This window comes from Pseudoalteromonas aurantia, assembly GCF_005886875.1.
Taxonomy (GTDB): domain Bacteria; phylum Pseudomonadota; class Gammaproteobacteria; order Enterobacterales; family Alteromonadaceae; genus Pseudoalteromonas; species Pseudoalteromonas aurantia_A.
Map to the genome: position 1 here is coordinate 57,672 of NZ_PNBY01000046.1, position 53,183 is coordinate 110,854.

The window sequence follows — 53,183 nt, forward strand, 5'->3', positions numbered from 1 at the left end:
GGTAACGAGTACATTGTGATGAGCTAAACATTCTAAGCTTACGGGCGTACCGCAACGTGCTAAATAGTCAGGTGACGCCACAAACAGTAATTTAATTTTCAGTAAGCTCATACTATAAAGTGAGCTATTAGGCAAAGTTTTCCACGTGCGAAATGCAATATCTATATTTTCTTCTATTAAGTCTAAGTTTGATGCGGTAAAAATGAGTTCTAATTCAAAGTCAGGATAGGCTTTGAGGAAGTCATTACAAATTTGACTAAAAAGCATCCGGCCGAGTGTATTTGGAAAGGTTATACGTAGCTTGCCTTTTGGCGTGCTATCGAGCTCTTCAAGTTCTTCTTCTAATGATCTAAACCCCTCAAGTAGAACTTGTGCACGTTTGTAGACAATTGCTCCTTCATCGGTAACTGAAAGGGCACGGGTGGTGCGCAGTAATAATGTTTTACCTAAGTGGCTCTCTAGTTGTGATACTGCTTTACTGACAGAAGAGTTAGGTAAATTAAGATGAACAGCTGCTTTTGAAAAAGATCCTTTTTCGACCACTTGATAGAATACATTCAGTAGATGGTATTTGTCCCATTCTCGTCTCATAACAGCCCTTACTATTTCCTTTAAAGAAAAAGGTGCTTTCTTTATTGCCTCTATATTTTCTTTATAGCATAAATATAATGGTTACTTAACGCAACAAAATATCAAGGAGTCAGTATGATTGAGCAGCAGTGTTTTTGTGGAGAAGTGACATACCAGGTATTTTCAGAGTATGCACCACTGCAAAGCGAGCACGATAATTTGCGTTTTGTTAATGCGGTAGGATTGACGATCGACCCCAATAAAATGATACATCGATATGTGAAAAAGGTTGGAGACGCATTTGAACATGCATTTTGCAGTCAGTGTGGATGCCCCATTTACCAAATAGACCACAATGGGCATACCAAGTACTGTATTTGGCAAACAAGCACAGTACCAGGTAGTTTGTATACTGGCGCGATGCAATTTGGGTTGTAATACGCTTTAACGTAATGCTATTTGCCACTTTCAGTCAGAGGCACGGTATCAAAATGGACTTCCTCTAGGCCATTTCGATTTGCCAAAAATGCGCGGATGTTTTGATGGTCATTTTCACCTGGGTGCGCCAGCACATCTTGTCGGTAGTAGTCGCCAAAGCAATGTAGTGTTTGTTGTTTTGTTAAGTTATGCAATTGGGCAAATGAAAAAATCTTACATGATCCTGAATTTGTACCTGCTTCATTGTGCACACCACTGTTTTTGAAAGAAGTAGCTGTAAATTGGTATAAGCTGTCTATCACTTCCATAGTTTGTGTGAAAGAGACTGACTCAGGATTGTCTGTCAAAGATTGCAATAAGATGTCTAGTTTCATACTCTTACCCTAAAATTATGGTGGGGCAAGCATACAATAGAAGGGAACAAATGTTGAGTGAAATATCTGGATAATGGCCACAGTAGTATTTTACTGTGGCCTGGATATCTAGTCTCGAACAATAGATACATCGCCGGTAGTTGAATCATACACAAGTCGCATAGATTCATCGTCACTTAGACTGTATGTACATAAACCATTTTGCGCACTGACGACTTTAAAGTCACCATCTACAGTTGAATAATACCATTTCGTTGAACCATCTTCTCTTTTGCCTCCCGCACCACTTTGGTTAAGTGTATATTTGTGATCTAAAAAATTATTCCACATTCTCGCACAGCGGTTTGCATTAGGATGTTTAGTGATTGTATTGTGGTTACCACCTTGGTCTTTTGACTCTACAGGGAAACCTGCAGCGTTAAAATTGAACGAGCCATCTCTAAAGCCTTCAGCATTGGCGATTTCGCCCGTAAATTCTTTTTCAAGGTAAAAATTGTGAGCGGCAATTACTCCGTCGAGATATAAATTATCGATACTTAAAAGGTTATTACCGCATTCACTCACATAGGTTAAGTCAGCCATATGCCTGGGTCCATCCATCACATATGTCGCTTGTGCTGTATTAGCATCAAGAGAATATATCTGTGCATTTTCATTGGGGTTGCGTGCTGAAACGTAGAGAGTGTCGTCATTACCAACTGCTAAGCCAGACGTCCAATTAAGTCCATGCTCTCCTATTTTGTCTAATGTCATGTCGTTTTCATTGAGCATATACAGTGATTTTGCATTTAATACATACACAATGTTGCCATCGCTCGAATATGCAATATCGCCATGTTTAAAATCGGCATAGCTGGCATCATCAGCTAGCATTTTTCCCATCACGGCTTTTACACCAGTCGCAACATCAAACTGATACATATAAGTTTGACTGGTCGCGAGCAAATAGCTGCCATCAGGGGACATTGCAGAACGCTTAATCGTATACGAGGTCGTATCTGCTAAAGTGCGCTGTTGGCCTGTTGATAAGTCAAATGCATACAGTTTTGACGCTCTAGTGTTACTGTTTACTTTTTCCATCATGTATATGGTGTTACCAAAGCTGGCAACATTGCTAACCGCTGTGGTTGTGCCTGATATCAGCGCATATGTTTGATTCGTTGTGTCTAAATGATACAAACTTTCTTGTTCGCTATTGCTGGTACGATCAATAGCTATTAACCCTGACAAACAGCCGCTACCGTCTGATGCTAAAGTACCGGTGCTGACTGATATGGCACATATTACAGCACACTGTAGTAAGGTTTTAGTGAATGTTCGTGTCATAAGAGACTCCTAAAAGTTACTAATCAGTAGCATTAACTTTGTATTCCGTATTGAGAGGCAAGTGGTGTGTCATTAAATAAAGGCTGGGCTAGAGCTATTAGAGCTTCGGGGGTGTCGCGTTGTTTAAATAACGTCAATTCAGTTATTTATATCTTTTCATAAGGCGTTTTTTCGTAGAGCCTAGTTTGTAGGCTCTACGAAAGAGTATTGTTTGTAAATGATTTTACGCAATCTGCAAGTGTCGTTGCACACTATATTTGTATTATGCGACGCATAGGTGTTTTTTGTGTTTAAAAGCATCAATGCGTATAACTTAGGATGTCAAATAACTAACGTCTGTTATCGCATCAATGTGGTTTAATGGGTACTCAAGGTCATTGCTTTATTTAGGTATTGCTCATCGCTGGTGCGATAAATTAGCTTGGTGTTGTTACTATTTCCATACGTGTGATCATGAAGCACTGTTTTATCAAATTATTTATGAGTCAATGATTTCAGCATGAGTTGCGCTATGCTTGTTTTTCCTTCATCTTGTAAACTAGCAATAGCTTGTTCACGGATCCGCATTGGTTTGTTTTGACTGAGTTTAAAATTCCCTTTGTACTGCGATGCCGTGATACGTAAAAAACGAATTTGTTTAAACATCGCGTTGATCATTTTGTCATTGAGTTTATTCATTTGCCAAGGTGTATCAAAACCCTGTTCAAAGTGGTTTGTTAACTGGATCATTGTTGCTACTTGCTCAGAATGTTCTGTGATTAATTCTAATTTTCCCGTGACTTCGACGTTCGCATAGAGCCAGCTCGGTAATATGTCATTGTTACAATGATTGGGGGATAAATATGCATTTGGGCCATTAAACAGCAATTTTATTGTGTTATTTTCCTGTCGAACAAGGGGGTTATTTGCTGCGATATGGCCAATAAAAGTGCCGGTATCACGGTCAAATAACATAGGTACTTGGCACACGTGGCCCAGTGTTTCGGTAGATGAGCAGCTTAGGATCGTTGCCAGTGGATATTGCGTAATCAGTTCGAATAGCTGTGACTCTGGGATATGTGTAAAGGGTTTTGGCGGATAACTCATAAAAAGTGCTCCAAACGTTGTTTGACACTTGGCCACAGCGTATCAGTGATGCTGTGTATTGCGCTGTTACGAAATGAGCCATTAGGCGCGCGGCGATTTTTGTAGGCTATGCCTTCAAATTGTGCTCCTATTCTGATAATCGCATTACGTGATTTCTCATTTTTTTCGTTCGTGCAAATAGTAACACGTACAAGTTTTAGCTGTTCAAAGGCGTAATTCAAAATTAAGTGTTTAGCATGACTATTAACATAACTTCTTTGCCATGGTACACCAATAAATGTATGACCAACTTCTGCACTGAGATTGTGTTTATCAAGTAGAAAAAGGCGCGTTGTACCGACAACACGATGACTTTCATTATCAATAATGGCAAATGTAAGTTGTTGCTCTTCATCAAATTTTGCAGTGGTTTCTAACCATGTTTGCAAGGTTGCTTCAGATAAACAGTAATTTGTTGGTACCCAACGCCAAATACTTGGGTCTTGTCCTGCGACAAATAACTCTGCCAGGTGTTTTTGAGCGATGGGCTCTAACGTAACTTTACTGCTAGATAGGGTGATTGGCGTTAACATATTTATTCCTTATCTGGGGGGATAAGCGTAAATTACGTTTTTTTGGTTTAATTAATACAACCAGATTTAATAAACTAGCTAGACCAGATAGGCGGCTGATTGGGAGCATTAAGTGGTTTTCTCGGTTGCTTTTGGTATAGTAAATTAAACTTAATATGGTATAAATAATAGACCAATGAATCCAATTCCAGTGGCGTTTTGTAGCGATGGGCCCGCACGTTATTTACAATTAGCAATGGCGATTAGGCGTGCGATTAAAACCGGTGAGCTAAGCCCAGGTATGAAGTTGAGCTCAGCACGAACTATGGCTCAAGCATATGCGTTAAATCGACATACCGTAATGAATGCATTACAAATATTGGTCGCAGAGGGATGGCTTGAGTCACAAGAAAGGTCCGGTTATAGAGTGACTCATAGCTTACCTATAGACAGCAGCCTGCGTCCGGATTTGACGCTTTCAAAGCATCGAACTGTTGCCGTGACTGAACGCTATCAAACGCGAAATTTTAACTGGCCAATCGTCTATGCAGCGCAGGCTTCTTTATCACTGTCTGACTACCGCTATAATTTTGCAGGCGGCTTACCTGATCTGGCGGAGTTTCCATTTGATGAATTTAAACGTGCGTTGGGGAGCGCATGCCAACGCTTAGACACCCGTTTACTCCATTATGGAGAGGTGTCGGGTGTGCCAGATCTTAAAGCGCAGATCACCGCCTATTTAGCAAAAGCTCGGGGCTTAGTAGCCAATGAACTCTTGATTTGTAATGGTTCTCAAGAGGCCTTATTTCTTATTGCAAAAGCATTTATAGCTCAAGGTGCGTGTATTGCGGTCGAGACACTGGGTTATCCGCCAGCACGTAAAGCATTTATTGCATGCGGGGCGACTCTGGTTGATATTCGTCAAGATGAATACGGTTTGTGTGTTGAAGACTTAGCGAAACAATTAAGGGCCCATCCAATTAAGTTGCTGTATTTAACACCGCTACATCAATATCCAACCACTGTGACGCTCTCTATGACTCGGCGTATGCAAATATATCAATTGTGTTATGAGCATGGGGTGGCCATCATTGAAGATGACTATGACCATGAATTTCATTATCGTTGCCAGCCTATCGCCCCTATGGCCAGTGATGACCCTGCGGGCATTGTGATTTATGTCGCGACATTTTCAAAGCTAATGTTTGCGGGCGCTCGCCTTGGTTACATTGTGTGTAGTGACTCGATTATGTCGCAACTAACCGCACTCAAACAGCTGGTAAATCATAAAAATGACGTACTGACTCAGCTTGGCGTTGCACAGTGGATGAAAGAAGGTGGTTTTGAACGTCATGCCAAACGCATGACAAAATTATATAAGAACAACTATCAACACCTTGATAGGTTACTGCAAGCATATCAGGCGCAAGGTTATCCTGTTCGTTATGACAAACCCGATGGCGGTATGGCGATGTGGGTTGATATGGGGGTAAATGTTAACCAATTAAAAGAGAAAGCAAAGTTAAGCGGGGTTTATGTGCAAACGCAAAGTGAATTCTATTTTGAACACAGTATGCGATCATTGCGCGGTGATGCATCTCAATACACGCATATTCGATTAGGTTTTGCAGGGCAATCACCCGACATGCTTGCTAAAGGGTTGCAGATCATTATTGATATACTCTATGAGTGAGGCCATTTAGCCGGTGCGATCTTAAGTCAATGGTTTTTAGCAAGGTTGTAGTAAATAGCTGCTAATTGGATGACAACCTGTCTAGTTGCCAGTGTAACGTGTTGGGCGTTTTCGTGGGCGTTAATACAAATACTTTATCAAATTCTGTTTCACTGATGTGTGTTACGTGGCCGCTGAGCAGTGCGATGAGTTCTGGCGTTGTATTACTGTGACCTGCAACCACAATGGTGCCAGACAGACTGCGTAATGTCTCGGCGAACGCGGGTAACTCGCGTGGGTTGTAAGGTAAAACGGTTAACTTTGTGTGTTCGGCTAGAGGTGTTATTGTTTGTTGCGTGCGGTAGTAACGGGTACTGAACAAAGAGGTTGGTTTATAAGGTGCGAGCATGACAGCCAGTTTTTTTGCGCGCTTGACCCCTTTATCAGTTAAGTGTGGGTTATTCCCCGTCATTTTTTCCGCATGACGAAACAGCACAATTTTTTCAGGTAACGCCACTGATTGCCAAGCAATCACAGCTAATAATGCAAGCACAATTTTCATTTGAGTCTTTGAGTAATTAAAGGTGTGTCGACTTTAGCAAAGCTGTATGAGAGAAGTAAATAACCTCAGGTTTAGATAAGGGTTTTGGAATAGAAAATATTTTGAAAACAAACTTACATACAATCCAATGATGATATTTTGCTCAATACAAGGCGCTTTTATGCAGTAATAGGGGGCTATTACAAATGAAATCAACGCCGAGAGTGAGAAAAATAGCTTTATTGGGCAAATCCGCTTATTCAGAGCTGAGGTTCAATAGGCAGGTCTCCCTGCCAAAGTGCGTAATGTATTATGGCCACTAAGCCGTCAGTAAAAGTGGGTACTGATATTATTTAGGCAGTGCTAACAATGAGTACATAGATTGATTTTGGTGTTGTGTGTCTAACGTGCTCAGTAATGCACTACTCGGTACCCATAAATCGCTATCATCTAGTATTACTGTTAACAAGTCTTGCGCAATATCAGATTGACCAAGGAGGGGGTGTGATGGGTTAAAAATGACATACAGTGCACAACAGCTGGTAGCAAATAGTTGCGTATATTGCTTAGTGGCTGCGAACCTTACCACGCTTGCCGGTTCATTTTGCTCGTTGTGTTGTAATGTTTGTATTGTGTCGCACCAACTTAAAATATGCTGTTTTAGGGTATGTAACACGGATTGCAGGTTTGCATCTAATGTATCAAATTGACGCTGTTCTGTTATCGCTAAGAATGATGCTAAAACAGGGTCTTGCCCCATATTGCTTACGCTTAACATCGCACTGCTTATTGTACTGAGTGATGTTGCCGTGTTTAAGTCAAACCAAGCTGCTATATCAGGGTGTACACATGGGTTATCTAGTAGCTTGCTCGCAATTGCATTCGTTTGTGATGAAATAAGTCCGAGGTTTAATTGACTACTGCCATCAAATAAAGAAACCACCGCGTTGTCTCTTTGCATTTTTTGGAACATGCCCGCTTGATACTCATCACGTAAATAATATCGAGCGCCTAAAATGACTTTAAGCTCGTCAATAGCAAGCTCTGTGGTTTTGGGTACCCAGTATTTGCAACTTGCAGAGTAGACACTCAAGCTTTTTCCGGCATAATTTAGGGTTTTACTGCTGGCTAAAGAAACCATTTCAGCCACCAGCAACTTAGCGAAGCTGCGGCCAAGCCCTTGTTGAACGGTTGGCATATCTAATACGGTTTTTTGATATAGTGTCCGTGATTTAGCAAAGTCATAGGTTAACCTGAGACAGGTATCGAATGCCCCTAAGGAAAACCCTGCACACAAAATACGCGAAATTTGCAGTGCTTTTAATACGCCATACATACCCGGTTCATTCGTTTGAATTATTGCGGATTTTGGGACCTGTGTATTGCGAAAGCGGATCCCACTTATATCGGCACAGCGGATCCCATGAGTATTGATCTTTTCAATGTTTTCGAAGTCTTTAATACAGGTTTTATCAAGCAATAATACCGCTAATGACTCGCGCTGATTATGATCGTATTTACGCACCAAAATAGTCATAGTGTGACCTTGAGTTGCGTTATTTATCAGCCATTTCTCGCCATTGAGCTGATAGCCATCGGCGTGTTCTGTTGCACTTACCTCGCTCGCCAGTAGGTTACTACCATGACGTTTTTCAGTAAGTGCTAGGCACCCTAAATGACCCTGAAGAATATGTTCTGCTAGCAAGGTTTTTTGTGTTTGATCGCCACATAACCATACAGGCAAAGCACCAAGCATGGTTTGCCCAGTAGCAATGGCTGCCGTTAAATCTCGCCGAGATAGCGTTCTACAGAGCAACAGTAGCTCTGAAAGCTCATGAAGTTTCCCACCCATTTCGGTAGGAACAAAGTATGAGAAGTAACCGATGTCCTTTAAATAATGAATATAGTCATCAGGAAAAGCTTGTGCTTCGTCCAGGGTTACAGAGCGGACGAAATTAATCTCGCTTTGTTCATTTGTGGGGTCGCCAAGCGTTGTTTCAAAGTGCTGAATAGTTTTTAAAAAATCGTGGGTTAGATCAGTCATAAATAGGTTCTGTCAATAAAATATCATGGTTGTGTAGCTGCCATGTGTGGCGACGCCAGTGCGTCAACTCAGTGTATGGGTTTGTCGCAATGATGACTCGGTTGGTGTGCCAAGCGCTAATACGCACTGTTTGGCAGAATGTCACAAATGGACCTGTGCCAACGGCTTTGTATAGCGCTTCTTTGAAGCACCATAGTTGTGTGGCGCTGGGTATTACTTGTACGTCACCCTGTGAAAGTTCATCTTTTGAAAACCACGGTTCTGGGGCTGTATCAAAACGACTTTGATGTTCTGTGTCTACGCCAAAAGGTGACTCGCTCAACGCTGCTATGGCTAAATCTGATGTGTGGCTAATCCCAATGGGCTGACCCGATATGGCGCAAAAGGGGGCTCCTTGGGTATTTTTAACCAAAGACAGCTGTTTGGTTGTGATATTGTGACATTGGTATTTTTTAAGTAACCACTTTGCCGCAAGTCGAGCGCCAAGCCAGCTAAGTGCTGGCTTTTTGTATATAAAGTTATGGTAAGTTGCTAACTCATCAGCGCTCAAATTTGACATAAGTTGTTGTTGTATTGCAGGGACCTTAAGCCGCAACATCAGTTGCGGCAAGTACACAGCATATACGTCACTGTTTGTTGAAGCTGTTAAATGAGAAAGCATGCTAGACTATCACCACTGATAGCCAGGCAAGAGTTCATCGCCGTGAATGGTTTCTACTACTTCAGCCATTTGCGTAAATTGTACAATCAATGATTGGAACAACGGTGTTTGGGTTTCAGCTTCAAAATCAGTCAATGAGCTAACAGAAACGACCTCGACGTAGTCGTAATCTTGACCGTTTACTTTACTGACTACAAAGCGCTGTACGGTGTGTAGATCATGGCACGCGATATAATCAGTTTCTTTTACCCAACGTTCAAAATTAGCTCGGTGTTCTTCTGATTTAAGTTTTATTTTATCAATAATAACAGGCATTTAATCTTCCTTATTTACAATTATTAAACCTTTATGGGCATCGACAGTGACAATGTCGCCAGTATTTATTAAGGCGCTTGCATGGTGGGTGTTCACCACACAAGGTATGCCAAACTCTCTGGCAACAATTGAACTATGAGAGAGCATTGAACCTATGTCTGTGACTACGGCGCTCGCCAATGCAAACAGCGGAGTCCAAGAGGCATCGGTGAAGGGGGCAATCAAAATATCGCCTTTTTTAAATTCACCGGCTTGTGAAGCTAAATCAGTGATCACGCAAGCACGTGCGCGGCAAAAGCCTTCTGATGTCGCAAGACCCTTCAATGAAGTGAGACTGGGATCAAAAATGAGATCAGGTTGGCTACTCGGTTTTCCAATAAATGTCAGAGGGGGTTCAGCTTGCGCTTGCCATTGTTGGTATTGAGCACGATTTTTACTAATAAGCTGAGAATCGGTGAGCTGCTCAGCGGTAATGGTGTTATTTAAGTATTGAATTACATTTTCAAAGTCGAGATACGCCACATTGTCAAAGCTGCTCAAAAGTGATTGTTCAATTAATCGTCTAGCGACTTCATACACCACTCGACGAACGAGCCAAATTGAGGTGGTCATACTCATGCGTGTTTCTTCACGCAGTTTGGCGCAACCAGAATACAAAGAGATGACACGGTTAATCGTAAAGCGCTGGGTCCAACTCAATTCATTGAGTAGCTCATCGCTAATTTTTTGCTGCTTCTGTGTTTGTTCAACTAAGGCATCATCCACTTCATAGCCTTGTTTCAGATACAACTTAATCATTTGCAGTACGTAGGTTCTGTCATCTAACCATCGAGGGTGAGTGAGCTCCATTTCTTCACGCCCACGTACACCATTGTCACGCATAAACTCAGCAAGAGGCCCATTGCTAAAGCGGATCCCAAGTGGTGTTGAGTTAAGGAAGTCTTCAATGTTGGCAAGGTCTTTATTGGTAAACACATCTTTGACTTGCGGCCATGCATTGAGCACTTTACACAATTGCCACAGTTCTTGTGCGCTGGCAACGGTTCTCAGGTTAGACATGTCCCCTTTGATTTTATTTTGTAGATGTTTACTTTTGTCACCTAACCATTTTGCACTGAGCTCCTCAAGTAAGCCATAACATGCAAACGCGTTGATATAATATGGTAAGTAACCCTCGTGCATTGCTTTGAAGTAGTTTAAGCAATGATCAAGCTCGTAGCGTAGTTCGTCATGAGACAGTGTTGTGATGTCTTGGCTTTGCACTCTATCAAACTCTTGATAGCGTGAGGTGATCATAGACTTTGCTCTGCGCTTTGCCTGAAATAGCTCTTTGACGTTTTGCTTTATCCAATAGCGAAGACATTGTTTTGGGGTCATATTTGGGTGACTATGTTTGGCACCATACGGGTTCTCGTAATCGGTTAAATCAATGGCTTCACTGCTAAAGCGCGCTAAAAATGGAGTTTGATCTGCGCCAACCGGTGTTTGAGCTAGTTGCCAAGCGGTATAAGACACATTTAAGTACACATGGCCTTTATGATAGGCGATGGTTTCGTTCGCTTCACCTAAATCAAGTAACCCGAGTTTTTTACCACAATCAATATGAACATGTGTTTGGTAATAGTGCGCGAACGATAGGCCCAATGGCGTCATTCGACCCGTAAATATTTCGCCAATATCCATGCGAGACCAGAGAATGTCTTTTTGCACATGTTCTGATTTATTACCTAAGTAGAAAGGATCAGTTTTGGTGTTTTTTGTTGTAATGGGGCGGCTTTGTAAAAGCCAAACTTTTCCATCACTGAGAGTCCACTCTACATCTTGAGGACAGCCATAATAAGACTCTACTTGACGCAATACACTGTATAGAGATTGCTGGGCAATATGATTAAGCACTTGCTCATTTTGTAAAGCAGGGGGGACAGCGAGTTTTTTTATGGCGCCGTCGATATGTACAATTTGATGCTGCTTTAACTGAACTGTATGGGCAAGTAGCTCGCCCTTGAGCTTATCAATTTCATAGCTATCGCTACTTACTTGTCCTGACACTAAGCCTTCGCATAGACCATAACAAGCTTCGATAACAAAGGCGTTTTTTGCAAAGGTTGTGGGGTGTTGACCAAACGCAACCCCAGATGCATCGCCAAATTGCATTTGTTGTACAACGACAGCAATTTTAGGAATATCGGTTGTGTGCCCAGTTGTTTGACGGTATTGAAAAGCCGCTTCACTAAAGGCCGAAGCCCAACATGCTTTAACGGCTTCTAGTACATTGTCAGTGCCTTCAACCGCCAGCTTAGTTACATGCTGACCCGCAAAAGAATGACTATCACTGTCTTCATCTGTTGCAGAGGAGCGCACGGCGACAGGGCCTATTAATAGCGCACTGGCATTGCTTATCTGTGCTGCGATTTGCTTAGGCATTGCCACGGTGGTAATGGCGGTTGCTAATGCGCGCCACTCCGTAACCCCTTTGCTTGGGTCAAATCGACTCAGAAGTTGAGTTTGCTGTAAAAACTCTTCAAATAAATTGACTGTGATACAGTAACCAATCGGGACAGGGAGTCCTGCACTATGCATCGCGCATAAAGATGCGCCTTTTCCGCCAACCTGTTCAACAGAAGCGGCTTGTTGGCTATCAAAATGAATAATCCCATTATTGAGTGGTTGTCCAATAGCCAGAGAATTGACTGTCATGTGTATATCCTTACGCGAAGTATGACTTATTTTTGTGCCAAAAATGCAAAATAGCTTTCACCCGGCATTAATCGTTTACTGTTTACATGAACAAACCCTGATTGCCCAAGTGACTGTTTTAGTTGCTCTACCTCTGGCAGGGCTCCGCCCACATCACTTAAACTAAACCACAGGTTTAACGCCGTGATGGCACTGCTACCACCTTGGCAGCTGGTGGTCATTAATAGCTGGCCACCGGGTTTAAGTAATTTATGAGCTTGGGTGAGTACCGTTTGACGCTGTTCTGCTGTGAAGTAATAAATATTATTGTGCAAAGTGATTAAGTCATAGAGTGACTCTCCCTGCATGTCGAAGAACGATTGATGACGTAAATCAATGTCTTTAATATTATTCTGTAGTAGGGTTTGATTTGCTTGTGCAACGACATCGGCTTGGTAATCAATCGCGGTGATTTCACTACTTGATAACCGATCACGCAAATACACGAGGTATTTTCCAGCGCCGCAGCCGACTTCTAAAATCGCTTTGGGTTGCGTGTGTTTTAGGCTCCACTCAATGGCTTCTTCGACGAATGGCTCTAATATTTGCGATGATTGCGCGATCACCTTACCGTCTTGATCTGATAGCTGATATGCCTTGTCTTGTTTCATTCGCACTGGCGCGCTAAGCAGCGCATCGTAATGATAGCGAATGGCCTCTTCAAACATAGCGGCAGCGATTTGATTTTCTTGTTTGGCTAAATGGCGGCTGAGTTTACCTTTAAGCCGATAACGTCCAGATCGGAACCCTAATTCACCCAAGCGAACACCGCATTCTAGCCAAGCTTCTAGTGCATCACGTTTGGTATCATCGATAGTGAGCTGTTGTTGTAGCTGGATCAGGCTCTGTTCCCCTTGATTTAAGCTATTTAACAGGCCACTAGAATTAGCCGCGGTGACAAAACTGGTGCGGTATACGGTGTCTACTTGCTTTCCTAAGCGTAAAAACGCAAAGATGTTCTTGTCAAAAATAAGTTTCTTTAAAGTGGATAATTGCATTATTTAGCCCTAAAAATAATAACGAATACCGAGTTGAACAAGGTCAGAAAACTGCTCAAACTCACTGTTAATTGGCCCCGAAGAGGGGGTATAAGCCAGCGCAAACCGCAGTTGCAGATTGTCGCTTGCAGAGTGGGTGATCACGGCAGAAACATTAATGTGGTCATCGACGAGGTTTTGCATTGCGAGTAACTCGTAGCGCGTTAGGTCGTTCCACTCATCGGCATAAGACACGGCTAAATAGCGCTTTGCAATGCCCAGATTTGTTATATTGCTGCGCTTGTAACGTTGTTGCCATAGGGTGTAATCGGACTGAGTATTGGCCGCGAGTGTTTGTTGTAACCACTCAATCGCAAGTGTCCCATTTGCACCCATTTTAGTGCTGATCCCCAGCAACATACGTTGATGCGAGTCTTGTTTGAATACCGTTTCACTGGTGTTGGACAGGCTGCCATATAGATATTCGGTATAGCCATCAACATCAAGCCCTGCAATGTAATGTTGCGCACTGACGGAAATATAGTTTTGCTCTTCTCTGTGGGCGAGCGTAACTAACCAAACACCTTGCGCTAAACTGCCTTTAATTGTTTGTAGTAGCTGCAGATGATCATGGTTATTTACCGTAGCAATACTTTGTGTTTGCACCGAGCCTGTGAGGAAATAGTCATATTTAATGGCATCTACCCCACTTTTATAGAGCCTGTCTAAGTCAAAGACATTAAACGCACCGAGCGGATCCGTTGGAGAAAACACGCGGCCGAGCCCCAAAGTAACAGGCTGTCTGCCCACTGTGAGACTACTATTAGCAAAACTGCGTTGCCAATAGCTCCAGTCTAGCTGTGTATGCCATTGGTGGTGGCTTTGAATATCTTGCCATTCTAAATCGACCGCGCGGTCGGCAACGTCTGGGCGCACAAACATCGGCAATGCCCAGCCATGATTAATATAGTCAAAGTCAATTTGAGCATGGTTCACCCATTGGCCTTGCCATAACTGTGTGTAGGACTCTAATCGAGCGAACTGGTTAGTGCCTATTGCGGATTGTGTTTGACCATCCAGTACGAGTAAATTAGCCTCAAATACTCCAGACCACGTCTGCTGCTTAGCAGGCGCTTCACCGAGTAACATGTCGAGGTCATCTTCAAATGCCAAGCAGGATGCCTGTATTACAATACAGGCGCTAATAAGTACATTTTTAATCACGATGACATTGCAGCCTGAGGGTGCCCTGCGCTCATATCAGCCAGCTGTTCATCTCGTATAACCTTTCCATCTTGCAGGTGTATAACACGATGTGCGCGTTCGATAACGCGAGGATCATGTGAGCTAAAGATAAAGGTGATCCCCAGTTTTTCGTTAAGAGAGACCATAAGGTCGAGTAAGCTCTCGGTAGATTGAGAATCTAAGTTAGCGGTTGGTTCATCAGCAATCACCAACAAGGGCTGTGCGGCAATAGCACGGGCGACGGCAACCCGTTGTTGTTGACCGCCACTCAGTTGTGCTGGGAAGCGATTTTTAAATTCACCTAACCCGACAGCTTCTAGCGTTTCAATGGCACGTTGTTTACGCTCTTTTTTGCTTACCCCTGAGAACTCCATGATCATTTCGGTGTTTTCTAATGCGGTCAGAACGGGCATTAAGTTATAGGCTTGAAATACAAAGCCAATTTTATCTCGACGAATATCGGCTAGTTTATTGCTGCTAAATTGCGCGACGTCTTTTTCATCAAAAAGGTAATTACCAGAAGTGGGTTTATCTAACATACCCATAATATTCAGTAAGGTTGATTTACCTGATCCTGATGGTCCTGCAATCACGGTAAACTCACCTTGGCCAATGGATAAATCAATGTCCTTTAAACAGTGAAAAGACTGGTGTTTGTCAGCGAAGATTTTATTTATTTTGGTTAATTTAATCATAGTTATTCCTTTAGGCATCTTGGGTTGCGGCAAGTGGTGAACGATGACCTGCACGAATAGCAGGGATCAGAGTAACAATAATGGTCAGTAGGAAGACAAACAGCACACTTAAAGTCAGCTTGCTGGTATCAACAATGGAGTAGAATTTTTCAGGTAACAATACGCCTCCCGCTTCCATCGCTGTGCCAAAGACCTCTTTAAAGTTGAGCCCTTCTGTTGCGAAGTGATAATGACCCCATAGGCCAAGCGCAAGCCCTATAGAGAGTGAAAAAGCGCTGAGATAAACCGCTTCTAATAACACGACCTTAGAGACCGTGCTGGCACGAGAACCCAAAGCTATCATCATGGCAAATTCTTTTTGGCGTCTAAAAGTAGACATCAATACGGTATTGAGGATCCCAACAGCAACCACTATGTAGACGATTAACATCAGCAAGTACATGCCAGCGGCATCAAGAGTGACCGCAGAATAGAGCTCTGGAGCGGCTGTTTGCCAAGGTTGCACATCATAGCTGTTAAAAGCAGTTTTTAGCTGTTGTGTTATGACGGCCAACGTTTCTGGGTTTGCTTGACTGTACAATGCAATTTGACTGGCATAATTTGGCACTTCTAACAGGGTTTGTAACGATATTAAGGGCACTTCAGCCCAAAAGGTGTCTAGCTCATGTAGACCCGTCTTAAAGATGCCAGCAACCATAAATGCAGAGCGCGCAAGATCGGCACCACTGGCAGGTTTTGCTGTGATGGTTACGGTGTCACCAATACGCACTTCCAGGTTTTTTGCTAATGTTTCACCAATGACGATACCGCTGAGTCGCTGCATATGTTGATCATTGGTGAACTGAGCCAGTGTTTTCCCTGCAATAATGGCTTTTTGATCTGCGATTGCAGACACTTGGCTTTCTTTGTTTGGTTGTACGCCTGAAATTGTAAGCGCTACACCATGTCGTCCTGCTTGAATTAATGCATCTACCCGTAATCGTGTCACGGCAGTGAGTGTGGGATGCTGCTGTTTTATTTGTGCAACTAATTGCTCTGGTTCTGCGATTAAATGCTGTAAAGCAGGGTCGTCACTGTAAGAGTCATGTTGCACAATAATATGACCTAGACCCATTCTTACACCGATATCAATCATGGCTTTATGTCCACCATCGGACAGACCCATAAATAAAATCATCATGCTAAATGCGAATACAATGATCACCGAAGTGAGAGATGAACGTCGTTTATTTCTTAATAAATTTCGTAATGCGAGCTTGTGGATCATGCGCTTCTCATTCCTTGTGCTGGGATTAGTCGAGCTGCTGATAGAGCAGGGTATAAGGCGGCTAATAATGCAATGACGAACATCACGACAACAGGTGTGAGCAAATTATCTAGTGTGAGTTTAGCCTTTAGTGCGCTGGTCATGCCTACACCTGCAAGACTAAACTCACCAAATTGGCTGATATCCCAGCCGTACTGTTGTAAATAACTCCCCAGTGCGATGCCCATGATTAGTCCGGCAATGGATGCGACAAAAGTCAACATGAGGGTTTCTACCGTGACCAGCCAGACCACATTGTTGCCTTTTAATCCCAGAGCTTTGAGAAGGCAAAGCTCTTTGCGACGCTCCATCACACTGACTAGCATTGCGTTCATCACACCAACACCCGCAATAAGGAAAATGATAAATACTAAGGTGCCCATCAATGCTTGGTTTGATTGAATCAATGCCAGAATGTCCGGTCGCAATTGAGACCAAGTTTGTACACTTAGTTCTTGCCTTTGCACTGATATAGTGTCAGATACTGCATCGCTGAGCAGCGAGATATTCGCTAAGTCTTGTGTTTTAATCGCAATCTCATGACTTTGATCAGGTAGTTGTAATAGCTTTTGCAAATCTTGTAGGTGAAATACAATTCGAGTTCGGTCTATTAAGTCAGTACCTTGACGGCTGGTGCCAGCCACTTCAAGTTGTAATGATTGCTGTGCCCCTAACGAGGTTTCATACAGAAGTGTCACAATATCACCGACATCCGCCTGGAGGTTTTTTGCAAGCTTCACACCTAAAATAACTTTAGGGGGAACATCTGGTAATGGCGCTAGGGTATCAATGAGTTGATTGGTTTGCTGCTGTGTTGAGGTATTGTCTAAAAATAGCCCGTCCAGTTCAGCAAACGCCTCGGCTACCGCTTGCGCGGTAAGTTGCTCATCTAGTTGTTTTTGTTCCTCGTTCAATGCTTGGCCGAGCGGCCATGGCGTTGGAGCGCTCAAAAATGTGCCACTGGTCATTTGCTCTGCCAATGTTGTGACGTGCTTTTCGTGTTCTGGTTGTACGCCAAACAGGCTAACGCCAACTGATTTATTCTCTTTGCTTAAATAACCAAAGCTGTATATTCGAGCCGCAGCGGCACTAATTTGCGTGTTTTGACGTACGTTTTGTAATAATTCAGCATTATTGGTAATGGTTTGTTGTAACTGACGTTTGGCTAAGTAGTCTTTTTGGTGGATTTGCATATGACCCACTTGCCCAGCCGTGGTGCCGGTGATCAAGTCGTGGCTTAACCCATCCATGATGGCCAACGTTGTAATACAAAAGCCAATTCCAAGGGTAATACCAAGCGCTGTTACGGTGCTTCTTTTTCTATTTCGGAGCAAATTACGCCACGCGAGTCTGATAAATAGTCCCATTTTATTTCCTTACAAAAATGCTTGTTCAGAGAACTTGCTGGCTGCAAGGTCGGTGTTAAATTTTATTTTCTGATAATGCATACGTGTGTATTCATCTGGTTTATCAGTGACGCGCATTTCCATCATGGTCGGCACTTTCATCCCATCCATATTTTTAATATCGGAATAAGTGAGAGTACGTTCTGGTTGCGGGTCGTCTTTGCGGCGAAAGTAGGTGACTTGCTCTGGGTAGACTCGGCCCTCTTCGATGTAAAGCGTATATAGTACTTTGCCCCACACGACCGGTGCAGAAGGCAGTGGTGTAAGCTCAACAAGGTGATAATTACGGGTGTCTTTGTCCCATGCTTTTTGGGCACTATAGGCATAGTGTTGCGCGAGATCTGTTTCGCGCATTAAATCATCATTACTGAAGTGGCTGCCCATCCAACTTGAAGCAAGCATTGAACTACTCATGACCGTGGTGCGTTTATTTCGCGGCTCAAAGAATGAAATTCGCTCATCGACTTTTAAAGTCATATTGCCACGCCATAAAGCAGGTCCCAGCATGCGTACCATTACCTTTTGCGCTTCATCACGGTCATCGGTGAGTACCAGGAGGGTAAAATCTCTTTGGTATTCAGCTTTATTAATGTTCATTTTTAGGACCGATGCGGAGGTTTTCGCCCGTAAAATACGTTCCGCACTGTCTATCCATTTACCGAGTGGTAAATCTGTCTTTGCTGCACTAACACATGAGGCAAAGCAAAGGAAAAGAAAAGCAAGTTGTTTCATAATGGTCCTTTTAGTGTTGTTTTAATATGCGCGGTAATGCAGCGCGATATCTAAATTGGGCGATGAATTTTGGGTCTGCATCACTTTTGCCAACGCGAGCGATAAACAGAGGGTGATGCTCTTTACCTAACTGCTCGTGTAATGCAGCTTTGGCTTCTGGGTGTTGCAATAGAACACTCAGAGGGTGAATCGCAAGGCCTTGTGCCGTGGCTTGAAGCCACATTTCAATCATTTTTTGACCTGCACATAACCAATCAAAGGTGCTTTGCGTGCTTTTTTGGCACAGACAAATTATCTGGCTGCTTTGGGCAGTAAGCTGGCTCAATGCCTGTGCCATGCTATCTGCAACACCGAGTTTAGCGAGCACTCTCATCGATAGTGGATTGAGTAACAGTTGGTGCGCTCTGCGCTTAATCAATGACATAGGCCCCATCAGTTGTTGGATGTTAAAGCCTCGCTCAGCCTCTTTATTGGGCGTTTCAGAAAAATCAATAAATGCATAAGTTTCTTGCCATGCTTTGGCATGTTTAAAGTCTTGGCTGGCAAAGCGCGCCACTAACTCAGCCGTTTTTAGGTGTTTATCACCTTCTATACTTTGCCATTCAATGTGCGGACTATGCCAAAGCACCGTAGACAAAATACGGTCATGAGCCGCCAGTTTTTTGTTTCCAGTGAGTGCTCCTCGATAGGTATAACGTTGCGCCAACAGCGACTTAATTTGATTAAACCGAGCGAGGTTTATACGCTCAGGCTGATATGTTAACTGTGCTTCTAATATGTAAGGGTGCTCACAGGTCGCATTGTTTGTGCCTGACGTAATGGGGCTCGATACCACGCATGTGATCCCCGTGGCCTCAAACAGGTTTATCAATACGGCACTGAACCCGGCAAGACTCATCCACATTTCATTCTGTAATGCTGGCAGTGCGTTAATAATATTGTCTGGGTCAAACCCAATTTGTAAACGCCCATCAAATGGCACGCTTTGCGCGTACCATTGCACCTGCCATGGCTGACAGTTGTGAGATGACGGTACGAGTTTTGCTAACTCAATACACTCAGAAACCAGATCAGCTAGCGGCTTGCAAGACGTCATTTTGCGGTTTCTCCTGATCCAGTTCAAAGCCATGAATTAATGCTAATGCTTGTACTTGCTCAACTTGAGAGCAGGTTAATGCGCCCATACTAAAATGACTAAAGGTGCCGGCTAAACCCAGTAACATGGTTTCGCCACAACAGGCATAAACCTGTCCACTGGGCAGTAACATGCCTGGTAAGGTAAAGTTTGGATTATGAGATAAGTTCACTACGCCACCGCGGATCAATTTGACATTCGGACGAGTTAAAACAATGTCTTCTGGGACATCCTTTGGTACTGCTACATCACTTATCAGCACTGGTTTGTGTTGTGCGATGTAGTTGGGCGTAAAGACTGTTGTTGGACTGCTGGTATTACTGACAATGACATCGGCTGTTTTACAGGTATCAAATTGATCACTGACGACGAGTAACTGTCGGGCAAGTAAAATACTTTTGAGTTCCCTGATCAGGACATGCGGTTCTTCTGAGCCTAGGCGAGGTGCAAGCCAATCACGGCATACCTTAAGAAGCTGACCGCCAGTTTGCTGCTGATCAACTGCTTGATATAAATTCTCACAAATAATGTCCAACGTCTTATTCATGTTACTGGTGCTGCCTGCACGGGTAATGAGTAACAATGACTGGCAGTACTTGGCAAGTACTGCACTGTGAACTTGACCTATGTTGCCAGCGGCCCCACAGACAGCAATTGTCGCTTTTGACAATTCAATACCATGGCGCTCAGCGCTACTTAAAATAGTGTTAATACTGGCTGCTACGGTTAACGCATTCCCTGATGTTGCGGCAGGTGTATTAAACGTAAAATCACAGCAGTTATTAGTAACAATAGAGGTGTAGCCTCCGAATCCAACTAATTTACAGCCTTCTTCTCGGGCCAGTCGATACGCTTCATGCACGTGTGAGCGAATGATTTTAGCCTGATTAAAGCGTCTGTCTGCTTCAATGCTTTCGGCATCCATTTGAATACCAAATAAGACCAATTCAATTTGTTTACCGGTACTTGATGTAACGAGTCTGCGTGCCAAAATACTGGGCAGTGTAACGGGCAATATATGTTGATTGAGCTCTTCTTGTTCATACTCATCAAACACGTCCCAACCAGGGTCAATCTCGTTAAGGCTATCTTGGTCGATAAGATGACTAATAAAGGCGACTTTATCTACCCCTGTTGCTATTGGATCGTCACGTTGAGGATGATTCATTATTTTGCTAAATGGCGTCAATGCCAGTTCACTGTGAATCAAATGTGAAAGCAAAGGGGCTACTTGGTGGCTTCTAATTAAATCAAAGGCCTGTCGAAAAGCATCTACTACTTTGATTATTTGTGCACTATCAAAATATCCTGAGGGCTGCATTCTTAATACTTTTCGCTTACCCAAGGAAGGCAACACACGAATATGGTGTTTGTGCAGTAAATACCCTGCAATGGCCATTGAAAGTACATTTTCACAGTCTAAATTAGAGATGGTGGCACTGGGGTGATCGGCAAATGACGCAAGCTCGATCCCAAGCATACAACCTTTGCCGCGTACTTGGGTGATCATATCAGGGTAGTCTTGAGCTAACTGATTAAACGCGCAGAGAAAATGTTCGCCAAGTTGCTTTGTTTTGAGTTTTATATCGTCACGTTCAAGTAGTGCTAAGGTTTTTAATGCCACGGCACTGCTTAAGTCATCATCAGAGAATGTTGTGCTATGTAGCATACTGAATTCGTTGTGATAGCGACTATTCTCGACAGCAAGGGCAGATATTTTACACAGACCACCGCCAAGTGATTTAGCGAGCGTAATATAGTCGTTGGGGGTCTCATTGGCGATACTTTCCAAAAATACACCGGTACGGCCTAAGCCGCACTGGATCTCATCGGCAATGATCGCAGTACTTGGGTATTGTGCTTTAATATGGCGCAATAATGCATTATGTGAAGCTGAAAGCGGTACGACGCCGCCTTCCCCTTGAATTGGTTCGTAGATCACGGCGGCTAATTGATTAATGGGCTTTTTAACCAGTCGCAGCGGCGAAAATTCGATATACCAATAATGGCTTTGCCAAGTATCTATTTTGGTTGCAAATTCATCAGCATCATCAATGAAAGTGGCGTCAGGGTTATTCGCTATGAAAGGTAAGCGAGCATCACGGTTATAAGTTGTGGCTAAACTGCCCCGTGTTTTTCCGTGAAATGCACCTTTGAAAGCTGCGACTTTACTCGGTAGATTAAAAGCATGTTGATTACGAAACTCAATGGCAGACTTTAGTTCATCTAGGGTTTCAATAGGCTCTTGTTCGAGTAAACGTTCACACTCATAAAAGAAGTCATCGCTCAACTCTATGTGATTGGTCGCCAAGCGTATCTCTAATTCTCGCCAGTTCTGCGCGCAGCTTTTTTGTGCATCATTGATACGTTGAAAGTATTCGTATTGCGCATGTTTTAAAGCCGCTTCTACGGCTTCCGTTCCAGTATTTAACAACACGATTTGATACTGCTTTTGTGTCTCTGAATAAAGCTTATCAGCCAATACAGTACGCAATTGCTGCGCCATGGGACGTTGTGCGCCTTGTACCCACATTGGACGGTCTGCACTGAGCAGTTGTTGCATAGTTTGCACAAGTTCAGGATGGTTGTGGCCGAGCAATGTACTGCCAAAGCCACCAACTAAGTCGATAACATCGTGTTGCTGTTCATCTTTTTGCCACGTCAGCATATCACCTTTGGCTTTTGAAAACTCTACCAGTAACCCAGCGCTGTCTAGTAACGCTTCACGGCTTAATATTTCTTGTCCGATTCGAATTTGCATAACTTATATCCTTAAATCCACTGAGCTTTTAAGCGTTTAATAAGCGCTGTACTGATATTGTTTTTAAGCACATTAGAGGTGCCGGAGAAAATAGCGCTAGGCATAGCGTCTCGCAGCATGCGTTCTATATCACCGCTGATCACGCCTTGCGCGCCATGCAATTGCACGGCGGTTTGGCCGTTGCTAATTGCTGCGTTTGAAATAGAAATTTTGGCTAAGCTACTGGCAACCCCAGACATGTCGCCTTTATCAAGTGACCACGCGGCTTTATATAAAAGTAGGCGGCCAGTCTCATAGTTGAAATACATGTCGCACAATTGATGTTGCACGGCTTGATAACTGGATAATGGCGCATCAAATTGCTGGCGTTCGCTTACGTAATGTGCGGTTTTTTGTAATTGTCGTTTCATTTGTCCAAGGTACAGCGCAAACAAGCAAACACGTTCCCATTCCATTGAAACTTGAAAGATAGGCGCACCAGCACCTAGGCGACCAATTAGCGCGTCTTCAGGAACTTGGCAGTCATTAAAATGAATGTCACCCATAGCTGTAGTGCGAAGCCCAGATTTGCTGTGTGGCGCTTTTGCGAGTGAGACACCATATTCATGTGAATGCAGAATAAAAGTGGAGTAATCGAAGTAATTACCACGGTCTTCTGTTCTGAGGTGTACGACGATGAAATCTGCAACCGGTGCATTAGTGATATAGTCTTTATGGCCATTAAGTACGAATCCGTCTTCGCTCTTTTGTGCGTTAGTGGTCATGGCATAGATGTCAGACCCTGCTTGAGGCTCTGTAATGGCATGTGTGCCAATCCAGGCTTCATTGGTAATTTTGGGTAACCACTGCGCTTGTTGTTCTGAGGAGGCAAAAGCGCGAATAGGATGAATGCAAGCACATAAATGGGCTGATAATGCAAAAATTAGCCCTGAATCTTCGCAGTGCTCTGCCAATGATTCAATACCCGCCGTTAGCTCAAGAGCATTAAGATCATAGCCTTTCATGCTTTTAGGTAGCAACCATTTACCCACGCCTTGGTTAATAAGTTGTCTAAATAGAGGCTTTGAAAATGTGCCGGCTAAGTCGCGCTGCACAACATCTTCTAAGTCGAGTTTTTGTGCTATCTGTTTTGCTTGATCGGCTATACGTTGTTGTTTTTCGGTAAAATCAAAATTCATAATTATTTCCTTGCGCTTTACTTTTATTGAGCAAAGTCGCTCATGATCACGTGGTAATTGACGCCGCCTGTGCCAAAGCCATTAATGGCGGCATGACGCATTCCCTTAGGGGCTATGTAGGTTTTTTCATCATGCATTGGGTCGTAGCCTAATTGTGATAACTGTAAATCACTGCGTAATTCACCTCTGATTAAGTTACTTGGGACTTGGCCATGTTCAAAGCTCAGCATCACTTTAATAACACTGGCTAATCCCGCGACCGCAAAGGTGTGTCCAAACTGCGTTTTTAGTGCACCTAACTTCAAAGTATGTTGCTGCCGCGGGCCATAGACTGACGAAATGGCAGCCACTTCGACAGCATCACCAACTGCGGTGCCCGTTCCGTGAGTTTCAACAAATTCAACGTGCGCGGGTTTCACTGGTGTTTGTGAAAAAGCATGATCCATTGCGTGGATTTGCCCTTCACTATTAGGTGCAATCATTGATTTACTCAGTGTGCTTGAACCAATCGCGTTGAGCTCTGCGAGCACAGACCAGTGGTATTTTCTAGCAAATGGGTGTTTTGTGAGGATCACCAATGCACATCCATCACCCGGTGTAAAACCGTCTGCCGACTCACAAAATGTGGCAATAACATCGTGGGATAACATTTGTTGGCTAGAGCATAAACTTAGATCATGTAAATTAGCAGGGAGTTCGATCGCCGCGACGATTGCCACATCGATTCGGCCACTTGAAATGGCATTTTTTGCACAATCAAGTGCCGCAATAGAGCCGGCGCAAGCAGCTTCTATTGCAAGATGCTGACAATCATTGAGTTCAAAATGTGCAGCAATCTGATTGCTTAAATTGCTGGCCTGAAAGTCTTCACTGAGCGCATCTTTATTAAATTGCGCTTGCCATTGTTGTAGGCATATGTGAGCAGGGCTACTACCTGTTCCTAATATCTCACTACACTGTGAGTAGAGAGCATGTAATTTGGTCGCCAGTAATTTACGACGCTCTATAAATGGCCCTAGATTTGTTGCCGTGATCACCATTGATTTGCAGTACTTTGGTAAATTAAGGGTTTGCCACTGTTTAAGTGTATGTGCCAATACTTCTTTGGGCTGTGGTTGTGCAAGTAAATCTAGTTCATCAGCATTGAGTTTAGCAGTAGCATGGCAATAATAATTGTCATGCTGTGCACCATGGGGATGAAAGAGTGTACCAGCAGCATAGCGGTCATGTTGCAGGGGAGATATTCCTCCTTTTTGGTCTGTCAAGCCTTGCCAGAAAGCGGACGCACCCAAACGATTTGCTAACCATATCTGTTTGTCACACAGCACCACGGTGCTTTTTTCTTGATATTCAGTGGTTTTAAACTCACGACTAATCGCAAAGGACATAGCGGTTTGAGTATCAGGGATGTTAGAAAACAATGCTTGGATTTGGTGGTTGGGTTTTTTTAGCCAGTTATTAAGTACCAGAGCGCCACAGACAATGCCCGTTTCAGGCAATATATTAGCGCGCGGATCCAATTCAATATTATGTGTATTTAGGGTGGTTTTAAGTTGCTCAGTTAACGATGCTGAGCAAGGATTACATAGCACAAGAGAGTTCGCTCCCTCAGAGCTTGCATGCGCTGGAAGTGCATCCCGTTTACATGTTGATACATTAGCAAGATAGCCTTTTGCCTGTGCAATGGGTTGATCACAGCGCTTTAATAGTATGACACTGGCGGCCAAACGCTGTGTCGACGAATGCTCCGGTGTGTCATTGGCGATGGCAATTAATACTGACTGGGCTTGGTTAGTTGTCAAACTGTCATACGCTAAAGCGATAGCTTGACAGAAGCTATGATTTCCAGCTTCAATTGCAAACGCTCGACCAGTTAATTTACAGTTTTGCGCTATTCGGGTGGCCATTGTGGTTGCCATTTCACCGACCTTATCGTGACTACTCGTAAACTGTGTTGGTAGCAATTTGTTAAGCTGCTCAGCTGTTTGTCCACTACTTAGGGTCATTAACTGTCTGAGCATAGCGTTAGCGGTAACACGATAATGATTTGCCAATTGGCGATCTGTACCAGCATGAGTGCATAAGATCACATCGGTACGGTCTTGATCTATGGTGCAGCGGTGAGATTCGACTAAATTGTGACTAAGCTCTAGTAGCGGTAGTTGCATGCGGTTAATCGCATTTCGATAAAGTGGTGGTATCGCAAATTTGGCGTACTGCTTTTGGTCTTCAAGCACAGCCAATGACCCATCTTTTGGTGATCCAACAAGTTGCGCGCAATCTAATAGTGCAATGGCGGTGGGGGGATACGATGTCATCTAATTGTCTACCTTTGCAATTTCTGGGTAATCTATTTTGCCGTTAGCATTTTTAGGTAATTGTGCCAACGCTTTAAATTTATGTGGGATCATGTACACCGGAAGATGCTCAGCACAGTATGCTTTGAGTGCCAAAGAGCTTGGCTTATTTTCACTGTCTTGAGGTGAGTAGGTCACTATAATCTTGGTTGACTGAGCACAAAAGTGAACGGCGACTTCCTTAATATCTGGGTGTTGAATGAGTTTTGCTTCAATCTCTGCGAGCTCGATACGATAGCCTGCGGCTTTTATCATACGGTCTCTACGGCCCAGAAAATAATAAACGCCGTTCGAAAATTGCACTATGTCGCCCGTGTGGTGTATGTGTTGCTGGTGGCTAGTTTGTTGCTGCGCATCATGGCAATACCCTTTAGTGACGCAGCTCCCTTTCACAATCAACTCTCCACTGGCCCCTTCAAGTAGAGTGACTTGCTGGTGATTTTCATCCACCATCCAAACCTGAGCATCGCCAATCGCAGAACCAATCGGGAGTGGCGCATCACTTATAATATCCTTATCTGTTACTTGATAAGCCAAGCAGACATTTGTTTCAGTCGGGCCGTAAAAATTATAAAAAGTACAATTTTTGATACTACTTGCCAGTGCTTGAAGGCAAGGTTTTGGCATTATTTCCCCAGCAAAAATAACGTGCGTTAGGCTCAATGGGGCAGCTTGCTCCCATAAACCAATCCGGTTCATCAGGCTCAGTAGTGACGGTACCGTGTACATAATGCTGATTTTTTGCTCTTTTAGGATTGTGGCTAAATTAAGTGGTTGTTTAGCCGCATCATCCTTTGCAACATATAAACTGCCGCCCACACTCAGACTTGAAAATAAATCGAAGGTACTAATGTCAAAGTTAAAGCTGGCAATATTTAAAAAACGGTCTTGTTTGCTCAGCGATAGCGACTGCGTGCTCCAATCTATAAAGTGCTGCAGGTTATTGAGTGACAATTGCACACCTTTAGGTCTCCCAGTTGAACCAGAGGTAAATAAAATGGCGGCGAGATCATTTTTTTTACTGTGTGAGATAGGTGCACAATGGAGGGTATTAATATGTTCTGGCCATACAAACTGCGTGAGTTCTAAAGTCGTCTCATAGGTATCGACCAAAGTTATCAGTTTGATGTGGGGAAATACCTGCAATACAGCCTGTGCTTGTTGTAGATGCGCGATATCAACCAATAAGGTATCTACCTTCCCATCAGCCAGTATTAATTCCACTCTGTTCGTGGGTTGTTTTGCATCAATAGGTATATATGCTGAGTCCGCGCTTAATACGGCGAGTATACTCAGCACATAATGATTATTTTTGTCTAACCAAATGGCGGTTCGGCTAGCAGGCGCTAGCACAGTTGCCAAGGCGCTCACATAGTTTACGGCTTGTTGGTAACTACACACTGGTTCAGCCAATAAAAATGGCTGCTCTGGTTGGGATTGAGCCCAATGAAATAGCGCCTTATGTAGCGCTGTTGGCAACGTGTTATTCATGGCTGTTCCTTAGCGACTAAAACCGGGTAAACCCACTTCTTTTGCGGCTTTAAGTAGTATTTCTATTGCTTGGTCTAAATCCTCTTTGGTATGTTGCGATAGCACACTGATCCGCAGCCTTGCATCACCAACTGCGACACCTGGAAAGACCACTGTTTGACAAAACATACCGAGCTGTCGAACGTGATGGCCAAGCTCCATCGTGCGCGTTTCATCACCAATCACAATAGGAATGATGGCACTTTCACTGTCACCGGTATCAAAACCACATTCACGCAGCGCACTGTGAAGGTAATTCACGTTGCTCCAGAGTTTTTCTAATCGCTGTGGCTCTTTTTCCATTATATCGATGCACTGGATCAAGCCCGCTGCTACGTGTGCAGGGATTGTTGCCGCAAATACATATGAATTGGCGTAAAAACGTAAGTAGTCGATGACTTCTTTATCGCCACAGACAAAGCCGCCCATGCCTGCTAGCGTCTTACTCATGGTGCCAAGTTCTAAGTCAACTTCATGCTTTAAGTTAAAGTGTTCCGCGGTGCCAGATCCTGTCGCGCCTAAAATACCCGTTGAATGCGCATCATCAATGAGTATACGCGCTTGGTATTTACGCGCTAAACGCACCATTTCAGGGAGTTTGACAATGTTGCCATGCATACTGAATACACCGTCCGCGACGATGAGTTTACCGCCATCAGTATCACTACAATTTTTGAGTACTTCTTCTAATGAGGCCATGTCATTGTGTTTGTAAATACGCTTTTTGGCACCGGAGAGTTTACATCCATCTTGAATACTCATATGGTTGTAAACATCGGTGATAATGGTGTCTTTAGGGCCCATTAGCGCAGAGATGGTACCTAAATTTGCAGAGTAACCAGACGGAAAAACAATACAGGCTTCACGGCCCTTAAAGCGTGCTAGGCGTTCCTCAAGTTCAAGGTGTAAGTGGTTGGTGCCGCCAATCAACCGACATCCTGTGTTTGTTGCGCCATATTGTTTAACCGCATCACTAATTGCATTAATCACACGTGGCTCGTTGGCCAAGCCTAAGTAGTTATTAGAGGCAAACATTAAGAATTCGCGTTCTTTATTTTGGTATGCATCAAAAATAGTGGCGCGATTTTCACACTTTGAACTCAATGGCATGCCATACCAGAAGTTACCAGTTCGCTCTTGTGACTCATAAAAATCGTTAAACTTTCTCACTTTACTGAATAAGTCTGGGCTGCCATCAGCGACAAAGTCACGCATTGTTTGGTGTGTTGACTGAAACGTTGCGTCATCCATAGAAGGGGCTTGAGGTGTTGCTTGAACAGTATGCTCAACACCCAGATTAGCGAGTTTTTGTTGACCTTTTTCAGTAACAACCACATTTGCACAACGTGTAATTAAGTCTTGTATTGTATTGAAGCTCGCTGTATTAAGCTTGGTGTCAAAAGCAAAGAGCTGTTGAAGTTCATCTACAATACTGGCTAATATGATTGAATCAATACCTAAGCCTTCTTCCATCGCTTGGTCCAGACGTAAATCGGATTCTGAATAGCATGTTTGTTCTTTTACGATGTCTAAAACAAGCGGCTGAACATCAGCCGCTGATAATGTGTTGTGTGTCATAGTTAAATCCATTTACTCTAGTTAATTTCTTCAATACCAATGATTTGTTCGAGTGACGGCGCCTCGATATCAGCTTGCGGCTTGGTTTGTAGCCGTGCTTTTAGTGCTTTTTCTTCATTTGCTTCGCGAATAAGTTTCTCTCTAAAGCGAATATAATGTGCATTTACTTTATCAAGCGGGATCAAACGATTGGCTTTTGGACTAGATACTTTAGGGTTTTGATATGAAATAACCGCCATATCTTTATCTTGTTGTACAAATCGTTCGATACGGCACATATACCAAGGGCGAACAGGGCGCCAGAATGGAATAGGTAATGGTTTAATCAACGGCAATAATAAATCACGTTTTGGTTCTTGATAACATACACAGACCCAGCATGTATTGTCGTCGATAGGCGTTGGTATAAACATCACATCGAATACATCGCTTCGGATCAAAACAAGGTTCGGCATTTGTACATCAATGCCAAATTTCCAGCCGCGTGTCCAAGGTTTACGAGCAACTAAGGTTTCTTCTGCTGTGCGCTCATCATCTGGGCGCAATACAAAATCACTGGTAATTAAAGTGCCGTCGACTTTACATTCGAAGTTGTCGACCTTGCCGCCTTTGGGATCCCAAATATTAATGGCAGAGCCTTTATGTACAAATGGAATATGATAAATTTCACATACACTTTCTACATAGCGAGTATAGTTAATTGGCGCATCCCAGCCGTAAAATGAGTAGTAACCTTTGTACTCTTTAAACTGTTTGAACATCGGCACTTCAGGGTAGTCACTTTCAGGCATTAAATCGCCATACCAAAACCAAATGAGGCCAAACTCTTCTTTTACTTTATAAGTTTTGACACACATGCCTTTAGGCACATCACCATTTTTCCCTAGTACAGGCATGTGAACGCAGTCACCTTTTTGGTCAAACTGAAAACCGTGGTAAGGGCAAGCTATAATATCACCGTGTTGTTTTCCACGGCTTAGCATTACGCCTTTATGCGGACATTTATCATCCATACAGACAAGTTCGCCTTTGGTATCGCGGTACAGTACCAGTAACTTGTTGAGACGTTTAATGCCGATAGGTTTCTTTTTTACGTCTTGGATCCTTGAAATTGCATACCATTGATTAGGGATCATAGTGTGGCCTCCTTATTGCTGTGATGTTCAATAACCTTGCTTAGCACTTCGACGGAAGCAAAGTTGTCTGGGTGAATATCGATAACAGGTAATCGCAATGAAAACTCTCGATGGATAAAATCAACAACATCAAAAATAGATGCAGAGTCCAGAATATTGAGTTTTATTATTGGCGTATCTGGTGCCACTTGTTCATCATCCTCAAGGTAACTAGATGCGATAAACTGGCATAATTTGGCCGACACAGTGTCAACTGAAAGATTTAGCATGTTGAATCTAACTCCGTTTGTGGGTTTTTATTTGCTACTTGGGTAATTTGTTCTGCCAGTAAGGTCGGAGTATTAGAGCTATAAAGCACATCTGGTGCGAGATAAACGCCAGTTTGCTGTTCTAATCTAAAGAGGATCTCCATGGCTAACACTGAATCAAGCCCCACGTTTGCCAATGAATCTTGTGCAGAGATTTGTGCGCTGGGTACCCCTGTTAATTCGGTGACTTGGTATACCAACCATTGTTGAACACTGGTTGTGTCTTGTAGGTTCAGCACATGGGTTGAGGCATTATCATTGGTGTCGTTTTTCTGTTGATATTGTGCCTTAAAGTGAAAATAAGTTTGCAGTTGCGCTTGCTCAAATGCCTGTTTAATAGCAACACGTTGCAGCTTACCTGATGAGGTTATTTTGATGGTTTTTCGAGGTAAAAAGAGTACCTGATCTGCTTTGATGCCAAATCGCTCAATGAGGCGAGCATTTAACGTAACCGTTAATTCTTCAAAATTGCTGACATTACGTGGTACTTCAATTGCCATCACAAGTTGCTCACGCTGCTCCTTTACAACTGAAAAAGCGGCACTGCGGCAGTTTTTTAACTCAGGGAAGGCCAAAGATGCTTCATATTCTAAATCTTGAGGGTAGAAATTAGCACCTCGTAATATGATCACCTCTTTCAAGCGGCCAGTGATATACAGCTCATCATTATCGTAAAAACCAAGGTCGCCAGTACGGTGATATGTTTCTGCATAATTACCTAGCTGCAAACCAAAATTTGCAACGGTGCGTGGCTCATCTTGCCAATACCCCGGGCTAATACTGCTGCCTTGTAGCCAAACTTCACCGACTTGACCCATAGCGACTTCAGTGTGTGTTACAGGGTCAACTATTTTTGCGTTCAGTGAGTGATGTACAACACCGCTACTAACTAGCCATTGACTGTGTTTTGCTTCTGGCGAGACTTGTTTTACAACGCCGCGTTTTAATAGCGGTTCGTCAATACATAATTGTTGATACGGTTCGCCGTGCGGTTTACCACTGACCATAAGTGTGGCTTCGGCCATGCCATAACAGGGCAGAAAGGCATTCGTCTTTAGCCCACACTGTGAGAATTTCTCAAAAAAATGCGTGATTGTTTGGGCGTTAATTGGTTCGGCACCACAAAATAGGTTTTCAAGAGAAGATAAATCGAGTTCATCTAATCGTGTTGGACGAATATTTTTAACCGCTAAGTCAAAGGCAAAGTTAGGCGCGCCTGTGGTGGTTGCTTTAAAATCGGTAACGGCTTTTAGCCAAGTGTATTGGCTACGTAAGAATATGTCTGTTGGCATTAATAAGGTTGGGTAACCAGTGTAAACGCCTTGCATTACACCACCAACAAGGCCCATATCGTGATGGGGTGGCAGCCATAACATCATGCGTGTGGTGTTTTCTTTATGGCCAAAGCTTTGTCTGATCAGCTCTGAGTTTTCTAGGGTATTTTGGTTGGTAATGATCACACCTTTAGGCTTACCGGTTGTCCCTGAACTGTATTGAAGTAACGCAATGTCTGAGTTTTTTGTCTTAAATTCATGTAATTGTGGTGCATCTATAGTGGCGCAATCATCAATAAGTAGCCAGCGAACCTCTTTGTCAACCAGCTGCTCTTGCAGTAGTGGTTGAATCGCTTTAGTGGTGATCACAATCGGGTTACCTAAATCTGTCATTGCATATTCAAGACGTTCGACTTGTAATTGATTTTTTGGCGGGAATGATGGCACGGCAATAACTCGCGCCGCCATACAACCATAAAATGCCGTCACAAAATCGACACCTTGCGGCAATACAATGAGTGCCTGATCCTGTGGATCTTGAGGGCCCAGCGATATATTTATTAACTGTTTAGCAACTTGGCTAACCGCTGTTGCTAAAGCTTTATAGCTGTAACTGGTTGGCGACTCGTCTTTGTCGACTATGAACTGAAAAGCTTCTTGTTCTGGTTTGTTAATCGCATCTGATGCGAGTAAGTCTATTAAGCTATCTGCTTCACACTGTAAGAGATCTCTTTTTGGGAAAAGAGGGTTGGAGGTTCCCATTCTACATAATCCTTTTGGTTTTTCTTATTTACATAATCCCTCACGATTGTGAAGAAAACGCGTAGTTAGATTAACTTTTAATTAAATCCTACATTAAAAAATTAACAAATAATACACACTAATGCACCTTAATCTGTGTGGTTTGTTGTTTTTTTGGCAACGTAAATATTAATAAATATCAATTGCAAACCTATTTCGGGTACTTTTTGTTCGTTTCACTTATTTAATTCAACAACAAATCTATTAATTTCAATGGCTTGTTTTTTTATCTTGTTTTTATAAATTACGAAGAGGGAGGAGGGCTTAAAAATGAAGTTTTTTCTGTGATTACTCTAGTTTATAGATAGTAATACTAATTGGTTATAATTTGTTCATTTTGTGTATTGGTGATGAGAGTTGCTTTGATAAGTACAATATGAATCTAGCGTGAGTTTTGAATGACACTACATAAATTGCGGATCTATGTCTGTTTAATCTGTGCTTGATAAGTTTGGTGATTTAAGCGTGTAGAGCATGTGTCCATTGCGGACATATTTAAGTGTCCGCGGACAGTTTTAATCGTTAATGATTTCATTTTAATTTCTATTAATCAATGCTTTAACTTTTGGCATGATAATCGAATAGTACAAGGAAAATAAGATAATATAAAAGAGTACACTATGTTTTTAACTGGCGCGTTTCTGATTTCTCCGACAATTATGATGATTGCGGTTGTATTGGTTGTTCTATGTGAAGCAAAAAGTACTCTGCTAAGGAGCGCAAAATGATTAGAGATACAAGCGGACAAGATCAGCAAGTGACAGTAAATAAGCGAACTAATATCAAAGGCCTGCTGGGCGCGGCGTTGTTTTTAGGCGTTGCAGTGTCAGCCAATGCCTTAATAAATACAGGTAGTCCACAATTTTCTTTATCTAAAAGCAGTCTTAATATTGCAACGGTGACGTCAGGGAACTTTGTAAGAGACGTTGCTGCGACCGGATTTATTGTGGCGGCAAATGCACCGCAAGCGTATAGCCCAGAGCAAGGCTTTGTAACTCTAAAGGTACAAGCGGGCGACAGCGTTACCTTAGGTCAAACTATTGCTTTGGTAGATAGCCCAGAATTAGAAAATGTATTAAAACAACAGCAATCAGAGTTAGCTCGTTTACACGGTGAGCTATCTCGTAGAGAGCTTGAAGCGAGAAGGGATACTCTAACGTTAAACAACACGTTAGATTTAGCAAAAGTTGAACTTACTGCTGCACAGCGTGAAAATCGACGTGCGCAATTATCAATTAAGCAAAGTCTTATTAGTCAAATTGATTTAGAACAGGCACAAGATGATTTAGCAAGGGCCGAATTGACCTATAAGCATGCTGTTCAAGAAGCGGAAATAGCAAAAGATACACTGGCGTTTGAATTAAAATCGGCAAAAAGTACTGTTACTCAGCAGCAACTGGCAGTGGATGAGCTATTGCGTAAAGTCAATAACCTAGTAGTAAAAGCCAGTGTTGCGGGCATCGTGGGTAATTTATTGGTGCAACCCAAATCGGCGGTGACAAAGAATCAAGCATTAATGACCTTAGTTGATTTAAGTGCCTTTGAAGCGCAATTGCAGGTGCCTGAAAGTTATGCCAATGAGTTGGGGTTAGGGATGGATGTGGCATTAAAAATTGGTGACCAGAATGTGATGGGCAAGTTGTCTGCTATTTCTCCAGAGGTAAATAACCGTGAAGTAACAACCCGGGTTCGTTTTTCTCAAGAGGATGTTAAGAGCATTCGTCAAAATCAGCGTTTGTCCGCGCGGGTCCTATTAGAAAATAAAGAGGATGTGTTAATGCTTCGCCGAGGGGCGTTTTTAGACTCAGGTGGCCATGTCGCTTATAAAGTGGAAGGTGATATTGCGACGCGTATTAACGTTAACACCGGGGCAACCAGTATTCGTAGTGTCGAAATATTGGATGGCTTACGGATCGGGGATGAAGTAATTGTGTCGAATTATGAGCAGTTTGAAAAAGCCAATACGGTGCTATTACGTCAATAAATGAATTGGGTGTCACTTTGGACACGATTAGAAAATAGCATACATTGAATTGCGATAAAAATAAGAATTATGAGGAATGTTAAATGTTAAATATGAATGGAATAAGCAAAGTATATCAAACTGAAATGGTACAAACCCATGCGTTACGTGATTTTAATTTACAGGTGAATGAAGGGGAGTTCATTGCGGTAACAGGCCCGTCGGGTTCAGGTAAAACCACCTTTTTGAATATAGCGGGTGTATTGGAGCCGTTTACGCAGGGTGAATATTTACTCGATGGTGTGGATATTGGCAAACTGAATGATAATCAACGTGCTGATATCAGAAATCAAAAAATAGGGTATATTTTTCAAGGTTTTAATTTAATTCCAGACCTAAATTTGTATGAAAATGTTGAAGTACCTCTGCGCTACAGAGGGATCAAAGCGCCAGAACGTAAACGACGTATTGAAGAAAGTTTAGAGCAAGTCGGGTTGGCAAGCCGAGCGAAGCATTTGCCACAGCAACTGTCTGGGGGCCAACAACAGCGAGTGGCCATTGCGCGCGCGTTAGCAGGTAAACCTCGCTTTTTACTGGCAGATGAACCAACTGGTAATTTAGATAGCTTAATGGCACGACAAGTTATGGAATTACTTGAGCAAATTAATCGAGATGGGGCCACGATTGTGATGGTAACTCATGACTCTGAGCTTGCACGTCGAGCACCCAGAAACATTCAAGTGGTTGATGGACAAATTGCAGACTTTTCGCTGTATCAAGGCAATCCTGCTGCTGTTGTAGGAGTGTAATTATGTTGTTTCATTATATAGATTTAAGTTGGCGTAGTTTAAAGCGTACGCCAATGGTAAGTACCTTAATGATCATCGCCATTGCCATTGGCATTGGTGTGACCATGACGAGTTTATCGGTGTATCACATGATGTCGGCAGATCCTATTCCAAGTAAAAGTAGTCAATTACATCATGTTCAACTATTAGCACTTGATGAAGAGCGGACTTGGTGGACAAAAGATGATATGCCTTATCAAGTGACCTATCAAGATGCGATGAATCTATTAAGCGCGGATTTACCGTATCGACGTACAGCCATGCTCAAAGCCGGTTTTGCTGTGCATCTTGATAATAGTGATATAAAGCCATTTATAGAGCAAGCACGAGTAGCAAGTGGTGATATATTCTCTATGTTTAATTTAGAGTTTATCTATGGCGGGGCATGGAGTTCGGACGATGAAGAAAGTGCGGCATCGGTGGTAGTTATTGCACAAAGCTTAAACGATAAACTATTTCAAGGTGAAAACTCGGTTGGTAAAACAATCAATTTAGATGATATGACAGTGCGCATAGTCGGGGTTATTAAAGATTGGCCAACTTATGTGAAGTATTATGATCTTAATAACGGCGCATTTCGTGAACCTGAACAGGTATTTCTCCCTTTTAGTTTGGTTGCACCGAATGAAATTGAATCTTGGGGCAATAGTAATAACTGGAAAGCGCAAAGTAATCGGAACTATCAAGATTTACTTAATTCCGAGGTTTTTTGGGTACAGTACTGGGTAGAGCTTCCAACTCACCAAGATAAAGAGGCATATGCGAGTTTCTTAATGTCGTATATGGCAGAGCAGCAAAAAATAGGGCGGTTTGCACGTAAAGAGCTGAAGTATGCATTACGAGATGTGAATGAAATGATGGTGTATCGCGAAGTCGTAAATGAAGATAATAAAATATTAGTGGTGCTGAGTTTCATGTTTTTAGCCGTATGTTTAGCAAATATTTTAGGGCTATTACTGGCAAAGTTTTTACGACGTGCTCCCGAAGTGGGTGTGAGGCGAGCGCTCGGCGCAAGTAAAACTCAAGTATTTATTCAGCACTTGGTTGAAGTTGGGTTATTGGGGGTGATTGGTGGGTTACTCGGTATTTTAATTGCACAAGTAGGCTTATGGGGTATGCGTACCAGTAATAGCGCATATATGGCGATTGCTGATATGGATTTAACCATGCTGCTTGCCGCACCGGTTATTGCGGTAAGCGTGTGTATTTTAGCGGGGCTATATCCTGCTTGGTTAGTGTGTAGAACTACACCAGCCACCCACCTGAAAAGCCAATAAGGAGTTCTTATGTTTGAATTTAAACCTATTTTAAATGCTTTATTACGCGCGAAGTCGGGTGCCATTTTACTCTTACTGCAAATTGCGATTACGACTGCCATCGTGAGCAATGCGGCGTTTATTATTAAAGACCGTATTGCATATTTAGAACAAGAAACCGGCCTACCAGAACAAGACCTTTTTCAAGCTGAAATGATGATGTATGGGGGGGATATTGACCTAGATAAACAGATTGAAAGAGATGAAGCATTATTGAGGAATATACCTGGTGTTATTGATGCGGTGCATATAAATGCGGTGCCACTGTCAGGCGGTGGCTCTGGAGGCTCTTACACTTTATTGCCGCAAGACCAAGTATCACAGTCTGTTAGTGCCGCTTACTTTTTAGCTGACAACCATGTGTTGAATACCTTAGGCGTAGAGCTTGTCGCTGGGCGAAATTTTGAAGAATCAGAGGTCATTGTATCTAATGATGGTGCTGCAATTGCGAAAGTGGCTTTGATCACACAAGCCATGCATGATGAATTTTTCCCTGAGGGGAACGGGCTTGGGCAAACAATCTACCGTGAGAATGACCCTGTGAAAATTATAGGGATTATAAAGCTGATGAAAGGACCTTGGTTAAATGACAAGCGTAAAGATCGCTCTTTAATATTTCCGCATGTTCGACCACGTACCTTTCAAAAGTTTATAATAAGGACTAAGCCCAATGAAAGAGCCACAATCATGCGTAAAATCGAAGATGTATTGTTAGCAGAATACCCGCATAGGGTAGTTAACTCGGTAAGAGGGTTAGACGAACTAAAAGCAAAGTATGTTGCGGAAGACACCCTGATGGTGCGTATGTTAATGGTACTTATCGTTATTTTGGTTATGATCACGGCGCTCGGTATTTTTGGTTTGACCTTGTTCAATATCAACAAACGTCTAAAACAAATTGGAACACGAAGAGCGCTTGGAGCCAGAAAATCTGCGATTATACGCTATTTTTTAGTGGAAAATGCACTGATATGCTCGGTTGGAGTGGTTGTTGGGAGCTTGGGGGCGATATGGATGGGCAATAAACTGATGGCATTATATTCAGTGCCTGCGTTGTCTGCTTCATACATAGTGATAACGAGCTTATTGGTTATTGTAATGAGTTTACTTGCAGTAGTTGGCCCAGCCAAACGGGCAGCTGATATATCTCCAAGTATCGCGACTAGAAGTATATAATTATCCCTTAATTTTATATGTTTAGCCATTAATTACAAAATGTTACACTGCGTAAGTGGTGTAACATATAAGAAGAATAAGATGGATAAAATACTGATTGTGGACGATAACCAAGCGGTGCTTGATGCGCTATCGTTATTACTTGAAATTCACGGGTATGAGGTGGTCACAGCACTTTCTCCGTTTGATGCAGAGCAAATTGTACGTTATCAAAAAGTTGCACTCGTTATGCAAGACATGAATTTTACCGCCGACACCACATCTGGCGAAGAAGGGGTGGCACTTTTTACCGCGTTAAGGGCGTTAACCCCAACCCTGCCGATCATTTTAATGACCGCATGGACAGAATTAGAAACCGCGATAGAACTCGTTAAATTGGGTGCCGCAGATTATATTGCGAAACCTTGGGATGACACCAAACTACTGACCAGTATTACCAACCTTGTGGCACTGGGTAAAGCCAATGCACAAAATCAAACTCATCAAAGGCAGCAACAAGAACGTATGCAGCCCAAGCAACATGCAAACTTGGTGGGGCTGGTGTATGCGAGCACAGCGATGGAGCGAGTTGTCGACATGTCGTTGCAGTTGGCAAAATCGGATGTGTCGGTGTTGATCACGGGCCCCAACGGGAGCGGAAAAGAGCGTATAGCTGAGATTATTCAAGCTAATTCAGCAGTCTGCGATGCGCCGTTTATTAAAGTGAATGCCGGTGCCTTACCCCAAGAGCTGATCGAGGCTGAATTATTTGGCGCTGAAGCGGGGGCTTATACTGGTGCCAATAAAAAACGCATAGGTCGATTTGAAGCGGCTGATGGCGGTACTTTATTTTTAGATGAAATTGGTAATTTGCCGTTATCGGGGCAAATGAAATTGCTCAGAGTTTTGCAAACGGGGGAGTTTGAACGCTTAGGCTCAACACACACTCAGAAAGTCTCGGTACGGGTGATATCGGCAACTAACGCAAACCTACAACACGATATTCAAGCTGGACGTTTTAGAGAGGATTTGTATTACCGTTTAAATGTTATTGAGCTTAACTTGCCGCCTTTGCAAGCAAGACAAGATGATATTATTCCGCTTATTCGTCATTTTTTACCTGATCGTGAGCTTAGTTATGTTGCAGAGCAAGCACTCACGGCACATAGTTGGCCTGGTAACGTCAGGGAGCTTGAAAATGCTTGTAAACGTGTGAGTGTGCTTAAGCCTTCTGGCGTGTTAGAAATACAAGATTTTGGGCTCGTTGAGCAGGCGACTAACATAGCCAGCCAAACAACGGCAAACAAAATTGAGCCGAGCAAACAAGATATTGAAGCTGCGATGCATTTACATCAAGGGGTTATTGCCAAAGTGGCACGGCAATTTGGTTTAACCCGGCAAGCGCTATATCGGCGTTTACAAAAGTTTGAGATTGATTACTGATGCACTGGCTTTCACGATGTAAGGGAATGACATTAAAAGGGCGCTTTATTGGTGCGGCAAGTTGTGCCGTATTGTGTGTAATTGTGCCTTTTTTAGTGTGGCAATTAGCCTCTTGGCAAATAATAGTCACAGTGAGTATTGTTGCATTGCTATTTACTAACATGCTTTGTCGCTGTTTTTTTTCGGCGTTAATGAAGCCTGTTTTTGCGCTGGAAGTGGGGCTGCTTAATTTTAAAGATGGTGAATTTTCTCATACCTTAGCGTATTCAGGTGAGGATGAACTGGGCCGCTTATGTACTTTATATAATGAAACCGCACAGCAATTACGCCAAGAAAAACAGTGGATATACCAACGTGAGTTGATGTTAGATAAAGTCTTGCAAAGCTCGCCTCAAGCGCTTCTTTTGGTTGATAGCAATGATATTGTGGTATTCAGTAATTACAGTGCCAGAGCGCTGTGTAATAGTAATACGCCACTTGAAGGTATGCGGGTTGATGCACTTATGCAAGATTCAGCACCGGACTTTTTTAAAGCACTGCGTACTGGGCGAGATGGCTTGTTTAGTCTCAACATAGACAAGGATGAAACCCAAACATGGCATTTAGCCACTGGGCAGTTTTTATTGAACAACCAAAGCCATAAGTTGTATTTGTTCAAACAATTAACACGAGAGTTGAGTCGCCAAGAAGTGGCCGTATGGAAAAAAGTGATCCGGATCATCAGCCACGAATTGAATAATTCCTTAGGCCCTATGTCATCAATGTTACACAGTGCAAAACTGTTAACTAATCACATTGATGATAACCGCCTTGAACGGGTTTACTCCACTATTGAAGAGCGAATCCACCACTTAAGCGAGTTTGTGCAAGGGTACGGTAAGTTTGCCAAATTGCCACAGCCCAAATATAGCCAAATTGATTGGGGATCCTTACTTGATGGCTTACAGCAGCAATGGCAGTTTAATTTGCCAGCTGTACTACCTGAGCAGCCATTTTTTGCTGATCAAGTGCAATTAGAACAGCTGTTTATCAACTTATTAAAAAATGCCCATGAATCTGGGAGTGAATCAGAAGCCGTTAACGTAAATATTATGCAAAGTGAGCAAGGCGCAACGTTTACGGTACAAGATAATGGCAAAGGCATGAGTGAAACCGTGATGGCCAATGCCTTGATCCCATTTTATTCTACCAAATCGACAGGAAGTGGGTTAGGGCTCGCGCTTTGTCGTGAAATTGTTGAAGCGCACAACGGGCAGCTCAGTTTGCATAATCACGATGAAGGCGGGGTGATCGTAAAAATATTCATACCGGTATTTATACCGAACGAGACAGCTTAGTGGTGATGATATCACTAAGCTATATGGCTGTGTTTATCTAGGTGGGTCAACTTGCCCATTGACAGAGCTGTTCACCCTAAACCAACCCGCAATGGAATAACGAGGCTGTGTTGCAGGGAGGACCTCATGTGGAAATTCATCACTTAAAAAGGTAACTAATGTACCAAAGTGGGGCGTTACCTTTTGTGTAAGTAGCTCATGATCATGTGTGTCATACAGCGCAAGTTCGCCGCCATATTCGCTTTGCCAATCTTGATTTAAATATAACACGGTTGAGAGGACACGATTGGTATTGCCTTTAAAGGCATCTACGTGTTTTTTGTAAAATGCACCAGGTTCGTAATGCGCAAAATGGCATTCATAGCTAAACAAGCCCATAAACAGCTGACTATTTAAATGGTTTTTTAGCCCATCCATATAGCTTAAAAAGGTCTCTTCAAGCGGGTCACTGCTATCAAGCCAGTGAATTTTGTCTCGTCGGATCTCACTATTTTGAGTGTGTTCGGTTTGCCTACCAATGCCCGCGGTTGCAAAATCACCGTCTGAAAACAACGCTAAACGTTGGGTTAACGCCTGTAATGCAGGTGCGTTTTTATCAATGGCTTGAATACTCAAACCAGACACGCGCAAGTCGTGGGCGATACGATCAAATAACTCATCAGTTGATTGCAAGAGGATCTCGAACTGTGCAATAAATTATGTAGGCTTTTTACCACATACCAGCGTTTTAGGCGACTTGAAAATGCATAGATCAGCTAAATCACACCTTTATAGTGAGTTCAATCCATGAACTGGTCTCATATCATTGATATACGGCCTCGGGCTATTTGCTTGAGTATGACTATGACTATTCTGATTTAGCAGTTGAAACCTGTTTAACCTTAATAGCTGTATTTCATTTGCGACTCAGAACCTTAGAAGGGTTTGTAAATTTCTTGCTCACAATGATGGACACTTCGTTACAATCTCCGGTTATAGCTGTTTATGCAAACGCAAACGCAGCAAAACACTTGATGTGCGCTATTTAAAGAGGGAAAGCAAAGGCTCATAGATATCGTGGTCGATAGCACTGGCCTTAAAATGCACGGTTATGGTGAGGGCATGCGATAAAGTACCGTGCAAATAAGTTGCGAACTTGGCGCAAATTGCGCTTGGCAGTTGATGTGACCATCCATGACGTTGTAAGTGCAGAGTTGTCGATTTAATCAGACCATTGTGCAGAAATAGTGACAGAGCCACAAGTGTGACGGTGCGTATGATTGGCGCAGTGACGACAAACTGGACGCAGAAAAAAGAGAAATGAATAAGTTACGCGGTGCCAAAAATATCGTCATGTTTAAGCGATAAGATAGCAGTGTATGTGTTGTTTGGGTGTGCCGCATGATTATGTTTCTTGTATAATGAATTGATTTATATTAATTTATTGGACTGGCTAAGGTGTGTTGTTTGTTTTATCATCACCTAATAAGAAAACAGGCTTTCTAACACTAATTTTCTAATTATACGTAGGAGTGTCATTTTAGTTATGCAGACGGTTAAAAAAGAAAAGGGACCTAGAGTCGATTCAGTTTCTGAAAACAAAGTTAAGAATGAGTCTCTCACAACTGAGTTGCACTTTGAGCTATTAAAGCAATACACTTGGCTTGCTTCTGCCGTTATTGGTGCCATTGTTATCCTAATTCAATTAAATGCGGTTGAATTAGGGAAGGATATTTATATTTCCCTCGGTTTTTTAGGTCTTTCAATTTTTTTCTCTCTTGTAGGCCAAGATTATATAGTAGATTCATTGCTCAAAGGAAAAGATATATATGCTGTATCTAAAATATTAAAATTGATTAGAATTACTTCCATGCTTTTCTTGGCACTGGGCGCGGGCTATATTTTACCTGGGATGCTTTAAGTGATTAATAGACTAGAGTCGTATTTAAATAAAAGGTTGAGCACAGCAGTTCAGGTACAGTACATTCGTTGGTAACGATACTCAGTATGGGTAAATTTGATGTATGTGAAGCAGCGATAGTAGTGTAATAAATTCAGCCTTATTACATTGTCGCTCGGGCTAAAAAGTCAGTTATTAAAATATTGATGTTTGAGTTGGCTGAACAATTGCGTACTTATCCAATTAATATTCGATGTACTATTAGGTTCATTGCAGCGCGCAAAAAATTAGAATTTACCATTGGGCGTAATTCTTGATACTGTATTCTGAATACTGCGTTTTTACTGTAAAGCCCTGATTGATAGGTTTTGACCATGAGTCAGGCTCTCTTTCAGGTACAAGAATGTGTCGTGACCTTTTCCTTCAATATATATCTTTTTAGGGCGACGGCTTTTTTCTTCAAACTCTCTCATTAGAGTCATTAAATAGGGAGTCATATCTCCAAATTGAGCACGCCATTGATAAAAAATAGCGCTACTCATTCCACGCTTCCGACACAGCTCTGGAGCAGCCCCCGTTTTCGGCTTATTTTATAATAGCCATATTTGTTTCTCTGAATATTTTGACTTTTTCATGGGGGATCTCCTCCTGCGTTTAGTGTACGAGAAAATTCTATTTCTAACCTCAGTTATTTTTCGGGGGGATCACCTTGTAATGGGCTGTAATAGCGTTTTTTTCTCCTGTAATTCATATTTACGAACGTATTTTTAAGCGGTTACGCACGTAAATTTTTATTAAAACAGGGAGCAAGTCCATGTCTCAATACAATAGTAGAGCCGATTTTTTAAAAGACAATCCACAAGCGAGCGCTTTTGCTGCGTTGGCAAATGCAACTCAGCAGCAAAATGCAGTGACTGATGATTCATTAAAACATCTAAAGAAAGGGCAGCTAGATGGTAAAAAAGTCATCGTAATAGGGTCAGGTGTTGGGGGATTAACCACTGCCTATGAAATTTTAAATCAACAGCAAAGTTCTCCCGAAGAAAAGCGCGTAAAAGTCACTGTGCTAGAGGCTCAAAACCGCACAGGCGGGCGCTGCTTGAGTTTGCGTACGGGAGACACTCTTATAGAAGATTGTGATAGTGAGTTATTCAATTCAAGCCCTAGTCAACCGCAAATAGTCAGGTTTAAACACCCGCAAGGCGACAGTGAACCTTATCTAAATGCTGGGCCCGGCCGTATACCTAGTAGTCACAAAAGACTACTTTCTTACTTAAAGCAATTTTCTGTTGATATAGAAGTGTATGTAATGAACAGCGGTTCAAACTTGGTTCAAAAGCAAGATGCATTTAACGGGTTACCCGTTGTTTATCGACGTTTAGATCATAATACGAGAGGTTGGTTAGCACAGATGGTGTATGACCAAGCAGAATTACTATTGAAAAATATGAATGTTGAGGGTGCAAAGCTCACTGAGCGCGTTGAAGAATTACAGAGTTTAATGACCAGCTTTGGGGAGTTAGACGTAAATGGGAAATATCATGTTAGTTCTGGAGATGAAGGGTTTGAAAACGGAGTTACTCGGGCGGGTTATACTGAACTGCCAGGCGTCGCGCCGGGTGTTATTGCTGAGGCGTTAAGCTTTGAGAGTCTATTGGAGTCTAAGTTTTGGAAAAACACCAAATTTTTTCAGCCAAACGATTTTTTGTGGCAACCGACATTATTTCAACCCGTGGGCGGTATGGATAAAGTACAACATGCTTTCGCGCAACAGGTCGCGTCACTAGGTGGAGATATCTTACTGAATAGTCCAGTGAAACATATCAATTGGGATGAGCAAGCAAAGCAGTTTGTTGTTCTGGTGCAGACAATGGGCTCAGCGAAACTCACGGAGTACCGAGCCGATTATTGTATTAGCAATTTAGCAATGCCATTCTTAAGTGACATTCTGTCAGACAATCTACAAAATACCGATAAAGAAACGGGATTTGAACCTGAGTTTAAAAATGCGCTGCATGCTGTTTACACTGCACAATTTTCTCCTGAAAAAGCGCCAGGATATATAGCAAGAAACGATGGGTACATCCCTCGCTTTTTAGCGTGCACAGCCAAAGTTGGTTGGCAAGCTGAACGTGCATTATGGCAGGGCAGTGTTATTGATAGCGGCCATAGCTCACATCCAACAGGGGCAAAAAATGGCGTGCCCACCTCTGAAATTGGCGTAGTGCCCATATTTGGCGGTATTTCGTGGACAGATAGTGACATTCAACAAATCTGGTACCCGTCAACGGCTTATCAAGATCAAAAAGGTGTATTAACGGGAGCTTATAATTTCGACAAAGTTGCTCATGATTGGGGGAAGTTGTCGGTTGATGAGCGATTAGAAAAGGCGAGAGATGATGCCCGTAAATTTAGCCAACCTTTTGCCGCAGGCCTGCAAGATGGGGTGGCAATTGCTTGGCAAAATATGCCTTATATAAAAGGTGGCTGGGCTTATTGGCAAGCGGTTGGTGATGCAAAATATGCGACCAAGCAGTTTAATGCTATCGCCCAAGGTTCAGTTGTGCACAATTCAGATGGCTCAAAAACTGATCCTTGCTTTTTTGTCGTTGGCGACCAATTGTCATCATTACCGGGTTGGCAAGAAGGGGCGATTGCTGCTGCGTTACATGCAGTAAGTAGAATAGCAGATCCAAATCAACCAATTGTACATTTAGCTAATTTACCTGATACACGATTGATGGTCGAAGGCATATAACGGAAATTGGACCTTATCAACACTCCGAGTAGTTTACTTATTGAGCTGAGTGTTGGTTATTGAGAAACCATTTTGTGGCAGATTGAACTCTGCCTTTCCTCAATTTTTCTTCTATTGATATAAAGCTATTTATGTAACGCAACGACCTTTCAAGCTTGTTCAGTTTAAGCTGGCGCAATTTAGGTGGGAGTTAAATGAAGTTAACAATGTAATGCATTGTAATGTTATTTAAAAATTCACAGTGTTAGATTTATTGCTAAATAGAAGTTAATTTTGTTCACCTTGGTTGTTATGTACATGACAAAAATATGAATCTGACTGCAACCACAAATAAGGCGTTAATTTTATGGAACTTACAATACATCCCTCAGTTGGGGTATCTCGCTTAGGCAATAGCCCTGAGTCTTTTTGTCTTTCACCTGAGAGGATTGGCCAACTTCCTTATGAAGCAGATGCTAACGGTAATAAGCTTGGGCCTATCGTCGAATTTAAAGATGAAAAAGGTCAAATTAAACGTCAGGGTCAAGTCTTTAAGCTGTACCAGAAAGATGGCACTGAATTAACACTTAACACGCCTAATGTGAAAGCTATCAATTGGACTGTACATCTGGCCAATAAAAAAGCAGCTTGGTATCAGTATAGTGAGCTTGAAGGTAACTTATTATATGGCGAAAACAATAGCTACGTTAATCGTGAAACACCATTACGAAATGCAGATAAAACATCCAATGAAGCGCGGCAAAAACTCATTGTTGATCCGGGTCCGCGCGAGATCAGCGGCGCAAGTTGCTCAGTAGGTTTCGATCAAGGTACAGAGCCAGTGCCTGCTGATTACCCCGTATCTTACCCTAATTCTGATGTCGAATATGGTACTGCTGTATTAACACTAGGAGATCTAAAAACGGACAATGAGGGTCGCTTGATTGTGCTTGGTGGCTATGGCCATGCTGGTGGTGATAAACCTTTGGTGAGTTATGGTGGTTCCGATACTTGGCATGATGACATTGCCGATGGGCCGGTTTATTGTACGGTTGAATTTGAAGATGGTAGCGAACCAATTTCATTACAAGCTTGGGTTGTGGTTGGCTCGCCGGACTTTGCTCCGGAAATTGTCAATATTTCAAACCTGAGTGATAGTATGTTTGATGTGGCAGTAAGAGATTTTAATCTAATACCTGATATGTGTCTTGATGGGGTTTATAACGATACTTATATTGCTAACTACCAGCGAGATATTTTACCTATCGTAAAGCGCTTTAGCCGTTATCAATGGGTTGCTAACGTTCAGTCTATGGCCGCATTTAGTGCTGATTCATTTGATTATACAGATAGTAGTGAAGAAAATCGGGCTAATCGTGAAAACTATTTTTCTTATTTCAGAGAGCCTGACGATAAGTCTAACCTGTCGCCTAATCAACCTCAGCAGGTATTATTTAAAAATGACTTCCCAATGATGCCGTTGAACTCTGGCAGTAACTCGGTGAGTAATCAAACTATTGAAAAGTTTGATGCGCTGAGTCAAACCCAAAAATTTTTGCTAGGCCAATGGGCTAGGGGCTGTTTTGAAGCAACGGAAAACTTTAAACCTCACCCAGTTGATCCGCTTGATCAGGGAAGTGTTGGTAACTGTGTTGGGTTGCCAATGTGTCCAGGTATTGAGGTTACTTGGAGTCTTCAAAACCCGAAGGTTTATACATCACCTTATATAATCAGTGACTACAAAGGTAAAAATGGTTACAACAAAACGGGTTTATCACCTTCTCGTGATGAATGTGAAGGGGGTGGATGTGAGCCGGGTGATTTAACCAAACGTATGGCGTGTCCGTGGCAGGCTGATTTTTTTCAGTGTACGATTCAAAATATAAACTTCACTAATCCAGCAAAAAATAAAATCAGTGATCAACCTTTACCACCGACTTATTATTCGTACTGGTGGCCACCTCAAAGTCCTTGGGATGTGCTGACAGGCGAAACAACGGAGATTGGGCAGGCTGAATCCCATTTACCCGCAGGTGAGCAGGTTAATTATCAAAGGGGGATCAACAGCTTTGTCCAAATGGTGGAGCATTGGTCAGCTTTAGCGTTTATTCGAGATAAAAATGCGCAAGATCCCGATTACCCTTATTTTACCGAAACGGAACGCAATCACGCTTTGTTTTCGTATAAGGAAATATCTACTGGCCAAATTACTGGTAACCCGGAAGATGATGGTACTAGTATTCCTGTCTTCTATATTGAGTCAAAGCGTTGCCCAACGGTTAAAGCTCGGGGAAAACGCGCTAAATTAATGGTCGAGGCCCTTGAGGCTAGAGCCTTTAAACCTATCCAAGTAGCGTATAACCATTCGCAAACACCGCGATCTGGTCGCCGAGTTAGGAGATAGTAAACGATGGTTTCATCAATAATTGATACTGATGTGGCCATATTTGGCGCAGGCCCAGCCGGGGCCTGCGCCGCTTTGAGCCTGCTGAATCATACTAATTTGGATATTACCCTGATTGAACAATCTGATCTCAATCGAGAGCGTATTGGTGAGCATGTCACTGAAAGTATTTTTGACTTTATCGATTATTTAAAAATCAAACCAGAAAACTTTGGTTCTGACTGTTTCATTCCTACCTTTGATAGTACTTCTTATTGGGGATCGGATTTACCTGGGATGCGCAATTCAGTGTTTACTGCACAACAATCTACCTTTCAATTAAACAGGGAGCAGTTTGATTTACAGTTGCTGGAAAACATCGCCGAGCGCGGTGGCAGGGTAATGCCTCGAACTCATTGTCAGCAAATCAATCAATGGGAAGATGGCCGTTGGCAGTTGAAACTATCTCATCCAGTACATGGAGCGTTTATCCTATGCGCTCGTTTTATTGTTGATGCAAGTGGACGTAACGCTAATATCAGTCGTCAGCTCGGGCTTACGGGCAAGAAAGTGGATGATTTAATGGCTGTTGGACGGTTCTTTGAATGTACCAGTGACGAACAAAAAAAGCAGGAGTATTTGATTGAAAGTACCGAGCATGGCTGGTGGTATGGCGCTCTATTGCCAAACAATCAATATAGTATTTGCTTTTTCTCCGATGCAGATATCGTTTCCAATCTCAGATTGAATCAGCAAAGTCATTTTAATGCGCTCTTGGCTCAAACCAAGCATATAAAAAAGTTAGTAAAGGAGACAAAAGTAACCACGCCACACCCATGGGTACGTCAGGCTTATAGCCAGAGCAATGTATTTGAAAGCTTACCTAATTTTTTAGCCATTGGTGACGCTGCATGTGCTTTTGATCCAATTTCATCTTTGGGTATTGGCTTTGCTTTATCTTCGGGCTGTCATGCTGCCAATTTGATTGCTGCTAATTTAACAGATACTGACAGTAATCAAGAACAACTTATTAATCAATTTCAAATGGATTTGAATAACCAATTTGACCACTACCTAACACTCAGACAGCAGTTTTATCAGCAAGAAGGTCGTTGGCAACAAGCCCCATTTTGGCAAAGAAGACATGTAAAAATAACGACTCTGCAATCTGAGGGGGTTAGCGCATAGTTACTTTTTATGTTTAGCAGGGCCTTGTTGATCAACAAGGCCCTGCGTTTGCATAAACAGCTATAACCCGATGATTGCAGCGAGGTATCCATCATAGTGAGCAAGGAATTTACAAACCCTTCTAAGGCCCTAAGTGGCAAATGGAATACGGCCCTTAAGGTTAAACACGTTTCAATTGCTAAATTAAAATAGTAATTTGAACGACCACGGCCACCGTGTTTTTCGGTATTTTGCCACTTTGAGATGGCACGCTCACTTAGCCAAATATTGATGTTACTGCGTTGAACTAAAGCACGGTTGTACTGTGACCAATTCCTAATTTTATTCTTCATTTCGCATCATGGGTTAAGGCATTTAATGATCTGATCGCACCGAATCATAGAAGTTCAATTATCTAGGAAACAACGCCACTTGCCTGATAAAGTGACTGGGTTAGTGAGTTTTATGAAAGTGTTCTGCGCAACTAAATCAGGACACTTTTCTTAAGGAACTTTGCTCATATTCAATTGGCGACAGAGCACCATTTGCCGTATGAAGTCGTTCTAAGTTGTAATAGCGCATATACGCTGCCACATCATCTCTCATATACTCATGTGTTGGTTGAGGAACTTTCAACAACCAATCGTGTTTTAAGCTACCGAAGAAGCGTTCAACAACCGCATTGACGCTCCTATGTCAAGGTCAACTTAGTTTTGATAAATCAAAAACAATAATAGGATACAACTCTCTTACTATGTAGCGTTTTAAACAACGCTGGATTTCTTTATTTGATTTGCCTTCTGATGAACGTTTTTCTACATACTTCCTTGTTCTAGAATCATTACGCATTCGAATTAAAGCTACAGTCCAAAGTGCATTATTAGCATCTCTTGCACCACCTCTGTTTAACCTGTGCCGTTGCTTTTTACCTGATGATGCATCCAAGGGGCTAACACCACATAAAGCTGCAAAGGATGATTCTTTTTTTAGTCGCTCAGGGTTGTCACCAGCAGCAACAAGCAATGTCGCTGCAACATAACTTCCTACACCATATTGCTCTAGTAATGTAGAAGCTGCTGAGCTGGTTAATGCTTTAAGTCGTTTATCAATTATTTTTAGCTCGTGTGACAGCATTTCCCATCGCTTTGCTAGCAGGTTCAGCATTGATATAAGTGTTTCTTCAAGTATGCTGTCTGAATTCATTTCTAGTGCTTTACAGGCAAGAATGCATTGGTAACTCGAAGGGACATAGCACTTTTGACGAATATGTTCTGGCGCAGTAACAAGTAAAGCTCGAATCTGGTTGATTGCTTGTGTTTTAGACTTTACTGAGCTTTTCCTTGCTACAACCAAAAACCTCATAGCTTCAACTTTTCCATCATGATATTTGGGGATAGCAGTAGATTCATTAGCCAAGACAGAGCGAGCAGCATTTTCAGCATCAGTAGGATCGGATTTTCCTCTTAGCCTTCTAACTGCTCGATTAGGACGGTTAACTTCAAAAACTGTAATGTGTTTACCTTGCAAGAACTTACATAAGCCGGCACCATAGGTGGCTGTCCTTTCTAATCCTGTTCAGAATTCCCAAAAACTCTTGGCACTAGTCGCTCTTTGATACATATAGTATTTCTGCGGACTGTGGAGTGGGCTCGGGAATCACTCAAAGTGAAAATGGTTATTAATGTTCACACTTCAGTATAGTTTCAGTTGCTTTAATAGTTAGCACGCTTCGAAAAAATGAAGTGAGATCCTGAGCTAATTGACTTAGCTGATTAAGGTTGTCGCTTAGGCAATTAACACAGGATCTAGGATCGACTCAAATAATATTAAGCAGATAAAGTTAAGGCTGTGAAGTTTAAACTATTCACCATGTGATTCATGGAAATGCTGGCCATGTTGGTGATGCCAATGCCCATCATGGTTATATTCAACACGTCCATTTTCGACACGTTGTTTGTGATCACACTTTAAGCTATGAGCATGTTTGTGTTTCTTATGCACACTGACCAATGCTTCGTGAGTATGACCTGCATGCATATGATGATCATGGTTATCGTGGTTATAGTCAAAGTGGTCTTTGTGCCATTCAGCTGCATGACCACACTTTGCGTTATGGTCATGCTTATGGTCATTATGTTCCTTATGCTCCCCGGCTATAACTGTGCCAGCTAAAAATAACGTTGAAAATAATAAAGCCTTTTTCATAGTGTTTTCCTTCTTTGTTAATTAAGTATCACTATATCTTTATTTAAATATAGAAAAAGTCAATAAAAGCATTATGTTATAACGTTTTAATCCTTGTGCGGTTATTATAAATATTGTTCAATAGCACCTGTATCATGGATGCTAACCATCTCTCTCAACGGTTAATTACCGTTAAGTTATTTCTTGTGTTTGTCATATGTTTTTCTAGCGCGTTCGAACGTGGATTGATGCTTATCAGCCCAAAGAACCAGCTCATATGAAGGCTTTACAATACCTTTTCCCAGTTTTTTAAAACATATTCAACCCGAACAGGTACTTCAGGGTAAACGGTTCTGCTAATGTAACCCTCTCGTTCTAAGTCTATTAGGGTTTGGGTGAACATACGTTGAGAGATCCCTTTTACTCTAAATTTCAGCGTATTAAATCGTTCTGAGTCATCAACAAGTGTAAATAGAATTAACAGCGTCCACATATCACCGATTTGTGCAACCACGTTGCGCACAGGGCAATCCTCATTATTGTGAAAAACACGCTTACCTGAATTCCTATTTTGACTCTCATTTTGCACCTTGATTACCAAAAGGCAGCCATTGTAGTTACCTATGTTAAAAATACTTATCTTTTTATTTTTCTCCTTACAAGCCGTTTGGCATATGACCAGAGCATAAACAGAGTGGAGGTTGAACTATCCACATTCAATAAGCCAAATTGGAAGGAGCAAGAAGCTGTGAATGCCAAGCGCATTGCTGACGTTGTTCAAAATCTTATGAATAACCACAATTTCGATTACATTATTAAGCAGTATAATAATAGCGATTACGTACAGCATAATCGAAATTTGCCTGATAAAGTGACTGGGTTAGTGAGTTTTATGAAAGGGTTTGTAGAGGACTTCGTTGCCTATGGGTATGACGTTAAACATGGTATGTTGATGGAAATCATGTGGTCTTTCATTCTCACGTTACTTTGAATAAAGAAAATAGAGGAAACGACTGAAAAATTATGAATATCATTGACATATGGAGAGTGGAAGGTGGCAAAATTGTTGAGTATTGGGACGCGATCTAAGTAGTAGATTTATCAATGAGGGGTTATGCATTTTTTAATGGGGAAATATTGTTAATTCAAATAGTATTTTTTTTGATAAGAGGTACCTCGTTTTGCTAGAGATGATGGGCTAGCAAAAGATCTTGGTTAAAAGCGATGACAGATAGTTGTGCTAAATTTCAAGCGTGCTTTATTTTAGGTACTGATGATATATTTTTACTGTGAGTTATAGCCTTACACTTTAGTCATCGCAGATGTTAAAAGAGGTTCAGTATTTGAGAGTAAAGTCACGTATTAAACCCTTTTATGATATTTTTTGCTGCACTTTCAATGAGGTCGAGTACGACCTCAAAGCCATCACCTTCACCGTAATATGGATCTGGTATTTCGTCGACTGATTGCTTGCCATAACTTAGAAATAATTTTACTTTGTGTTGATGTTGCGCTGGGCATAGTGCAAGGAGGTCACTAAGGTTTACTTTGTCAGCCGCTAATATTAAATCAAAATCAGTAAAATCTTGCTGCCGAACTTGGCGAGCGCGCATATGACTAAAATCATAGCCCCGCATCTCTCCCGCGGCTCGGCTTCTTTTATCTGGTGGATTGCCTTGATGATAAGCAATCGTGCCAGCTGAGTCGATATCTAGGCTAAGCCCTGCATCTCGGGCCATGCCTTTTAATACGGCTTCACCCGTTGGAGAGCGACAAATATTGCCCATACAGACAATAAGTATGCTTGAGGGGTTGCTCTTATGACTCATACGGTTATTTCGTCAGTTCTTGATAGCATGAAAGTACACCAATTTGTGAAGTAAGAATAGTCTATTTTATGAATGCTTTAGTGGGGGGTTTAGCGTGAACTAACAATTAATCTTTCCAGCACTCTATTTTTTTGTGGTATCTTGTTGTTTTTATTAATGGGGTTTATTGGTGAAGGGATGAAGCTTTCGTTAATTAACCTCAGATCTGT

The 53,183-nt window shown here is 42.3% G+C and carries 46 protein-coding genes and 2 pseudogenes (1 of these 48 only partly in view); 14 read left to right on the top strand and 34 right to left on the bottom strand.

Going from position 1 to position 53,183, the window contains the following annotated elements; genetic code table 11:
- Positions 1 to 591: the 5' portion of a LysR family transcriptional regulator gene (locus tag CWC18_RS10250; RefSeq protein ID WP_138675212.1), read on the bottom strand. It extends 309 nt beyond the left edge of the window; only the first 591 of its 900 coding nucleotides appear in the window; it begins with the start codon at positions 589 to 591; its stop codon lies beyond the left edge, outside the window.
- Positions 592 to 705: 114 nt separating this feature from the next.
- Between CWC18_RS10250 and CWC18_RS10255 the strand changes: the two genes are divergently transcribed.
- Positions 706 to 1,008, top strand: a complete 303-nt coding sequence (locus tag CWC18_RS10255) for a hypothetical protein (RefSeq protein WP_138592344.1) — start codon at positions 706 to 708, stop codon at positions 1,006 to 1,008.
- Between the two features lie 17 nt (positions 1,009 to 1,025).
- Here the strand turns inward: CWC18_RS10255 and CWC18_RS10260 are convergent, their stop codons facing one another.
- The 4 genes from CWC18_RS10260 to CWC18_RS10275 all read right to left on the bottom strand — a co-directional run bounded on the left by CWC18_RS10260 (position 1,026) and on the right by CWC18_RS10275 (position 4,366).
- Positions 1,026 to 1,382 (bottom strand): HopJ type III effector protein, encoded by a 357-nt coding sequence (locus CWC18_RS10260; RefSeq protein WP_138592345.1) that lies wholly within the window; start codon positions 1,380 to 1,382, stop codon positions 1,026 to 1,028.
- A gap of 108 nt (positions 1,383 to 1,490) precedes the next feature.
- A complete protein-coding gene (locus tag CWC18_RS10265; RefSeq protein WP_138675213.1) occupies positions 1,491 to 2,708 on the bottom strand; it encodes a lactonase family protein in 1,218 nt (405 codons plus the stop codon).
- Between the two features lie 474 nt (positions 2,709 to 3,182).
- Positions 3,183 to 3,794, bottom strand: coding sequence for an FMN-binding negative transcriptional regulator (locus CWC18_RS10270; protein ID WP_138592347.1), 612 nt, complete (start codon positions 3,792 to 3,794; stop codon positions 3,183 to 3,185).
- Positions 3,791 to 4,366: a GNAT family N-acetyltransferase gene (locus CWC18_RS10275; RefSeq protein WP_138592348.1), complete on the bottom strand. Its 576-nt coding sequence runs from the start codon at positions 4,364 to 4,366 to the stop codon at positions 3,791 to 3,793. Before CWC18_RS10275 ends, CWC18_RS10270 begins: the two co-directional genes overlap by 4 nt.
- Positions 4,367 to 4,541: 175 nt before the next feature.
- Between CWC18_RS10275 and CWC18_RS10280 the strand changes: the two genes are divergently transcribed.
- Positions 4,542 to 6,038 carry a PLP-dependent aminotransferase family protein gene (locus tag CWC18_RS10280; protein WP_138592349.1) on the top strand — a complete coding sequence of 499 codons (1,497 nt, stop codon included), beginning with the start codon at positions 4,542 to 4,544 and terminating at the stop codon, positions 6,036 to 6,038.
- A 61-nt stretch (positions 6,039 to 6,099) separates the two neighbouring features.
- Here CWC18_RS10280 and CWC18_RS10285 read toward each other — a convergent pair whose 3' ends face one another.
- From CWC18_RS10285 to CWC18_RS10380, 20 genes are all read right to left on the bottom strand, one after another.
- Entirely contained in the window at positions 6,100 to 6,579 is a 480-nt protein-coding gene (locus CWC18_RS10285) for a histidine phosphatase family protein (protein ID WP_249348244.1), read from the bottom strand.
- Between the two features lie 328 nt (positions 6,580 to 6,907).
- The gene (locus tag CWC18_RS10290) at positions 6,908 to 8,602 is read right to left on the bottom strand and encodes an acyl-CoA dehydrogenase family protein (RefSeq protein ID WP_138592350.1); all 1,695 of its coding nucleotides are present in this window, start codon (positions 8,600 to 8,602) and stop codon (positions 6,908 to 6,910) included.
- Positions 8,595 to 9,263: a 4'-phosphopantetheinyl transferase family protein gene (locus CWC18_RS10295; RefSeq protein WP_138592351.1), complete on the bottom strand. Its 669-nt coding sequence runs from the start codon at positions 9,261 to 9,263 to the stop codon at positions 8,595 to 8,597. The genes CWC18_RS10290 and CWC18_RS10295 overlap by 8 nt, the downstream gene beginning before the upstream one ends.
- A gap of 9 nt (positions 9,264 to 9,272) precedes the next feature.
- Positions 9,273 to 9,578 (bottom strand): RedY protein, encoded by a 306-nt coding sequence (locus tag CWC18_RS10300; RefSeq protein WP_138592352.1) that lies wholly within the window; start codon positions 9,576 to 9,578, stop codon positions 9,273 to 9,275.
- Complete coding sequence (locus CWC18_RS10305) at positions 9,579 to 12,275, bottom strand: PEP/pyruvate-binding domain-containing protein (RefSeq protein WP_138592353.1); 2,697 nt, start codon at positions 12,273 to 12,275, stop codon at positions 9,579 to 9,581. It lies immediately after the preceding gene.
- Between the two features lie 26 nt (positions 12,276 to 12,301).
- Entirely contained in the window at positions 12,302 to 13,312 is a 1,011-nt protein-coding gene (locus CWC18_RS10310) for a class I SAM-dependent methyltransferase (RefSeq protein ID WP_138592354.1), read from the bottom strand.
- A 9-nt stretch (positions 13,313 to 13,321) separates the two neighbouring features.
- Positions 13,322 to 14,464, bottom strand: coding sequence for a hypothetical protein (locus CWC18_RS10315; protein WP_249348245.1), 1,143 nt, complete (start codon positions 14,462 to 14,464; stop codon positions 13,322 to 13,324).
- Between the two features lie 47 nt (positions 14,465 to 14,511).
- Positions 14,512 to 15,231, bottom strand: a complete 720-nt coding sequence (locus CWC18_RS10320; RefSeq protein ID WP_138592356.1) for an ABC transporter ATP-binding protein — start codon at positions 15,229 to 15,231, stop codon at positions 14,512 to 14,514.
- A gap of 10 nt (positions 15,232 to 15,241) precedes the next feature.
- A complete protein-coding gene (locus tag CWC18_RS10325) occupies positions 15,242 to 16,498 on the bottom strand; it encodes an ABC transporter permease (RefSeq protein WP_138592357.1) in 1,257 nt (418 codons plus the stop codon).
- Positions 16,495 to 17,904, bottom strand: coding sequence for an ABC transporter permease (locus CWC18_RS10330; protein WP_138592358.1), 1,410 nt, complete (start codon positions 17,902 to 17,904; stop codon positions 16,495 to 16,497). Before CWC18_RS10330 ends, CWC18_RS10325 begins: the two co-directional genes overlap by 4 nt.
- A 9-nt stretch (positions 17,905 to 17,913) precedes the next feature.
- Positions 17,914 to 18,675, bottom strand: a complete 762-nt coding sequence (locus tag CWC18_RS10335; RefSeq protein ID WP_138592359.1) for an outer membrane lipoprotein-sorting protein — start codon at positions 18,673 to 18,675, stop codon at positions 17,914 to 17,916.
- A 10-nt stretch (positions 18,676 to 18,685) separates the two neighbouring features.
- Positions 18,686 to 19,771, bottom strand: a complete 1,086-nt coding sequence (locus tag CWC18_RS10340; protein ID WP_138675214.1) for a nitroreductase — start codon at positions 19,769 to 19,771, stop codon at positions 18,686 to 18,688.
- Entirely contained in the window at positions 19,746 to 22,571 is a 2,826-nt protein-coding gene (locus CWC18_RS10345) for an aminotransferase class III-fold pyridoxal phosphate-dependent enzyme (RefSeq protein WP_138675215.1), read from the bottom strand. The genes CWC18_RS10340 and CWC18_RS10345 overlap by 26 nt, the downstream gene beginning before the upstream one ends.
- Before the next feature lie 11 nt (positions 22,572 to 22,582).
- On the bottom strand, positions 22,583 to 23,749 hold the full coding sequence (locus tag CWC18_RS10350) for an acyl-CoA dehydrogenase family protein (protein WP_138675216.1): 1,167 nt from the start codon (positions 23,747 to 23,749) through the stop codon (positions 22,583 to 22,585).
- Positions 23,750 to 23,772: 23 nt separating this feature from the next.
- Entirely contained in the window at positions 23,773 to 26,067 is a 2,295-nt protein-coding gene (locus tag CWC18_RS10355; RefSeq protein ID WP_138592363.1) for a polyketide synthase, read from the bottom strand.
- Positions 26,068 to 27,597 (bottom strand): AMP-binding protein, encoded by a 1,530-nt coding sequence (locus CWC18_RS10360; protein WP_138675217.1) that lies wholly within the window; start codon positions 27,595 to 27,597, stop codon positions 26,068 to 26,070.
- A gap of 9 nt (positions 27,598 to 27,606) precedes the next feature.
- Positions 27,607 to 29,214, bottom strand: coding sequence for an aminotransferase class I/II-fold pyridoxal phosphate-dependent enzyme (locus CWC18_RS10365; RefSeq protein ID WP_138592365.1), 1,608 nt, complete (start codon positions 29,212 to 29,214; stop codon positions 27,607 to 27,609).
- Between the two features lie 17 nt (positions 29,215 to 29,231).
- The gene (locus tag CWC18_RS10370; protein ID WP_138592366.1) at positions 29,232 to 30,350 is read right to left on the bottom strand and encodes a Rieske 2Fe-2S domain-containing protein; all 1,119 of its coding nucleotides are present in this window, start codon (positions 30,348 to 30,350) and stop codon (positions 29,232 to 29,234) included.
- Positions 30,347 to 30,619 carry an acyl carrier protein gene (locus CWC18_RS10375; RefSeq protein WP_138592367.1) on the bottom strand — a complete coding sequence of 91 codons (273 nt, stop codon included), beginning with the start codon at positions 30,617 to 30,619 and terminating at the stop codon, positions 30,347 to 30,349. The genes CWC18_RS10370 and CWC18_RS10375 overlap by 4 nt, the downstream gene beginning before the upstream one ends.
- Entirely contained in the window at positions 30,613 to 32,694 is a 2,082-nt protein-coding gene (locus tag CWC18_RS10380) for an AMP-binding protein (protein ID WP_138592368.1), read from the bottom strand. Before CWC18_RS10380 ends, CWC18_RS10375 begins: the two co-directional genes overlap by 7 nt.
- A gap of 763 nt (positions 32,695 to 33,457) precedes the next feature.
- Between CWC18_RS10380 and CWC18_RS10385 the strand changes: the two genes are divergently transcribed.
- The 6 genes from CWC18_RS10385 to CWC18_RS10410 all read left to right on the top strand — a co-directional run bounded on the left by CWC18_RS10385 (position 33,458) and on the right by CWC18_RS10410 (position 40,795).
- Complete coding sequence (locus CWC18_RS10385; RefSeq protein WP_138592369.1) at positions 33,458 to 34,717, top strand: efflux RND transporter periplasmic adaptor subunit; 1,260 nt, start codon at positions 33,458 to 33,460, stop codon at positions 34,715 to 34,717.
- A gap of 83 nt (positions 34,718 to 34,800) precedes the next feature.
- The gene (locus tag CWC18_RS10390; protein ID WP_138592370.1) at positions 34,801 to 35,505 is read left to right on the top strand and encodes an ABC transporter ATP-binding protein; all 705 of its coding nucleotides are present in this window, start codon (positions 34,801 to 34,803) and stop codon (positions 35,503 to 35,505) included.
- Between the two features lie 2 nt (positions 35,506 to 35,507).
- Positions 35,508 to 36,821 (top strand): ABC transporter permease, encoded by a 1,314-nt coding sequence (locus CWC18_RS10395; RefSeq protein ID WP_138675218.1) that lies wholly within the window; start codon positions 35,508 to 35,510, stop codon positions 36,819 to 36,821.
- Positions 36,822 to 36,830: 9 nt separating this feature from the next.
- Positions 36,831 to 38,036 carry an ABC transporter permease gene (locus CWC18_RS10400; RefSeq protein ID WP_138592372.1) on the top strand — a complete coding sequence of 402 codons (1,206 nt, stop codon included), beginning with the start codon at positions 36,831 to 36,833 and terminating at the stop codon, positions 38,034 to 38,036.
- Positions 38,037 to 38,117: 81 nt separating this feature from the next.
- Positions 38,118 to 39,458: a sigma-54-dependent transcriptional regulator gene (locus tag CWC18_RS10405; protein WP_138675219.1), complete on the top strand. Its 1,341-nt coding sequence runs from the start codon at positions 38,118 to 38,120 to the stop codon at positions 39,456 to 39,458.
- 26 nt (positions 39,459 to 39,484) lie between these two features.
- Positions 39,485 to 40,795 (top strand): sensor histidine kinase, encoded by a 1,311-nt coding sequence (locus tag CWC18_RS10410; protein WP_249930100.1) that lies wholly within the window; start codon positions 39,485 to 39,487, stop codon positions 40,793 to 40,795.
- Positions 40,796 to 40,828: 33 nt separating this feature from the next.
- Here the strand turns inward: CWC18_RS10410 and CWC18_RS10415 are convergent, their stop codons facing one another.
- Positions 40,829 to 41,467, bottom strand: coding sequence for a 2OG-Fe(II) oxygenase (locus CWC18_RS10415; protein ID WP_138592375.1), 639 nt, complete (start codon positions 41,465 to 41,467; stop codon positions 40,829 to 40,831).
- Between the two features lie 155 nt (positions 41,468 to 41,622).
- Here CWC18_RS10415 and CWC18_RS21940 point away from each other — a divergent pair, with 155 nt between their 5' ends.
- Positions 41,623 to 41,823 carry a transposase gene (locus CWC18_RS21940; RefSeq protein ID WP_138592376.1) on the top strand — a complete coding sequence of 67 codons (201 nt, stop codon included), beginning with the start codon at positions 41,623 to 41,625 and terminating at the stop codon, positions 41,821 to 41,823.
- Between the two features lie 497 nt (positions 41,824 to 42,320).
- Positions 42,321 to 42,695: a hypothetical protein gene (locus CWC18_RS10425; protein WP_138592377.1), complete on the top strand. Its 375-nt coding sequence runs from the start codon at positions 42,321 to 42,323 to the stop codon at positions 42,693 to 42,695.
- Positions 42,696 to 43,015: 320 nt separating this feature from the next.
- On the opposite strand, the gene CWC18_RS10430 is transcribed toward CWC18_RS10425, so the two are convergent.
- Positions 43,016 to 43,216: a hypothetical protein gene (locus CWC18_RS10430; RefSeq protein WP_138592378.1), complete on the bottom strand. Its 201-nt coding sequence runs from the start codon at positions 43,214 to 43,216 to the stop codon at positions 43,016 to 43,018.
- A gap of 272 nt (positions 43,217 to 43,488) precedes the next feature.
- Here CWC18_RS10430 and CWC18_RS10435 point away from each other — a divergent pair, with 272 nt between their 5' ends.
- The 3 genes from CWC18_RS10435 to lodB all read left to right on the top strand — a co-directional run bounded on the left by CWC18_RS10435 (position 43,489) and on the right by lodB (position 48,982).
- Positions 43,489 to 45,432 (top strand): flavin monoamine oxidase family protein, encoded by a 1,944-nt coding sequence (locus CWC18_RS10435; RefSeq protein ID WP_138592379.1) that lies wholly within the window; start codon positions 43,489 to 43,491, stop codon positions 45,430 to 45,432.
- A 346-nt stretch (positions 45,433 to 45,778) separates the two neighbouring features.
- Complete coding sequence (lodA, locus tag CWC18_RS10440; protein ID WP_138592380.1) at positions 45,779 to 47,815, top strand: CTQ-dependent lysine 6-oxidase LodA; 2,037 nt, start codon at positions 45,779 to 45,781, stop codon at positions 47,813 to 47,815.
- Positions 47,816 to 47,821: 6 nt separating this feature from the next.
- Complete coding sequence (gene lodB / locus CWC18_RS10445; RefSeq protein WP_138675220.1) at positions 47,822 to 48,982, top strand: lysine-epsilon-oxidase maturase LodB; 1,161 nt, start codon at positions 47,822 to 47,824, stop codon at positions 48,980 to 48,982.
- Here the strand turns inward: lodB and CWC18_RS21945 are convergent.
- The 6 genes and pseudogenes from CWC18_RS21945 to CWC18_RS10470 all read right to left on the bottom strand — a co-directional run bounded on the left by CWC18_RS21945 (position 48,892) and on the right by CWC18_RS10470 (position 51,734).
- Complete coding sequence (locus CWC18_RS21945) at positions 48,892 to 49,314, bottom strand: transposase (protein ID WP_138592382.1); 423 nt, start codon at positions 49,312 to 49,314, stop codon at positions 48,892 to 48,894. The genes lodB and CWC18_RS21945 overlap by 91 nt on opposite strands.
- Before the next feature lie 136 nt (positions 49,315 to 49,450).
- A pseudogene (locus CWC18_RS10455) lies at positions 49,451 to 49,645 on the bottom strand (integrase core domain-containing protein); the annotation flags it as partial.
- Between the two features lie 18 nt (positions 49,646 to 49,663).
- On the bottom strand, positions 49,664 to 50,164 hold the full coding sequence (locus CWC18_RS21745; protein WP_349654469.1) for a transposase: 501 nt from the start codon (positions 50,162 to 50,164) through the stop codon (positions 49,664 to 49,666).
- 90 nt (positions 50,165 to 50,254) lie between these two features.
- Positions 50,255 to 50,521 (bottom strand): annotated as a pseudogene (locus CWC18_RS21750) (IS110 family transposase); the annotation flags it as partial.
- Positions 50,522 to 50,821: 300 nt separating this feature from the next.
- Entirely contained in the window at positions 50,822 to 51,166 is a 345-nt protein-coding gene (locus CWC18_RS10465) for a hypothetical protein (protein WP_138592384.1), read from the bottom strand.
- Positions 51,167 to 51,431: 265 nt separating this feature from the next.
- Entirely contained in the window at positions 51,432 to 51,734 is a 303-nt protein-coding gene (locus CWC18_RS10470) for a winged helix-turn-helix transcriptional regulator (RefSeq protein WP_249348246.1), read from the bottom strand.
- A 105-nt stretch (positions 51,735 to 51,839) separates the two neighbouring features.
- Here CWC18_RS10470 and CWC18_RS21480 point away from each other — a divergent pair, with 105 nt between their 5' ends.
- Positions 51,840 to 52,136, top strand: a complete 297-nt coding sequence (locus CWC18_RS21480) for a hypothetical protein (RefSeq protein ID WP_249348247.1) — start codon at positions 51,840 to 51,842, stop codon at positions 52,134 to 52,136.
- Between the two features lie 364 nt (positions 52,137 to 52,500).
- Here CWC18_RS21480 and CWC18_RS10480 read toward each other — a convergent pair whose 3' ends face one another.
- Complete coding sequence (locus tag CWC18_RS10480; RefSeq protein ID WP_138675221.1) at positions 52,501 to 52,974, bottom strand: low molecular weight protein-tyrosine-phosphatase; 474 nt, start codon at positions 52,972 to 52,974, stop codon at positions 52,501 to 52,503.
- Positions 52,975 to 53,183 lie beyond the last annotated feature (209 nt).

Excerpts from the sequence above, each read along its gene's own strand:
- CWC18_RS21745 (WP_349654469.1), bottom strand. The coding sequence starts at position 50,164 with ATGAATTCAGACAGCATACTTGAAGAAACACTTATATCAATGCTGAAC.
- CWC18_RS10365 (WP_138592365.1), bottom strand. The coding sequence starts at position 29,214 with ATGACACACAACACATTATCAGCGGCTGATGTTCAGCCGCTTGTTTTA.
- CWC18_RS10275 (WP_138592348.1), bottom strand. The coding sequence starts at position 4,366 with ATGTTAACGCCAATCACCCTATCTAGCAGTAAAGTTACGTTAGAGCCC.
- CWC18_RS21945 (WP_138592382.1), bottom strand. The coding sequence starts at position 49,314 with ATGAAGAATAAAATTAGGAATTGGTCACAGTACAACCGTGCTTTAGTT.
- CWC18_RS10280 (WP_138592349.1), top strand. The coding sequence starts at position 4,542 with ATGAATCCAATTCCAGTGGCGTTTTGTAGCGATGGGCCCGCACGTTAT.
- CWC18_RS10435 (WP_138592379.1), top strand. The coding sequence starts at position 43,489 with ATGTCTCAATACAATAGTAGAGCCGATTTTTTAAAAGACAATCCACAA.
- CWC18_RS10285 (WP_249348244.1), bottom strand. The coding sequence starts at position 6,579 with ATGAAAATTGTGCTTGCATTATTAGCTGTGATTGCTTGGCAATCAGTG.
- CWC18_RS10305 (WP_138592353.1), bottom strand. The coding sequence starts at position 12,275 with ATGACAGTCAATTCTCTGGCTATTGGACAACCACTCAATAATGGGATT.
- lodA (WP_138592380.1), top strand. The coding sequence starts at position 45,779 with ATGGAACTTACAATACATCCCTCAGTTGGGGTATCTCGCTTAGGCAAT.
- CWC18_RS10355 (WP_138592363.1), bottom strand. The coding sequence starts at position 26,067 with ATGACATCGTATCCCCCCACCGCCATTGCACTATTAGATTGCGCGCAA.
- CWC18_RS10480 (WP_138675221.1), bottom strand. The coding sequence starts at position 52,974 with ATGAGTCATAAGAGCAACCCCTCAAGCATACTTATTGTCTGTATGGGC.
- CWC18_RS10335 (WP_138592359.1), bottom strand. The coding sequence starts at position 18,675 with ATGAAACAACTTGCTTTTCTTTTCCTTTGCTTTGCCTCATGTGTTAGT.
- CWC18_RS10385 (WP_138592369.1), top strand. The coding sequence starts at position 33,458 with ATGATTAGAGATACAAGCGGACAAGATCAGCAAGTGACAGTAAATAAG.
- CWC18_RS10375 (WP_138592367.1), bottom strand. The coding sequence starts at position 30,619 with ATGCTAAATCTTTCAGTTGACACTGTGTCGGCCAAATTATGCCAGTTT.
- CWC18_RS10425 (WP_138592377.1), top strand. The coding sequence starts at position 42,321 with ATGCAGACGGTTAAAAAAGAAAAGGGACCTAGAGTCGATTCAGTTTCT.
- CWC18_RS10430 (WP_138592378.1), bottom strand. The coding sequence starts at position 43,216 with ATGAGTAGCGCTATTTTTTATCAATGGCGTGCTCAATTTGGAGATATG.
- CWC18_RS10345 (WP_138675215.1), bottom strand. The coding sequence starts at position 22,571 with ATGCAAATTCGAATCGGACAAGAAATATTAAGCCGTGAAGCGTTACTA.
- CWC18_RS10260 (WP_138592345.1), bottom strand. The coding sequence starts at position 1,382 with ATGAAACTAGACATCTTATTGCAATCTTTGACAGACAATCCTGAGTCA.
- CWC18_RS10360 (WP_138675217.1), bottom strand. The coding sequence starts at position 27,597 with ATGAATAACACGTTGCCAACAGCGCTACATAAGGCGCTATTTCATTGG.
- CWC18_RS10405 (WP_138675219.1), top strand. The coding sequence starts at position 38,118 with ATGGATAAAATACTGATTGTGGACGATAACCAAGCGGTGCTTGATGCG.
- CWC18_RS10330 (WP_138592358.1), bottom strand. The coding sequence starts at position 17,904 with ATGGGACTATTTATCAGACTCGCGTGGCGTAATTTGCTCCGAAATAGA.
- CWC18_RS10390 (WP_138592370.1), top strand. The coding sequence starts at position 34,801 with ATGTTAAATATGAATGGAATAAGCAAAGTATATCAAACTGAAATGGTA.
- CWC18_RS10380 (WP_138592368.1), bottom strand. The coding sequence starts at position 32,694 with ATGGGAACCTCCAACCCTCTTTTCCCAAAAAGAGATCTCTTACAGTGT.
- CWC18_RS10325 (WP_138592357.1), bottom strand. The coding sequence starts at position 16,498 with ATGATCCACAAGCTCGCATTACGAAATTTATTAAGAAATAAACGACGT.
- CWC18_RS10340 (WP_138675214.1), bottom strand. The coding sequence starts at position 19,771 with ATGACGTCTTGCAAGCCGCTAGCTGATCTGGTTTCTGAGTGTATTGAG.
- lodB (WP_138675220.1), top strand. The coding sequence starts at position 47,822 with ATGGTTTCATCAATAATTGATACTGATGTGGCCATATTTGGCGCAGGC.
- CWC18_RS10255 (WP_138592344.1), top strand. The coding sequence starts at position 706 with ATGATTGAGCAGCAGTGTTTTTGTGGAGAAGTGACATACCAGGTATTT.
- CWC18_RS10370 (WP_138592366.1), bottom strand. The coding sequence starts at position 30,350 with ATGATCCCTAATCAATGGTATGCAATTTCAAGGATCCAAGACGTAAAA.
- CWC18_RS10350 (WP_138675216.1), bottom strand. The coding sequence starts at position 23,749 with ATGAATTTTGATTTTACCGAAAAACAACAACGTATAGCCGATCAAGCA.
- CWC18_RS10290 (WP_138592350.1), bottom strand. The coding sequence starts at position 8,602 with ATGACTGATCTAACCCACGATTTTTTAAAAACTATTCAGCACTTTGAA.
- CWC18_RS10310 (WP_138592354.1), bottom strand. The coding sequence starts at position 13,312 with ATGCAATTATCCACTTTAAAGAAACTTATTTTTGACAAGAACATCTTT.
- CWC18_RS10400 (WP_138592372.1), top strand. The coding sequence starts at position 36,831 with ATGTTTGAATTTAAACCTATTTTAAATGCTTTATTACGCGCGAAGTCG.
- CWC18_RS10320 (WP_138592356.1), bottom strand. The coding sequence starts at position 15,231 with ATGATTAAATTAACCAAAATAAATAAAATCTTCGCTGACAAACACCAG.
- CWC18_RS10265 (WP_138675213.1), bottom strand. The coding sequence starts at position 2,708 with ATGACACGAACATTCACTAAAACCTTACTACAGTGTGCTGTAATATGT.
- CWC18_RS10410 (WP_249930100.1), top strand. The coding sequence starts at position 39,485 with ATGACATTAAAAGGGCGCTTTATTGGTGCGGCAAGTTGTGCCGTATTG.
- CWC18_RS10395 (WP_138675218.1), top strand. The coding sequence starts at position 35,508 with ATGTTGTTTCATTATATAGATTTAAGTTGGCGTAGTTTAAAGCGTACG.
- CWC18_RS10465 (WP_138592384.1), bottom strand. The coding sequence starts at position 51,166 with ATGAAAAAGGCTTTATTATTTTCAACGTTATTTTTAGCTGGCACAGTT.
- CWC18_RS10300 (WP_138592352.1), bottom strand. The coding sequence starts at position 9,578 with ATGCCTGTTATTATTGATAAAATAAAACTTAAATCAGAAGAACACCGA.
- CWC18_RS10295 (WP_138592351.1), bottom strand. The coding sequence starts at position 9,263 with ATGCTTTCTCATTTAACAGCTTCAACAAACAGTGACGTATATGCTGTG.
- CWC18_RS10270 (WP_138592347.1), bottom strand. The coding sequence starts at position 3,794 with ATGAGTTATCCGCCAAAACCCTTTACACATATCCCAGAGTCACAGCTA.